This is a genomic window from Enterococcus sp. DIV1682a (assembly GCF_051711005.1).
GTDB lineage: Bacteria > Bacillota > Bacilli > Lactobacillales > Enterococcaceae > Enterococcus_B > Enterococcus_B hirae.
In genome coordinates this window covers 2,653,529-2,702,500 of the sequence record NZ_JBIOLT010000001.1, presented here as the reverse complement: position 1 = coordinate 2,702,500, position 48,972 = coordinate 2,653,529, and the positions used below count along the sequence as shown (strand labels likewise).

The window sequence follows — 48,972 nt, the reverse complement described above, 5'->3', positions numbered from 1 at the left end:
ACACGCGGAAATAGCTCAGTGGTAGAGCACCACCTTGCCAAGGTGGGGGTCGCGGGTTCGAACCCCGTTTTCCGCTTTGCCAAAGTAACAACGCCGGGGTGGCGGAACTGGCAGACGCACAGGACTTAAAATCCTGCGGTGAGTGATCACCGTACCGGTTCGATTCCGGTCCTCGGCATTACAAATATGCGCCCATAGCTCAACTGGATAGAGTGTTTGACTACGGATCAAAAGGTTAGGGGTTCGACTCCTCTTGGGCGCGTTTATATCAACGGGAAGTAGCTCAGCTTGGTAGAGCACTTGGTTTGGGACCAAGGGGTCGCAGGTTCGAATCCTGTCTTCCCGATAGATAATAATTTTCACACGGGGCCTTAGCTCAGCTGGGAGAGCGCCTGCTTTGCACGCAGGAGGTCAGCGGTTCGATCCCGCTAGGCTCCATTTCATTTGAATAATGAATATCTTTTTTCGCGGTGTAGCTCAGCTGGCTAGAGCGTCCGGTTCATACCCGGGAGGTCGGGGGTTCGATCCCCTCCGCCGCGATTTTTAAAGAGCCTGGACCTTTAGCTCAGTTGGTTAGAGCAGACGGCTCATAACCGTCCGGTCGTAGGTTCGAGTCCTACAAGGTCCATAGTGACGTTGTAAGTTCCATATTGGAGGATTACCCAAGTCCGGCTGAAGGGAACGGTCTTGAAAACCGTCAGGCGGGTAAAACCGTGCAAGGGTTCGAATCCCTTATCCTCCTTTCTTTGTGAGTTACTATAAAGTAGTTGATTTGCAATTATATTATCGCGGGATGGAGCAGTCTGGTAGCTCGTCGGGCTCATAACCCGAAGGTCGTAGGTTCAAATCCTGCTCCCGCAATTGACTTTGATTTTTCAAAGTCACCAAATAAGAAACTAAATATGGTCTGGTAGTTCAGCTGGTTAGAATGCCTGCCTGTCACGCAGGAGGTCGCGGGTTCGAGTCCCGTCCAGACCGCCATGCGGGTGTAGTTTAGTGGTAAAACCACAGCCTTCCAAGCTGTTGTCGCGAGTTCGATTCTCGTCACCCGCTTTTAGTTTTTTTATGGGCCTATAGCTCAGCTGGTTAGAGCGCACGCCTGATAAGCGTGAGGTCGATGGTTCGAGTCCATTTAGGCCCATTAGTACAAAACTTTATTGGTTTTGGGGAAGTACTCAAGTGGCTGAAGAGGCGCCCCTGCTAAGGGTGTAGGTCGGGAAACCGGCGCGAGGGTTCAAATCCCTCCTTCTCCGTTTCAATATTTTACCTGGCCCGTTGGTCAAGCGGTTAAGACACCGCCCTTTCACGGCGGTAACACGGGTTCGAATCCCGTACGGGTCATGATTATAGTTTTATATTGGAGGATTACCCAAGTCCGGCTGAAGGGAACGGTCTTGAAAACCGTCAGGCGGGTAAAACCGTGCAAGGGTTCGAATCCCTTATCCTCCTTTCTTTGAGAGTTACTACAAAGTAGTTGATTCGCAAATTATATTATCGCGGGATGGAGCAGTCTGGTAGCTCGTCGGGCTCATAACCCGAAGGTCGTAGGTTCAAATCCTGCTCCCGCAATTGACTTTGATTTTTCAAAGTCACCAAATAAGAAACTAAATATGGTCTGGTAGTTCAGCTGGTTAGAATGCCTGCCTGTCACGCAGGAGGTCGCGGGTTCGAGTCCCGTCCAGACCGTTTGGCTCGGTAGCTCAGTTGGTAGAGCAATGGATTGAAGCTCCATGTGTCGGCAGTTCGATTCTGTCCCGCGCCATAATGCGGGTGTAGTTTAGTGGTAAAACCACAGCCTTCCAAGCTGTTGTCGCGAGTTCGATTCTCGTCACCCGCTTTTAGTTTTTTTTATGGGCCTATAGCTCAGCTGGTTAGAGCGCACGCCTGATAAGCGTGAGGTCGATGGTTCGAGTCCATTTAGGCCCATTAGTTTCACCTGGCCCGTTGGTCAAGCGGTTAAGACACCGCCCTTTCACGGCGGTAACACGGGTTCGAATCCCGTACGGGTCATTAAAGATACTTTCTAAAGTATCTTTTTTTATTTGTAAGAATGGTTTCAAAAGACTTAAGATAGTTATCGTAGGCGATGATTGTTTTAGGTCTTTTTATTTGATTCTATAGGTGATCAGAAATAGAATGAAAAAAATTTGATTCTGCTGCAAAGGATTTGTTGTATACTTATGCTCCTAAACTTTGAACCTTTTTTATTTGCTATTCTTTAAACATGTAGCATAGTGAAGCGAAATGATTACCTGGGATAAAGGAAATAAACAGCATTATCAGTGAACTATTCAAATTTTTAAGTAATTACGTTAAAAAAACAAGCGTAAATTTCAAATATCTGCTATACTTGGTTCGTTGCAAGTTCCCGAGAGGATCCGTCATCGACGGAGATGCCTTGTAACCGAATTTAACTAGGGGGAATCACTATGGGAGAAAGACATTTATTTACCTCAGAATCTGTTTCTGAAGGACATCCAGATAAAGTTGCTGATCAAATCAGTGATGCGATCTTGGATGCAATTTTAGCAAAGGATCCAAATGCACGCGTGGCTTGTGAAACATCTGTTACCACTGGTCTTGTATTGGTATTTGGAGAAATCTCAACCACTGCCTACGTGGATATTCAAAAAGTGGTACGTCAAACGATCAAAGAGATTGGCTACACACGAGCAAAATTTGGCTTTGATGGAGATACAGTAGCTGTATTAGCTGCAATTGATGAACAATCACCAGATATCGCTCAAGGTGTTGATGAAGCACTTGAGATTCGTGACGAAGCGAAGAGAGATGTATTGGATGAGATCGGTGCTGGAGACCAAGGATTGATGTTTGGTTTTGCAGTCGATGAAACACCGGAATTAATGCCTTTACCAATTGCATTAAGCCATCGTCTAGTTCGTCGTTTAGCTGATTTACGTAAATCCAATGAATTAACTTATCTACGTCCAGATGCAAAATCACAAGTAACAGTTGAATATGATGACAATGGTCAGCCAGAACGAGTGGATACCATCGTTATTTCAACACAACATGATGATGCAGTGGACAATGAAACAATTCGTCATGACGTCATTGAAAAAGTAATAAAAGAAGTTATTCCAGCTGAATTACTTGATGACAACACAAAATACTACATCAATCCTACTGGTCGCTTTGTTATTGGGGGACCTCAAGGAGATGCTGGGTTGACGGGAAGAAAAATCATCGTTGACACATATGGCGGCTATGCTCGTCATGGTGGTGGAGCATTTTCTGGGAAAGATGCTACTAAGGTTGACCGTTCAGCAAGTTATGCCGCTCGTTACATTGCGAAAAACATTGTAGCAGCTGGTTTGGCAAGAAAAGCTGAAGTTCAGTTAGCCTATGCGATCGGTGTTGCACAACCTGTATCTATTTCAATCAATACTTTTGGTACGTCAACTGTTCCAGAAGAAGACTTGATTGCCGCTGTGAGAGAAAACTTTGATCTACGACCTGCAGGTATTATTGAAATGCTTGATTTACGTCGTCCAATTTATCGTCAAACAGCAGCTTATGGTCATTTCGGTCGTACGGATATCGAATTGCCATGGGAAAAAACAGATAAAGTTGATGCAATTAAAGCAAGCTTAGCAAAATAGCTTTTTGATGGCTGGAATGGTTCTCTTTATGGGATCATTCCAGTTTTTTTATCCAAACGACTGAAGAGAAATCCATGGTCGTTTTTGATTCGTGTTTTTGATAAATGATAAAGCCTATTTTTTTTGGCTAAAATTTATTTGGCAACAATAAAAAAAGGAGGAATAAGATGAAAAGAGAAACAAACGTCAAATTAGTAACGATCAGTGTGTTTATTGCAACTTTCATGACAGCAATTGAAGGAACGATCGTGACCACTGCGATGCCTACGATCGTCGGCTCTCTTCACGGTATGGAGATCATGAATTGGGTATTTTCGATTTATTTACTAACGAATGCGATGCTGACACCGATCTATGGCAAACTTGCAGATAAAGTGGGGAGAAAACCTATTTTTATCTTTGGAACGCTATTATTTATTATTGGTTCTTTATTTTGTGGACTTTCTCAAACCATGATGGGGTTGATTGCTGCTCGTGCTGTTCAAGGAATGGGCGCTGGAGCAATGATGCCAGTGGCGTTAACGATCATTGGCGATTTATATACGATTGAAAAAAGAGCAAAAGTTTTAGGTTTGAACAGTTCGGCTTGGGGAATTGCTAGTGTTTTTGGACCATTAGCTGGAGGTTTTATTGTAGAAACGATCAGTTGGCATTGGATCTTTTTTATTAATGTACCGATCGGGCTTTTATTGATGGTTTTGATCTGGCTTTATTTGAACGAACCACAGAGAGAACATGAGTCGAAACCGATGGATCTATTCGGTAGTTTTAGTTTGATGGCGATGTTGGTTGCTTTACTTCTTGGATTTCAATTGTTAGGGGATCAAGGATTTACTCCAGTAGTGATCGGGCTTTTGATCGGAAGTCTTCTTCTATTATTTTTATTTATTGCAGCCGAAAGAAGAGCAAAAGACCCTGTGATCATGTTGCATCTTTTTGCTAATCCACTATTTGTGGTCGTGAATCTAGCAGCAGCTTTAGCCAGTGGGTTCTTAATGGGCATCGATGTGTATATCCCGATGTGGATGCAAGGGGTATTGGGGCTAAATGCTGCAGTAGGGGGATTAGTCTTAGCACCGCTTTCTCTCGTTTGGATGGTCGGTTCTTTCTTAGCAAGTAAGTGGATGACTCAAATGGCAACGAATTGGGTATTGCGAATTGGTCTATTGATTGCCTCTCTAGGCGGTGCCTGGCTCTGGTTAATGCCATTTGAAAGTAATTTTTTATGGTTCTTTGCTATTTCAACGGTCATTGGTGTAGGACTAGGAATCACCATGACTACCTCAACTGTTAGTGCCCAAAATAGTGTGTCTCGAGATCAACTAGGGGTAGCTACCTCGTTCAATACATTGGTGCGGACGATTGGACAAACTGTGATGGTGGCAGTCTTTGGCTTATTGATCAATGGAGTAACACAACGGGAGCTGAATGCGACTAATTTGACGAATGATGCAGATATCATGAATAAGCTAGTCAACCCACAAACAGCTAAAAACATTGCTTCAGAGTTGATCACGCCTTTACGGAAGATTTTATATGAAGGATTGCATCAAGTCTATTTTGTGGGGCTATTACTAGTAGTGGTCGCTTTTGCATTGACATTTGTCGTTCGTGAAAAAAGTGATAGAATAAGAGAGTATTAGTACAAGAAAGTAGTACTAAATGTTACTTTGTGAGGTCGTTTGACCAATTATTTCACAACGATAACCGGTGTTAGAATAGTTGTTTTATCAAAATTTGTCATTATTGGTCAGGTCAAAAACACTATTTTTCACACCTTAGAGAGGATGTTTCAACGTGGCATTTATTCAAGCAAATATTTATTCAAATGTTTTAGAGATGGAAGTAAACCTGAATGTAATCCTTCCACAAACAACAAATAAAGTGATCGGTACGAGTTCACAACAAGCGACAACAGATGTTCCTGTGTTATACCTTCTGCACGGAATGGGAGGAAATCATAGTGTCTGGGAGCGTCGGACGTCGATTGAAAGATATGTCGCAGACCATGGATTAGCGGTCATTATGCCTTCTACTGACCTAGGTTGGTATACCGACACGGCCTATGATATGAAATACTGGACGTTTATTTCAGAAGAGCTTCCCGAAATCTGTCATGAACTGTTTCCACAATTAACGACAAAAAGAGAAAAGACTTATGCTGCTGGATTATCAATGGGTGGCTATGGTGCTTTGAAACTTGGACTAGCAAAACCAGAAAATTTTGCTGCAATCATTTCTTTATCAGGAGCCATTTCAGTAGGCAATCGGATGGATGATTTATTGATGATTCGAAAGGCAAAATTCTGGGAGGGCGTATTTGGACCGTTAGATCAGATCAAAGGTTCAGTTAATGATCCTCAGTATTTATTAGAAGAATTAGTAAAGAGTGACAAAACAGCGCCTCGTATCTATTTGGCATGTGGAGAATCAGATTTTCTTTATCAAGCAAATCAAGAAATGACCGATTCATTGAAAGCAAATGGGATTGGCGTAACCTTCGAACATGGTCCTGGCGAACATAACTGGGTATTTTGGGATCAGTGGATTCAACGTGCTTTGGAATGGTTATTTGAAGAGAACTAGATAAAGAATCCTTGGTTACTCTTAGCTTTTGAGGCTATTTTTAGGAGGATCGCTAGGGCTAGGACATTGTCTTGGCCTTAGCTTTTTTATAGGACGAATCATCAGGAAATAATTTGAAAGAGGTGTTTTTTTGGAAGAGATAAAGCATTGTAAAGAATCGATAGTCATTCAAACACATCGGATTTTTCCATTCGATCTTAATCCTTTTGGGTTTTTATTTGGTGGAAAATTGATGACGATGATTGATGATGCTGCGTCGATCTCTGTGACAAGACATTGTCGTAGAGGTGCAGTTACCGCTTCTTTAGACAGCTTGAATTTTTTGAAACCATTGCATGAAAACCATTCTGTGTGTGTAGAATCTTATGTAAGTGGTACTCATCATAAATCGATGGAAGTATTCGTTAAAATTATTGGGGAAAATCTGACGACTGGGGAGCGTTACTTAGCCGCAACTTGTTTTACAACATTTGTCGCTGTTCCGTCTCATATGAATGAAGAAACGGAATTTACAGTACCTAAAGTCATACCTGACACGGCAGAAGAAAAACTAGTGTGCGCAGGATACGAAAAACGTCGCAAACAGCGTTTACAAGAACGAGAAGAATACCGAGCTTTTGCTGCTCAATTAACAACAGACCTTCCTTGGTTAAAAAATGAAGGAATAGATGATTAGACCGCTTCATCTAGGATACGTGAGATGGCTAAACTAGTAGCTAAACTGACTATTACTTGTGGAATAGGAAGGTCTATTCATGTAGTCAACTCAAACAGTAAACAAAAAATCATGAAGGCAAGTTCGCGAACTTGCCTTCATGTCTTTTTTTGTTTACGATTCTTTTTGTACAGCCAACCCTTGAAGATAGATCGTCACGCTATCAAGAAAGAGTTGTTTTTCATTTTCTTGGTTATGGTGAGCGGTGATACTAGCCTTTAGTCCAACTAGTGCATTTTCTTCGACATAACTTCTCATAGAAAGAATAGCATCTTTGAGTAAGTGATTACCGGTCATGATTTTGTGCCGAAGATTCTGTTCATGCTGTTGATCCATCAGTTGACCAATCAACAAGTGATGAAGAGCAAACACTGCTTGACGACTACGGTCAATCGAAAAGCCCGCTTGGATAAGAATCTGGATCATCATTTCTAAGTGTTCCAAACGACTCGCATAAGAAGGAACGGTATTGATTTCTAGCTCTGCACCACAAGGAAAGTGGGTGTAAAGGTCGTAGTAGTTTTCCATGAATTGAACAAGGCGTTCTTGCCAAGGTAAACGAGGCTCGGGAATGATTAGTTCATTTTCCATGAATTCAGCCATTTTTTGGAGCAAGTCTTGCTTATTTTTGAAATACCAGTAAAGCGCAGGAGCTTTTACTTGAACTTTTTGAGCAAGGTTTCGCATAGATAGTTTTGATAGTTCTTGCGTTTCTGCCAGAATCGCAAAAGCAGATTTGATAATCATTTCTTGGGAAAGCTTTGGTTCCAAATTTAATCAACCTCTTGTATTGCAATATTTTTTTAAACATGGTAAATTGTTAGTCGGCCTTATTTTACAGTGTTAAATAAGGCCTGTCAATTTTAATAAAAAGGGGTGTAACAACCAATGGGCTTAATTTTAAGACATGCAAAAAAATACAAAGTTGCTGTATTTATTTCATTGTTTTCTGTAGCGATTATGGTAAGTGCCGCATTATGGCAACCGAAGCTTTTACAACAAGTATTAGAAGCTATTATTACAGAAGATAACGACAAGATGAAAACGATCGGTGTATACTTGATCAGTTTAGCTTTATTAGGACTGGCAGCTGGAGTTTCAAATACGATTTTTTCAGCGAAAGTGGCACAAGGGATTAGTGCTGATATTCGGGAAGAAGCATTTCGTAAAATCCAGACTTTTTCATTTGGAAATATCGAAAAATTCTCTGCTGGAAATCTGGTAGTTCGACTAACAAATGATATTACACAAATTCAAAACCTAGTCATGATTTCTTTACAATCGCTCTTTAGAATTCCATTTCTGTTTATCGGGGCTTTTGTTTTGGCAATGATGACGATGCCGCAATTATGGTGGATCATTGTCGCATTGATCGTAGCAGTTTTCTTGATTACAGCTTTATCATTTACCAGAATGGGTAAACATTTTATGATCATCCAAAAACTGATTGATAAAGTCAATAGTATTGCCAAAGAAAATCTTATGGGGATCCGTGTAGTCAAATCTTTTGTCCAAGAAGACAATCAATTGAAAGAGTTTAGTAAAGTCAGCGAAGATCTAACGAAACACAACATCATTGTGGGAACCTTGTTTTCCGTGATGATTCCATCCTTTATGTTGGCTGCTAATTTAGCAGTAGTTGGCGCAATCTTTTTTGTTAGTGATTTAGCAAAAGATGATCCAACCTTAATCGGTGGTTTGGCTTCTTTCATGAACTATTTGATGCAGATCATGATGGCAATCATTATTGGTGGAATGATGATGATGATGACATCAAGAGCTGCAGTTTCATTGAAACGGATCAAAGAAATCTTAGACACAGAACCAGATTTAACATACCAAGATGTACCAGAACAGAATTTAACTGGATCAGTCACTTTTGATCATGTTTCTTTCCGTTATCCTGGCGATGATGCAGACACATTGAAAGACATCAGTTTTTCGATCCAACCAGGTGAAATGGTGGGGATTGTTGGTGCAACAGGAGCTGGTAAATCGACACTCGCTCAGTTGATTCCACGATTGTTTGACCCAACAGAAGGAAAAGTGGAAGTAGGCGGCGTAGATTTAAGACAAGTCAATGAAAAAAGCCTACGTCACACTGTATCCTTTGTTTTACAAAAAGCGATCCTTTTCTCTGGAACGATTGCGCAAAACTTGCGTCAAGGGAAAAAAGATGCTTCTGAAAAAGATATGGAACATGCTTCTGCGATTGCTCAAGCACAAGAATTTATCGAAAAATTAGCCGATCGCTATGAGGCTCCTGTGGAAGAACGTAGTAGTAACTTTTCAGGTGGACAGAAACAGCGGTTATCCATTACCCGAGGTGTCATTGGTGATCCTAAGATTTTGATCTTAGATGATAGTACCAGTGCATTAGATGCGCGTTCTGAAAAGTTGGTTCGTGAAGCATTAGCAAAAGAATTAAAAGGCACTACTACAATTGTGATCGCTCAAAAAATCGCTTCTGTTGTCAAAGCAGACCGGATTCTTGTATTAGATGAAGGCAGATTAGTGGGTGAAGGAACACACGAAGAACTAGTAGCAACCAATCGGGTGTACCAAGAAATTTTCGAAACACAAAAAGGAACGGAGGAGTAGCCATGACTGATTTAATAAAAGCCAGTAAGTTTTTCTATCACTATTTAAAACGGTATAAGGTCTCCTTTTTCTTTATTTTTGTTACAGTTATCATTGCCACTTATCTTCAAGTGAAGGCACCACAATATATCGGAGAAGCCTTTCAAGAACTAGCCAACTATGTTGGGGCTTTGATGCAAGGAGTCGATGATAAGAGTCGCTTCGTTTCCATTATTTGGAAACTATTAATGTTTTATGTTTTAGCGAGTGCCGCAAACTTCATTTACAGTATCTTATTTACGCAAGTGGTGGGTAAATCGACGAATCGGATGCGTATTGGTTTATTCAATAAACTAGAAAAATTGACGATCCGCTTCTTTGATTCTCATCAAGATGGGGAAATTCTTAGTCGATTTACGAGTGATTTAGATAATATCCAAAATAGTTTGAACCAAGCTTTGCTCCAAGTAATCACCAATATCGTTTTACTTTTTGGGATATTGATTATGATGTTCCGCCAAAATGTTGAGTTAGCTTGGGCAACAATTGCTTCTACACCAGTGGCAGTTTTGATTGCTGTTTTGATTATCCAAAAGGCAAGAAAATACGTTGATTTACAACAAGACGAAGTTGGGAAATTGAACGGCTATATGGATGAAAAAATCAGTGGTCAACGTGTCATCATCACCAATGGATTACAGGAAGAGACAATTGATGGTTTCTTAGAACACAATGAGACTGTTCGTAAAGCAACGTTTAAAGGACAAGCTTATTCAGGATTGCTTTTCCCAATGATGCAAGGGATGTCTTTAGTGAATACCGCAATCGTCATTTTCTTTGGTGGATGGTTAGCACTGAACGGGGATCTGGAACGCTCGGTTGCTTTAGGATTGGTAGTCACGTTCGTTCAGTATTCCCAACAATATTATCAACCATTGATGCAAATTTCATCTGGTTATAGCATGATCCAATTAGCGATCACAGGAGCACGTAGACTGAATGAGATGTTTGCTGAAAAAGATGAAGTGAAACCAGCGAATGGTCAATCCTTTGATGGGATCGATAAAGGCTTATCTTTGGAACACGTTGATTTTGGTTATAACCCTGATAAATTAGTGTTAAATGATGTATCTATTGATGTAAATAAAGGCGAAATGGTCGCGTTAGTTGGACCGACTGGCTCAGGTAAAACAACGATCATGAATCTATTGAATCGTTTTTATGATGTGAATAGTGGTGCAGTAACGATTGATGGGACAGACATCCGTGAGTATGATTTAGATGCTTTACGAAAACATGTAGGAATCGTTTTACAAGAATCCGTCCTATTCTCGGGTACTATTCGCGACAATATTGTCTTTGGGAAACCTGATGCGACAGATGAAGAAGTGATCAATGCCGCTAAGCAGGCGAATATTCATGACTTTATCATGAATCTAGAAAAAGGGTATGAAACAGAAGTATCTGAAGAAAACAACTTGTTCAGTACCGGTCAGAAACAATTGATCAGTATTGCCAGAACGATCATTACGAATCCTTCATTGTTGATTTTAGATGAAGCAACAAGTAACGTGGACACAGTAACAGAAGCTAAAATCCAAAAAGCCATGGACGAAGCAATCAAAGGACGTACTAGCTTTGTGATTGCCCACCGGTTAAAAACGATTTTAAATGCGGATCGTATTGTTGTTTTACGTGATGGAAAAGTAATCGAAGAAGGAAATCATCATCAGTTGTTGGCAGAAGATGGCTTCTATGCTGAACTTTATCATAATCAGTTTGTCTTTGAATAATCTGTTTTTAATGAACAAATAAGCTAACTAATAGACTACTTAGAAGAGGGAATGGCTCTTTTCTAAGTAGTCTTTTTTTGCATATAGAGATCTCTTTGACTTTAGCTATTGTGAGATAAGAAACGTTATTTTTCAGACTTGTCTGAAAAAGTTGAAGTAAGCTGTTTCAAGAAACCTGTTATATTTCATGTTAAATAAGGCGCTCCTTAAAAACTATAAAAAGGCAGGTAATGGGTATGAAGGTAAAAATAAGGCAGGTGTGCTTACAATTGATGATGCTCTTGACGATTTTGGTTCCTTTGTCCAACCCGCTCTTTTTGATGGGGCCGCTAGTCCATGCTTCCTCAAATGGTCATTTCCATGTAACTGGACAACCAACAGGCTTTCAATTAGGTGAGGCTTATGGGAACAATGATAACGGCGTCCAATTGATGATCGATCCTGAAAAAGACGGCACGTATACGAGTGATTTGCCCGAAACAGGCGTTCCAAGCGATACGAATGTCCGCCTTCAAATCAATTGGTGGTTGGTCGATGACGATATTTATCCTAGTGGCGATCTAATGGCTAATGAACGCTATACGATCATTGAAAATATTCCTGACACATTATTGATTCCAGCAGGTGGTCTATCGGGCGAATTGATGGATGAAACTGGACGATTTTCTTTTGGCACGTTTTATGTAAATGAGGATCGTAGTATAGCAATCCAATTTAATACCCGTATTTATAATTTTAGTGAGATTCAGGGTTCGTTTTCTATTGATACGAGTTTTGATAATATTACCGAAGAATTGATCGTAGATTTGGGAGAATATGGTGTAGTTGAAGTGCCAATCATTGTTAAAGGGGAAGAGATCGTTGAAAAACAGGGGATTAGTTTTAATCGGGATACTGGAATTGTTGAATGGGAAGCGTTGATCAACGAAGAACATCGGGCGTTGACAAATGTGAAAATCACAGATTTCTTTGGTGATAACCAGGAATTTGTGTCAGTTAGTATCCAAAAGAAAGAAGTTGAAGATGAACAGTTCCATCCTTTATTAGCAAGTGATTATAGTCAAGCGCAACAAGACAACCAAATAACTTGGACGATCAGAAATAATGAAGCACCTAAACGAACCGCTTATCGATTAATCATCCGTACCAGAGTCAAAGATCTAAGCCAACCAACTGTTCATAATCAACTCATTGTCGAAAGTGATGAATTAGGTCGGACAGAAACGAATGATGTCGAATTTGATATCGTAAAACAAGACTTTTCAAAACGAATAGCTAAAAATCCAAATGGATCAGACAAAATTGATTTTTATCAGGCGACAGATGAGCCTGGTCAACCAACGGGGAATCGCGAAGCGTATGACTATGTACTCGTGACTTGGCAAATCGACACGTATTATTACGTCGATGGTGAAAAAGACCCTATCGTCGATCGATTATCCGTCATTCCAGCAAATGCTGCGAGCCATACCTTTGAACAAGACTCACTGCAGATCACTGGAACGAATGCGGAGGGCTTTACAGTCGGTTTCAATGCAGAAAACACAGAGATGACGCTCACACCACCAGGGGATGCGAATGGCACCTACCGAATCACCTACCAAACGAGGATACAAACGACGGATGGACAGGTTTCAGCGGATACGATCCAGTTTTCCAACCATGCGATCCAAGGAAGTTTTGGTGAAGGTAGCGCTGGCGGAATCATTCCTAACCCAAGCATGCCAGGGATCGTAAAACGTGGAGTTGGGGGTGACCAGACTCAGCAGATCCAACATTGGGAGATTTTGTTCAATCAGGAAAACAAATTAGTTGAACAAGTAGAAATCCGTGATTCTTCCATCATCTTTGAAGAGGATCTCGTGCGATTGTTCGATCCTAATAACTATCACGGCTACTATGAGAACAATGTTCGTCCTTTTAAATGGATCTATTATGCTCGCTCATTACTAGAATCGACATTAATCATCACAGATGACGTAGGCAACACATTAGAAAAGGGTGTTGATTTTGAGTTGGTTTTGCATAATCTTTCTGAACCAGGCGAACGATTGATGTTGCCGGATGGGAGTTATTTACATCAAGCGAATAGTGCTTATCAAACAGGGTTTACGATCCGCTTGATTGGAGATTACGAAACAACGGATCAAACCATTAAGATTCATTTTTCAACGAAAGAGCATCAGTTATCTAGTAGAGGTTATTTAAAAATCTGGGATGAAGACCCTTCTCAGTTCAATAGAAGTAATTACTATTCCAGCGATCCAGTAGTCCAAGGGATCTATCCTTGGCTAGGTGGAACGTATATCCATCCAGATATTACGTTCTTCAACTACGCCAAAGCAACTTGGCGACAAGGAGACGTTCAGTATTCTCAAGATTCAGTTGGTTATGGAACATTTGGCAATTGGCACTATAGCCTCATAAACGATGGACATAAAAAAGGGTTATTCCTACAGCCAGGGCAAAAGTATGAAGAAGCAATCGCTGAAGATGCAGAACAAGCTGATGCTGGAAATATCGGAACGTTTGAATATTGGACAGATGAAAGTTTTTCAAATGAGAGCCGACAACCGGTCTACACTGGAATCGTTGATCGCTACCAAACACTGTTTCGTCTAGAATTCAATCCTTCCAGTGGTCCATTACCAGCAGGAACCGTCATTGAAGATGATTTTTCGACCCTTGCTGGTTGGGAGTTTAAGCCAGACTCTGTTCACGTCTTTCAGGGGACCGCCAACCTAGCTGGTCCGATTGATCCTGATACGAATCAACACCGCTGGAAAATAGCGGCAGGAGATTATGCAGGGAATGAACGACTAGTGGAAGGTACGGATTATCGCCTAGAATATGATCCGCAAACACAATTGATGCGGATCATTCTCTTAAAAGAGAGTCATCGACCAATCGTTATCTTCTTCATTGCCGATTATGTTGCCACTCAAGAACTAGCTGATAATCCATTACTAGCAGGTTCTTATAAAAATATAGCGACACTGACAAGTCCTGGTGGGCGCAAGACAGAAGTAGAAACGCAAGTCACGATACCGACAAAAAGTTTAGTGATCAAGACGGGTGAAGTAGCAGACGACGGCGAACATATCACCTACCGCGTGATCGTGAATCCAGGTGGCGCCAAATACCAGAATTTGTATCTCTTTGATCTCATGGATCATGAAGAAGAAACGACGCTTCTGCTAGATCCCGATACTGGAAAATATCGAATCAACGTTTTTGAAGGAAAATACAATCCCCAGACTCAGCAATTTGAAAAAATACGCCGTTTAATCGATGAACAAGATTTTCTACTGTTGGCACCACAACAACTCTTAGTCCCATATTTGCCAGAGTATATTGGCGTAGATGGGCGAGGTGCTTATCAAATCTTTGAATGGCAAGCAAATCCAGAAAATGACACAAGTGAAGCTCATTGGATCAGTCAGCAAACAGGAAGAGCTTTAAGTGAGCCAGGTGTGAAGGCAGAAACCGCCTTTGACCAGTTAGCTGCGGACGGTTTGATCAATTTATCGCAAAAAACTGCTCATTTCCAATTAGTTGTAGGTGATAATACCGGTCAGTCAGAAGTGACAGATAAAACATTGATCGTAGAATATACTGCCCAAACAACCGCTGATTCTGTCAATAATCGTGCAGGTGTTTTCTTGAATGGAAAACAAAAAGTGACGGAAGAATCCATTACGGACATCACGACGGGAGAAGGTTATGCTTCAGGAATCCACCGAATCGTGGAATTCTATAAAGCCGATCACGAAGGAAATGACCTTACAGGTTCAGAATTCCGTTTAGAGAAAAAATCTAAAGATTTTTTCCAAGAACAATTTCCTGAAAGAGTATTAGGGACATTTACGGTAGATAATCCTACTCAGATCGGTGGTGTTCATGAAGAAGAGGCTTATGGATTGACGAACGGAATCTATCGTCTGACAGAGATTACTCCACCAGCAGGTCCGTTTGCTGTACTACCAGAGCCCATTTATTTCAAGGTACAGGCATCAGGAACGACTAGTAGAGAAGAGGAAATTTTTTTCACCGATGAACAAGGGATTCCAGTGACACAAGAACGAGCAACGATCCAATTAGACAATGGACAGTTCAAGTTGACTGTTGAAAACCGACCAAAGCCTTTCATGATCGAAAAAAATTGGGATTTTACCACGCCTAATGCGGCAGTACCAGAGGAGATCAAAGAAGATTATGAAATTACGGTCAATTTATTAAGGGAACAACGGCATGAACAAAGCGATGAGTGGCGCTTGGATGCTTCATTCACACCCATGACTTTCACTTTGAATCAGGAGAATGAGTTTAAAGTGCTGGTCGAAGAGTTAGCCGATCTAGGTGAGGATTATCGATATATCGTAAAAGAAACCAGCATCATCAATACCAAAACAGGAAAAAACCTGCAACCATATTTTGATTTAAGTAGTGGGGAAGAGGGCGATCAAGTTGATAATCTCAATAAGATCGTGAAAGATGCTAATCATAATTGGCAAATCATCCTGAAAAATAGCACGACACCTGAAAGTACCCCTGAACGTGTCTATGTGGGATTTGAGAAACAATTTGAATTCAGCGATTTAGATTACTCGAGCATTAACTACATTACCTTTGAGTTATTTAGAAGTGTCGAAGAAGGGGAAAAGCAGAAAATCCAAACGATTCTCTTAACGCCAGGAGATACAGGTGAAGGGTTGAAATGGATCAGTAACCGCTTGGAGAAATTTACTCCAGATGGTCAAGCTTATCATTATTACATTAGAGAAATAAGTATTACTGATCACGAAGGTAGTGACCTTTCTGAACGATTTAGGCTAGCTGATACAGATTACATTTTGCTACAACCACATGAAGCTGTCCAAAACTTGGACGAAATGGAAGTCGTACCAATCATGAATACGGAAACGTCTGGCTTATTGCCAATGACGGGTGGACCTGGACTTCGCTTCTTTCTAATTGCAGCCCTCACTACCATTGTTTTATTACTAGGTTGGTTGTTCTATCGCTTGAGAAGTAAGCGAAATAGCAAATAGTAATTAGGACGGTCTGATGGCATTTCAGCAAATGAGAAAGGAGTAGAGGATATGCACAAAAAAAGAATGTTTCAATGGCTGCTGCTAGGTCTGCTGTTAGTAACCGGATTCTTCCCATATAGAGGCTATGCTACTGATCCTGAGACTGTGACGTTCATCTTACACAAGAGAGTCCTTGTAGATGAGTCGATCACAGATCCACAGACCTCTCCATCAAATGGCAGACAATTAACAGAAAATGAATTGGCTAACTTAAATGGCCTTGGTCTGAGTGTTCCTTATAATGGCGCCACGTTTCATGTCTATCATTTGACGGATTACTATCTTCAAGCACAAGAAGATGCGCAAGCTTTAGCTAAACGCTTGGGACAGATGAACCCGATCCAGATCGAACAATTTATTGCAGAGCAGCAATTAGAAGAAGTGACAGGTAGTCCTGTCCTAACGCAGACTCATGCTGAATTTGGCGAAGGAGTGGGTGTGGTCGATGTTCCCAGAAAGCACAACGGTCACTATGGAATTTATCTGATCGTTGAGGATCATTCCCAGCAAACTAGTTATTTCAATGTGACAAATGCTGTACCGATAATGATTGGCTTGCCTCTAATGGACCCATTAAATGAAGTAGAGCTGACTCAGATTCATCTTTATCCTAAAAATGCTGGGTATTTTCGACAACCGTATTTTTACAAATATGGCAAAGAAGAAGACACTGAGCAGACCGAACCTCTCGAAGGTGTGATTTTTTCCCTGTTTCGTTATAACGAAGCTGGGGAAAAAATCTATTTAGCACAAAATCAGGAGGCGTTAGGGGATGTGTGGAAACAAAGTGATGATCCCTTAAATGATGAAGCAATCGCAACCTTCATCTCTGATGCTGCAGGGCGTGTCAAGATAGCAGACCATTTTTTGATCGGTGGTGAATACTATTTTGAAGAATTGCAAACTCTTCCGGGGTATGAGATCAGTGAAGAAAATCGGCAGATTCCATTATTTATCCCAAATACTTGGAAAAATGAATCAGGTGAGTTTTTATTCATGACACTTAATGAACAAAAAATGTCGGAACCTTTTTCTGATGAACAGGACGAATCGGTAGAGAAAGGACCTAGAATCTATAACATTTCACGAGCAGGAGAGTCTCAAAAGGATGATGATCTGCCAACGGATGCTGGGGGAGAACAAGGAGGAACAGCGACAGGGACAGAACAGCTATTCAATCGTCTGTTACCACGTACCGCAGAAATGAGACAAGCGCTAGCTATTTTAGGCATTGCGTTGTTATTACTGGCTTACTTGTTAAGGAAGTACATGAACAAAACTAGGAGGGAAGAAGATGACTGAAAGTAAAAAGAATAAATTCAGGATATTCGTGATGCTTGCTACGTTGTTGTTTTCGACATTCAGTATTTTAGGAATGAGTCTTCCAGTAGCAGCAGCCCCAGAGCATGTGAATGTCACGCTTCATAAACGTGTTTGGCAGGATGAAATCCCGAAAGAAGCGTATCAACAAAATACTGGTGAACTAATGGAAAACTTTGGCGGCGATCCGTTAGACGGCGTGACATTTTCTGTCTATGATGTCACAGAACAATATTTTCGTTATATCCGAGAGGATGGGAAAACAGCACGAGAAGCCTTGGAAAGAATCCAGTCTGATGCGGCTTTATATAAAAGAGCCCCTGATTATGCCAGTGGCCCTTTGCAGACTCAAGTGACAGCAACCGCAAGTGGCGAGACCGATCCAAACAGACAGGGGATTGCGGTCTTTGACCAATTACCTCGAAAAGATGCCCAAGGTAGAGATGCTGTTTATCTCTTTGTCGAAGAAGAATCACCAGCGAATATATATGAAATGGCATACCCACTACTTTTGGCTTTGCCAGTCTATGCTGGTGATGGAGAACTAACAGAGATCCACCTCTATCCTAAAAATATTTTGAAAGAACATTCGAAAACTTTAGTAGATAGCGGTCGGTTTAATGAAGTAACAATCACTCAAGATGGGAATCAAGTAACCTACTATGATGTTGGAACAGATGACATCTTAAATTATCTGTTGACGGTTGCTGTTCCCCGTGACTTAGGTAACAAAGCATTTTTCGAAATCACGGATACACCAACTAATGGGTTGCGACTAACGACCCCTGATTCAATCGAAGTATTGATTGATGGTGTAGCGGTACCTAGTAGTTATTTTACGATTGATACAGCTACTCCGAATGGTGGGTTTACGATTACTTTCCACATTGACAATGAGGAAGTGGTTGAATTATTACAAGGAAAAACGCTCACGATTTCTTATGACATGTCGCTCACGGGTGATGCAATCACTCAACTATCTGATAATACCGCCACAATCGATTTTGGCTCGGATCCTACGATCTTAGATGGACCAAAAGTCAAGACGAATGAGCATCAATTTAGAAAGATCAATAGTCATGATGGTAATCCATTAAGTGGGGCGGTCTTTCGGATTTTTAAAGATTCTGATGGTCAAGTATTGTACGCACGTCTGAATGAAGAGAATGTCTTGATTGGTTGGGATGATGTCGGGACAGAAATAACCTCAGGACCAGATGGCTATTTTGATATTCGGGGCTTTAAAGCGGGAACCTACACGTTGGAAGAGGTGACGGCTCCAAGTGGTTACGTCATTTTAGATCCTTATACCACTTTTGAAATTGATTCAACTGCTTCAGAGACACCTTTAGTTACGATCGAAAACCAACCTCAAGGGCTTTTACCGGAAACCGGTGGTATGGGCATCTATATTTTCCTGCTGATCGGGGGACTGATTCTCTTAGCAGCCTACGTCGTTTATCGACAAACGAAAAAAAAGCCAATGTAAACAGGTTTTGAAGGAGGGAATATCCAATGTCCCAAAAACAGCGACCAAAAAAGTGGCTTCGGATCGTGATGTATCTCCTTTTTTTAACAGGTGGGTTAATTGCTAGTTATCCTTTTTATGTCAATGCCTTCAACCAACTCGTTGATCATTATCGTATCAATGAGTCTCAAAAAACGAAAGCAGAACAGCAACAGGAACGAGAAAGAGCCAAAAAGTATAATCAAGAACTAGCAGAAAGAGGCATGGGAGCGATCACGCTCCCAACCTATACTGGTCGGAAAGAAGCGGATCTCGCTAATTATTTAGCGAATCACTTGATTGGTTCGATCCAAATCCCTAAGATTAGGGTCAGTGTTCCGTTGTTTGACCATGCAAGTCCGACGATCCTCCAATATGGTGCTGGTGTTTTGGAAGGAACATCCTATCCTACTGGTGGCAAAAGTAATCATAGTGTGATCTCTGCCCATAGTGGGATTCCCGAAAGAAAACTTTTTACGGATCTTGATCAACTGGAGTTGGAGGATATTTTCATTATCACCTATGCAGAAGAAAAGTTGGCCTATGAAGTGAATGACATCACTATTGTGACCCCTGATGACGTTAGCTCTCTAAAAATTTATCCAGAGGAAGATCTCGTTACTTTAGTCACCTGTACACCGTATATGATCAATTCCCATCGATTATTAGTCAGGGGACATCGAGTGCCTTATACAGAAGAACTAGCCCAAAAAGAAGCGAATGCAGAACAAAGACAATGGTGGCTCAATCTCATGATCTTACTCATTTTATTGCTCTTTGTAGGAAGTCTATCCCTGTTCATTCTGCGAGTCATACGTGAAAAGCCAATAGAATAGAAAAAGACATGTTGGATTACTTGAGAGAACCAACAATGAGAAAAAGCCCATAACCATAGAAAGCTTAGTGAAAACTTTCTAGTTATGGGCTTTTTTATATTCGTCAATTAACAAAACTGTCCAAAAAACATTGATAAGCCATAAAGAAGCGAACGGAGTAATTGAACAAAGCCAATTATTTCAACATTTTTTCTTCTCCACACAATACAAAATCGGTGGATTGTTTTTTTGATTAATAAATTGATAGTTTAAAACATTATACTGATCTTGAGGGAGCATTTGACAAAACTGTTGTACCATATCCAGTTCTGATTTCCCACCTTCATGACCATAGTAGACGACGATAATCATGCGTCCTCGAGGGGCTAAACGTTTCAGTATCTCTTCCATTGCGATTTTCGTTGTTTCAGGTAAAGTAATGATTGCTTTGTCACTCTTAGGAAGATAACCTAGATTGAAAATCCCTGCTTTGATTGATTGCTCTGGAGCCACGACATTCCCCAGTGTCTCATGACCTTGTAAATAAAGAGAGACTCGATCGGTCAATGCTTGTTCAGCGATTTTTTCTTTCGTGGATTGCAAGGCAGCAGGTTGGATATCAAAACTGTAAACATGTCCGGTCTTCCCGACCAATTCAGCCATAAAAAGTGTATCATAACCATTACCCATGGTGGCATCAATAGCATGGTCACCTGGTTGCAGGGTTTCTTTTAATAACGTATGGCTAAAGTGTAAAGCAGTTTGTAGCATTAGCAACGCACTCCTTTACGAACATCAAATTTTCCTTGATAACTATTGCGACGAACCAATTCTTCATCTATCGCATTCAAGACTTCCCACTTTTTCAAACTCCACATTGGTCCGATCAACGAATCCCAAGGGGCATCACCGGTAAGCCGATGGATAATGATTTCTTGAGGGATCATTTCCAATTGATCACAAATCACATTGACATAATCAGGACGGGTCATCAGTTGTAAACGACCTTCATGATAATCACGAAGCATCCTTGTTTTGCGCATCAAGTGCATTAAGTGAAGCTTGATTCCTTGGATATCTGAATCAAGGATCGTACGTCGGACATTTTCACGCATCATTTCTAATGTTTCACCAGGTAAGCCGTTGATTAAGTGAGTGCAGACACGAATGCCATGTTTTCGTAATTTATTCACACCATCAAGGTAAGTTTGGTAGTCATGTGCGCGATTGATCAGTGTAGAGGTTTCTTCAAAAGTCGTTTGTAATCCTAATTCGACCCACAGATAAAGCCGTTCATTTAGTTCTGCGAGATAATCCACGACCGCATCTGGTAAGCAGTCTGGGCGAGTACCAATCGACAACCCGACAACACCAGGAAGGTTGATCACTTGTTCAAAACGCTCACGAATGATTTCTACAGGTGCATGAGTATTCGTGAAATTTTGGAAATAAACGATATATTGGGTTACCCCTGGCCATTTTTGATGCATCATATCGATTTCTTTATGGAACTGAATAGGTAATGGGTCTTCGGGAGCGACGATCATATCACCTGATCCAGAAACACTACAAAAAGTACAGCCCCCGTGAGCCACTGTACCATCACGATTGGGGCAGTCAAATCCTCCATCGATTGGCACTTTGAAAATTTTCCCGCCAAATTCATTTCTTAACGCATAATTCCATGAGTGGTAGCGTTTATTTCCATCTGAATATGTAAATTCCATTGTTATCCTTCTTTCTTAATGGTGCTAAATTCATCACTTTCTTCTACTCGTATTGAACGATTCAGATCATTATACCTGATGAATGACGTAAAATCTAAGCACTTTATAACGAGAATCGTTCTTAGAATCAAGTAAAGAGACAGATTAACTAATCATCAAAGAAAAAAGTTAACTGTCTCTCCACAATTTTTTATTGATTTGGATGATTTGTAACAAAAGTTCTCACTAAAAAATACTTGTGTGAGATCAAGACGTTTTCTGCGTGTTTAGCCATTTTTCTTTTTGGGTTCGATAAATTGGATACGTGAAGCATAACCACGAGAGGCTAAGTAAAAAGCCACCTAGAATATCACTTGGAAAATGAACGCCTAAATAAATACGGCTAATCCCAACACTTACTATAATAAACGCTAGAAGTATTTGAATCAATGGACGAAAGACCTTTTTTTGAATAATGACAGGAATTAGAAAAATCAGTGTACCATATAAAATCATACTACCAGCTGCATGACCACTAGGAAAACTGTAACTGTGCTCTACCACAAGGTGTTCAAGGGTTGGGCGAACGCGCATCACGAATAGTTTGATCACAGGATTGATGATCCCAGCAATGGCAATAAAATTAACCGCTAACCAAATCATTTCAGGTCTTTTTTTCTTCCACCATAACAAAAATGAAACCAGCAAAAAGACTAAGATGACCGTGAGTGGATTGCCAAATTTTGTCATAAACAGCTGATAAGCATTCCAATGGGGGTAGGGAGCGCGGATCATTTCTGTTATTGATTGATCAAATCCCGCCAGTAAAGAAATACGGTATTTGACAATGTAGCCTAAGACTAAAAAGAGCAGTAAAAAACAAGCTCCAGCTACATGAAAAGTTGTACGTTGCTTCATAAATATCCTCCTTTTCAACAATGACTCATTATAGCATTATTCGCTCTATAAATAATATCCATAATTATTTATAGAATCGAGCACTTAATCAAAAAATAAAAAAGGTATTTTATTTGTAAATCACTTTGTAATCTCCTAGACATTTTCAAGTAATATAACTGACATACTTTGACTGGGAAAGGTTAAATCGATTATTTGTTAAAAGTCGTTAAAATCAAGCGGGGAAAGGTGCTATTTTTTTCTCAGTGTTGAACATTACGAAAGGTTACAGTCTGATTACAATAAGCAGTCACACACTTAAATAACTTTTAATAAAGATTAAGAGAAGTTATAATTATTATAATAGTATAGAAATTGTAGATAGAAGTTGGAGGATAGAAGATGGAAAACATTGCAAGAAAAGAACGTAGACGTTTAAATGAAACCAAACGTTTTCGTAAAGTAAAACGTAGTGCTGCACTTGTCGGTACGGCGATGGTCGGCTGTTCTGTGGCAGCGCCATTGATTCAGCCTGTACAAGTAGATGCTGATCAAACCCCCACACAATTCGGTGCCAGAATCAATACAGCAGCGTTTATTGCTGAGATTGCTACGTATGCACAACCAATTGCTCAAGCCAACGATTTATATGCCTCAGTCATGATTGCTCAAGCAGTCGTCGAAAGTGGTTGGGGAAGTAGTGCCTTGTCACAAGCACCTTACTATAATCTATTTGGGATTAAAGGAAGTTATCAAGGTCAAACTGTTTATATGGATACACTCGAATATCTTAACAATAAATGGGTATCTAAAAAAGAACCTTTCCGTCAGTACCCTTCTTTTGCAGAGTCATTTAATGACAATGCCTATGTTTTAAGAAATACCTCTTTTGGTAATGGCTATTATTATGCAGGTACTTGGAAAAGCAATACTAAATCTTATACTGATGCTACTGCTTGTTTGACAGGTCGTTATGCAACTGATCCAGGGTACGCTGGAAAACTAAACAATATTATTACAACCTATGGATTGACCAAATACGATACACCAGCTAGCGGCAACGCTGGAGGTGGTGCAACGATTGGAAATGGCGGGAATACGGGAAATACATCCAATTCTGGAAGTACTAGTGGGAACTCAGGCGGTTCTGCAACTACGACTGGTACGACTTATACCGTCAAATCAGGAGACTCCGTTTGGGGAATCTCTCATTCATTTGGAATCACGATGGCGCAGTTAATCGAATGGAATAATATCAAAAATAATTTTATCTATCCAGGACAAAAATTAACGATCAAAGGTGGCCAATCTGCAGGTTCTTCAACCACTAACACTGGTAATAATGCTTCTTCTGGAAATACTTCTGGCAACACGAATACGTCTGGCAGTACGGGGCAAGCAACTGGTGCAAAATATACGGTTAAATCAGGCGATTCTGTTTGGAAAATTGCGAATGATCATGGGATTTCGATGAATCAACTGATCGAATGGAATAACATCAAGAATAACTTTGTTTATCCAGGTCAACAGTTGGTTGTTTCAAAAGGTAGTTCTTCAGCAAGCGGTTCTACTTCTAATACATCGACAGGTAATACATCTAGTAATACGGCAAATACAGGAAGTACTACTTCTGGAAGTACTTATACTGTCAAAGCAGGTGAATCGGTTTGGAGTGTTTCGAATAAATTTGGAATTTCCATGAACCAACTGATTCAATGGAACAATATTAAAAATAATTTTATTTACCCAGGGCAAAAATTGATTGTCAAAGGTGGCTCATCTTCAAGTAATGCGTCCGCTTCGACAGCTAATAACAAGAACACCGCATCAAGCAATACCAGCTCAACTGCGACAGGGCAAGCGACTTATACTGTCAAGGCAGGCGAATCAGTATGGGGTGTTGCAAATAAAAATGGGATTTCCATGAACCAGTTGATTGAATGGAACAATATTAAGAATAACTTCATTTATCCAGGACAGAAATTGATCGTCAAAGGTGGAAGCAGTAAAGCAAGCGCAACAGCAACAACCAAACCAACAGCTTCAACGCCAGCTTCTACAACTCCAACGGCTTCTTCAACGGGTGATACGAAGTATACTGTCAAAGCAGGCGAATCGGTGTGGAGCGTTGCCAATAAACACCATATTACGATGGATCAGTTGATTGAATGGAACAACATCAAAAACAATTTTATTTATCCAGGACAAGAAGTCATCGTTAAAAAAGGCACTGCACAATCAACACCAGCGAAATCAGATGAAAAAACCTATACCGTCAAAGCAGGCGAATCAGTATGGGGCGTTGCCGATAGTCATGGAATCACCATGAATCAATTGATCGAATGGAATAATATCAAGAATAACTTTATTTATCCGGGACAACAGTTGATCGTCAAAAAATAAGTAATGACACATGGCAGGAAATCAGTAAATGTGTGAAATAATATTTGAACTTGTAGCATTTATTTGTTACTATGAATCTACACTTTTGAGTAAATAAAAATCAACGCCTGAAAAGGAAGTAGTAAAAAGTCGAAAGTTTTAGAGAGCACATGGTTGGTGGAAATGTGTACGGACGCTTTTGAACTCGCCTTTGAGTTGCGCCTACTGAAATCACAAACAGAGTAAGTAGGAGCGGTGACGACCGTTACAACGTTTGAGGCCTTTGTGAAAAGGCAAAATTAGGTGGTACCACGTAGATTACGTCCTATAAAAAGAGCAATCTTTTTATAGGACTTTTTTGTTTTCTTCAGATGAAAAAAACAAAAAGGTGAGGCTAGACTTCACTAAACTTCGACAGATTAATGTGGAAGTACAAATAGATCAGGGGGATAGAAAATGAGTTATAACCATAAAGAAATCGAAAAGAAATGGCAAAAATACTGGGCAAAAAACAATACCTTCAATACCCATGATGATCCTGAAAAACCAAAGTTCTATGCGTTGGATATGTTTCCATACCCATCAGGTCAAGGATTGCATGTTGGACATCCGGAAGGCTATACAGCAACAGATATCTTATCTCGTTTTAAACGCAGTCAAGGATTCAATGTCTTGCATCCGATGGGATGGGATGCGTTCGGACTACCAGCCGAACAGTACGCATTAGATACAGGAAATGATCCAGCTGAATTTACACAAAAAAACATTGAAACATTTCGTCGTCAAATCAATTCTTTAGGGTTTAGTTATGACTGGAATCGTGAAGTCAACACAACTGATCCAGAATATTACAAATGGACACAATGGATCTTTACAAAATTATACGAAAAAGGTTTGGCATATGAAGCAGAAGTAGCAGTTAACTGGGTACCTGAGCTTGGTACGGTGATCTCTAATGAAGAAGTGATCGATGGAAAAAGTGAACGTGGCGGCTACGATGTCGTCCGCAAACCAATGCGTCAGTGGATGCTGAAGATCACTGCATACGCAGATCGTTTACTTGATGATCTTGATTTAGTAGATTGGCCAGATAGCATCAAAGAAATGCAACGCAACTGGATCGGTCGTTCAGTAGGAGCAAATGTTGAATTTAAAGTTGCTGGAACAGACAAAACGTACACGATTTTTACCACACGACCAGATACACTATTTGGCGCAACGTACTCTGTTTTAGCTCCTGAATTAGACTTGGTGCAAGAAATCACGACGCCAGAACAAAAAGCAGCAGTTGAAGCATACATCGAAGAGACAGCTAAAAAATCAGATTTGAAACGTACAGATCTAGCGAAAGAAAAAACGGGTGTCTTTACTGGAGCTTATGCAATCAATCCAGTTAATGGAAAAGAGATCCCGATCTGGATCGCTGACTATGTGTTAGCTTCTTATGGTACTGGAGCAATCATGGCTGTTCCTGCTCACGATGAACGTGATTATGAATTTGCAAAAACCTTTGATTTAGAAATTCTTCCCGTGATCGAAGGAGGAAATATTGAAGAGGCTGCTTATACAGAAGATGGTCCTCATATCAATTCTGAATTTTTGAATGGCATGAATAAAGCAGAAGCCATTGCTAAAATGAATGAATGGTTAGAAGAAAATAGTTGTGGGAAAAAAGAAGTCAGCTATCGTTTACGTGACTGGTTATTCTCACGTCAACGTTACTGGGGGGAACCAATTCCGATCATTCATTGGGAAGATGGTACGGTCACAGCTTTACCAGAAGAAGAGCTGCCATTACGTTTGCCTAAAACGACTAATATCAAACCAAGTGGAACAGGAGAATCGCCACTTGCCAACATCGAAGAATGGGTGAATGTTGTCGATCCTGTGACTGGCAAAAAAGGTCGCCGTGAAACCAATACAATGCCACAATGGGCAGGAAGTTCTTGGTATTATTTACGTTATATCGATCCACATAATAAAGCAGAATTAGCGAACTATGAGAAATTAGAACGCTGGTTGCCAGTAGATATCTACATTGGTGGAGCAGAACATGCCGTTCTTCACTTGCTGTACGCTCGTTTCTGGCACAAATTCTTATATGATATCGGTGTTGTACCTACAAAGGAACCATTCCAAAAATTATACAACCAAGGAATGATCTTGGGAGAAAACAACGAAAAAATGTCTAAATCACGTGGCAATGTCGTTAATCCAGATGATGTCGTGGCCAAATATGGCGCAGATACATTACGATTATATGAAATGTTTATGGGACCATTAGACGCATCGATTGCTTGGAGTGAAAATGGACTAGAAGGAAGCCGCAAATTCTTAGATCGTGTTTGGCGTTTGATCGTGGATGAAAACAATAAGATGCGTGATCGAATCACCACTTTAAATGATGGAAAATTAGATAAAGTGTATCATCAAACCGTCAAAAAAGTTACGGAAGATTACGAAAATCTTCACTTCAATACAGCCATCTCTCAATTAATGGTGTTTGTCAATGAAGCGTATAAAGTGGATGCACTACCTTATGAATATATCGAAGGATTTGTTCAATTGTTGGCACCGATCGCACCACACATGGGTGAAGAACTATGGGCAATCTTAGGGAATGAGGAAGGGATTTCTTACGCACCTTGGCCAACTTATGATGAGTCAGCTTTAGTCGAAGATGAAATCGAAGTTGTCTTCCAAATCAATGGTAAGGTCCGAGGAAAAGCTAATGTTTCACGTGACTTACCAAAAGATGAACTTGAAAAAATAGCGATGAACAATGAAACGATCAAAGAAAACATTGCTGGCAAAACTGTTCGTAAAGTGATCGTTGTACCAAATAAATTAGTAAATATCGTGGCTAATTAAAAAGCAGGAACAAGTGAATTATAAGAGATTGTTGAAGGAGCTTTCGATGAAACCCAGAGCCACTTTCAGAATGAAGAACAGATCATTAAAAACAATTTTGGCTGTTTCAGTATTTTAAGATGTTTTATAAGTCGCAATCAGTTCAGCAAGTTTATAACTGAATAAACAAAAAAGAGATTATGACAAAAGTGTCTAGCTCTGAGAAATAAGCCGGAAAAGAGGTTGAGCCATGTGTTGGCTCAACCTCTTTCTTCGGCTTATTTTCCGTTAGAGCTTGGAACACCGTGGATAAGATCGTGAAAGAGGCGGATAGCTCCGAGCAGATGCTGAAATACTATTTATTTGTCTTGAAGGTCGCTTCCTCTCAAACTCTTTTATAGAAAAATAAAGTGAAGAGAGACTAAAACAAAGAAAATATCAATTGAAGAGTTAGAACCATTCACCGAGTGGAAGTTTGCTGACGTTTTTTTTTTGTGAATGACTATCCAAGATGAACAGTTATTTTTTGTTAGTTACAAAAGTGAAAAAAACAAAAAGTGTTTTATTAAAATTGCTTATGTCTCACAATATTTGCATTGTGATACCTTTTGAACGTAAACAAATGACACATTTTTTTAAAACATTGTTATTTTTATTTAGTTGGCATGTTTTCTTTTTTTTTAATACCAAGCTATAGTATTACGCTATTTTGTTTTTTTTATTTTAGAAAAATGACAGGCCGATGAAACAACCACAAATCTGTTAAAAATTACCATTCTATCGGTAAAAAAAGGTTTTGTTCTAAGCGGATAATCGTAGATAATTTTAGTGTAGGTGTTTCATATGTTTTTGGAGGTGAGTATACGTAAGATTAAAATGAAAAATTTTTCTTTACATAGTGATTTTTGTTATGTTAATAGTCAAATAAACTATCATCTCATGAGCAAAAAAGCAACCTTTTACAAATATTAGGAACGTTCACACTAGGAATGTTCATAAGAAATAATAAAAATTTTGTTTATTTAATCTTTCCTTTTAGAGAATTTGAGCAAGGAAAAAGAGTGAGTGTATTAGTAAGAGAGGAGGACAGAAAATTTGAAAAGCAAGCATTTGCGAACGATAACAACCTCTTTGTTGTTGTTCCAAAATTGTCTTTATCCATTAACCGTTTTTGCTGAGGAAGCACCACCAGAACTAGATACGGAGTTTGTACAGGATTTACAAAATCAAGGGGAACAACCAGTGATGCAAGAACCTGTTTCACCTGAAACAGCTGCAAACGACTCAACAGAAGAGTCAATCGAGGTAGAAGAGCCAGTAGAAGAAAATACAGAGGAAATCGTAGAAGAAGCATCTGTAGTTGAGGAAGTACCGATCGTTGAAGAACAAGAAGTGGAAGAAGTACCAACTGAACAGCCAACTGAAGTAACGGAACCTGTGACTCCATGGGAAGATCCTGTACCACCAGTCCTTCGACAAAGTGCTGAGTTAAGGAAGAATAATTTACCAAACCTAGATAAATATCGACCTGATCTGATAGCAAATGGGAAAAAAAGTTATATTGAGAAAACGTTAGCGACACAGATTAATCGCACTATTATGTTGGGAGCTGCCGTTGGTTCGAAGACTTCCTTTACTGTGAATGTGCCTACCTATGAGAAGGTCACTCAAGATAAAGATCATGGTTGGATTTCTTGGATAGCAAGTAATCTAACCACAACGGATGATTATCCATACGATACGATGTATTATGGGAATCATTCATCTTACCGCGGAACGTATACGTTAACGATTCCATCTGATCAAAGTGTCAATGGGTACCAAGTGACGGTTACGAAGCCTAGTATTTCTTCTTATGCCGCATCTTTTACCGTCACGATCACTAGGCTGGCATCGACCAGTGCAAAAGAAGATCGATTAGTACTTAACGGAGACGTGAAACTAGGGACGACGGCTGTAGCCTCCCAATACTCTGTTTTAGACTCGATCCCGATCGAAGATGTTTCGTATGTCAATGCTTTGCTGGGAACGATTACAGTGAAGAAAGAGCAACCTGAATTTGAGATCAAAAATGAAGTGACCGTTGAAGCACAAAGAGGAAAAGAACTGTCTACAAGCATCCTAAAATCGTGGTTTTCTACGATATCGGAGAATTCAGGGAATTATGACTATAGTCTGTCTTCCGGACCGGCAGAATGGGCACCTGGAGCAACTGGAAAAGCAACAGTTGTTGTCAAAAATAAAACAACGAATAACACGCAAGAATTTACGACTAACTATACTGTTGTAGATACTACTGCACCAAAATACACAATAATCAGGGATGCACCATTGGAGGCTAGACGAAAAGGGAGTCTCACTGATGAAGAACTAAGGAGTATATTTGAAAAACTAGAAGATAACTGGAGTAAACCGGAGGATCTCCAGATTGAGTTATTTGATTATAACGGTTCCAACGTTCCTTGGGAGATTGCAGGAGTTCAACCAGGTGTTGAAATTGTCAAGGTACGTGTGACCGACCAAGCAGGGAATGCTGCTACGGGAAGTGGTTATCGTATCCAAGTGGTTGATACTACGCCTCCTGATGGGAAACTAAAAGACAAAATCGTGATTGAACAAGGAATGGAACTGAAAGATTTAAGAGATTTACTAGAGGGTGATCCAACCGACAATTGGTCCTTGCCAGAAAAAATCAGTCTTTCGTTGGCTGTTGATGGTGGAAAGCAAGTCTCGGAATTACCTAGGGGAGAGCATAAATTTACGCTAACCTTGACGGATGAGGCTGGAAATCCTAAAGAGCTCAAAGGTACGTTACACGTCGGTGATGCGTTTAAAATCAAATCGGAAGTGGTTGTCCAAGCACAAAGAGCCAAAGCGCTATCAACTGAAATTCTCAAAAGCTGGTTTGAACAATTACCAAACAATCCTGACAGTTATGACTATAGTCTGTCTTCCGGACCGGCAGAATGGGCACCAGAGACTAATGGACAAGCAACAGTCGCTGTCACAAATAAAGCAACGAATGAAACAAAAGAATATGAAACGAAATACTCCGTCGTAGACACTAAAGCACCCACCGCAACACTTAAAAAAGAGATCGTGTTTGAAGCAAGGCGTACAGGTGCGCTCACGCAAGCAGAACTACGAGAACTGTTGATTGAGAGTGATCTGCAAGATAATTGGAGTTTACCAGAAAAGATTACGATCGGATTGACTAACATCGGATCCGCAAATGAACCGTTTGAACTTGTTGGAAAGGCACCAAGTATGTACAGTAATATTTTTATTACCTTAACAGATGAAGCAGGAAATACGAGTCGATATCTGAAAAATATTTCAGTCGTTGACACGCAAGCACCAGAGGGCAAGCTTAAGGAGTCACTGTTTTTTGAAAAAGGCAGTAAAGAGCCAGATTTACGAGAGTTATTAGATGGCGAACCCACCGACAACTGGTCGCTACCAGAAAATATCAAACTTGCGTTAAGCTTCAAGGACGGCAAGCAGTTTTCAGAATTACCTGAAGGGGCGCACGAGTTTACGTTAACCTTGACGGATGAAAGAGGAAATGCTAGAGAACTTAAGGGTAAGTTGTACATCGGTGAACGGTTTGAAATAAAGTCTGAAGTGGTTGTTTAAGCACAACGAAGCCAAGAATTATCTCGGGCAATTCTAGAATCATGGTTTAATAAACGACCAAAAGATACCGATGATTATGAGTATCGTCTGACTAATGGACCGAAAGAATGGGCACCTGGAGCAACTGGAGAAGTAACAGTTGCTGTCAAAAACAAAACAACGAATCACACGCAAGAACTTACTACTAAATATACAGTAGTAGATACGAAGGCACCGACAGCAGAGTTTGAACGGAGTGTTTCATTTGAAGCAAGACGTACAGGCAGTCTTAGCCGAGAAGAGTTAATGAGTGTGATTAAAGAAGGGACTTTACAAGATAATTGGAGTTTACCAGAAAAGATTACGATTGGGCTGGAGGATCTTCAAGGAGGAAAGTTTGAAATTGCTGGGAAAGTGCCTTCATCTACTGCGTATGTTGTAGCCTCTGTTCTAACAGACGAAGCAGGAAACCAACAACACTTTTCACCTATAAATCTATTGATCGAGGATACAACACCTCCAGAAGGAAAGCTAAGAGATTCACTTGTCTATGAGCAAGGAAGTGAAATGCCGGATTTACGAGAGTTGTTAGATGGCGATCCAACTGACAATTGGTCCTTACCAGAAAATATCCGACTTGAGTTAACTTTCGAGAATGGCTTAGAATTTTCTGAGTTGCCTGCAGACGATCATCGATTTACGCTGAAATTGATTGATGAATTTGGCAATAAAACAGAACTAGACGGAATATTGACGATTACATCTAACGCACAATACATCGATGTCACCATTCCTGCACGTATGAGTTTTGTACAGGAGGATATTCTAGCTGGTATCGCTTCACCAAATTATGAGATCAAAAATAATTCCAACCGTCCGGTATCCGTTTATGTGGATGCCATGACTAGTCTTGAAGAAACCGAACGATTAACTGAACTGACATTAGGTTTGCAAAATACGGATCATGAACAAGAGGTAGTTTTAGTAGCAAATGGTCAAAATCTATCAGAAACCGTTGAACTTGTCACTTTAACAAGTGAACAGAATGCTTATGAGTTCTCTTTCTTTGGAACAGCAGGTGACAACATCTTGTCGGAAACCTTAGATGCGCCAATCAGACCTAGTTACTTGATGCAGTTGCATTTTAAAACACCATGAGATATAGACCTATTCAAAAGAGATCGTGAAAGCATCGGATAGTTCCGAAAACAAACAGAAAGAATTTTTTAACCAACTAAAAAAGAAACTGAGGCAAGTTTTAGCTCAGTTTCTTTTTTTGTATGTTTTTTTCTTCCTAATCGATACGGAAGTATTTCTTTTGTAAAGAAAACGTTTACAATCTATACTTTAAATAGAACGAAAAGGAAGGAGCAAATAAAATGAAAAAAGCATTGATTATTTGTGCAGCAGGGATGTCATCTTCTATGATGGCTTCTAAGACCACGGATCTATTCAAACAAAAGGGGGAAGAAATCGAAGTCGATGCGGTATCTGCGACAGAAGGCGATAAAATGATCAAGTCAAGCGACTTTGATTTATTTCTCATTAGTCCTCAAACCACGATGTTTTTAGATAAGTTTGTTAAACTAGGAAAAACGGTTGATAAACCTGTGGTTAGTATTCCCTTTCAAGCGTATGTTCCGATTCCCACAGGTATTCAGAAATTAGCGGAATTGATTGAAGAAAATATCTAACTAGGAGTGGATAAAGATGAAACAGATCGAAAAAGCATTGTTAGGGCTATTGATCAACTACCAAAAAAAATATATCACTAGTCATGAGCTTGCTTCTGAATTGTCTTTATCTGATCGAACAATCCGTAAATACATGGTTGATGTCAAAGAGAAAATTGAAAAAAACGGAGCAAAAATCATTGCCAAACAAGGACAAGGATATCAGTTGGCGATCTTAAAGCCTTTGGCATTTGCATTTTTTTTAAAACATCAAAATATCGCAGCTGATCAAGGCATGTCTGAAATGGAATTTTTTGAAACTGAAGATCGGCAAAAATATCTGTTGAATAAGTTATTGCTAGAAGATGAAGCCATTTTTATGGATGAATTAGAGTCGGAACTCTTTATCAGCCGTTCTAGTTTATCCAATGATCTAAATGAGATAAAGGCAAAAATTGAGCCCTATGCGTTAAAAATTTGTTCTAAACCACGACAAGGAATGTGGATCGAAGGATCAGAGCAAAACAAGCGCCATTTTATTATGGACACGTTTTTTGGTGATCAAGCAGCTAATTCTTTAAAAGATTATTTAGTGAACAGTCACTTTTTCAATGAATTCAATTTTGAAGAGGTTTTAATCATTATTTTAGATGAGATCCGAGAAGCAAATTTAAAAGTTTCTGATTTTATCATGCAAAATCTAGCATTACACCTAGCCTTAACGATCAAGCGAATCAACGAAGGATTCCCCATTGAAGCTTTAGATTTTAGTGAAGAGTTAGTGGATCGCCGTGAATATCAAGTAGCAAAAAAGATCGTTCAACGAATGAATCGTGTGACAAAAGTACCTTTTCCAGAAGCGGAAATTCATTATCTGACATTGCATTTGGTTGCTAAGTCTAATCCCATCGAAAAAATAAATGATGAGCTGCTTTACGAGGAATTAGCAAGAGTGATTGAGCAGCTTGCCGACTTTTTTGGCGATTCACTGATTGAGGATCAACAATTAAAAAATGGTCTACTTAATCATTTGACGCCAATGGTGGTTCGTCTACGGCAAGGGATTACTTTAGAGAATCCGTTGACTGAGGATATAAAAAAAGAAAATATGGTCGCCTTTGAACAGACGAAAAGAATATTTAGTCAAATGCCTATGTTACGACAATTCACGATCAATGAAGATGAATGGGCGTATCTTACCTTACACATCATGGCAGCTTTAGAAAAAGTCAGAACAGCGAAAAAAATACGTGTATTGATCATTTGTGCAACTGGTTATGGAAGTGCGCAATTGTTGAAGAATCGTGTGCTTGCTGAGTTTGGCGAAATGCTCTTAGTGACCAATGTCAAAGGTTATTACGAGATCAATGAAATGACTTTGATGGGCGTAGATATGATTATTTCATCAATCGATTTATCAACGATGATTTTTAAGATCCCCGTATTACATGTGAGTGTCTTTTTGAATCCACTAGATAGCCAAAAAATTCGACAGACGATTGCGGACTTACAACCTTGTCCGTCAAAAAGAATAAAAACTATTTGCACAGATTCTCCGAAAAAAAGACAGGATTATCATGGCCAGCTTTCTGAAAGATGGTACAAAGTCTATTCTGAAAGACCAACTAAAGAGACGGTGATTTTAGACCTACTCTCGCTTTTAGAAAAAGACGAAGTAAAAGATTATACCCTTGAAATGATGGCACAAATCAGCAAGCGAGAGAAAATGGGACAGATTGTCTTCAGTGAAACCGTTGCAGTCCCACATCCAGCTATTCCAGTAGGGGTCACGACAAAAATTGCAGTCGCAGTGATTCCGGAGGGGATGTTTTGGGATGATTACCAACAGATCAAATTTGTTTTTCTCGTGTCACCATCTTTTATTGAAAACGAAGAAATTACTATAGTGACAAAAGCAATTGTGCAATTAATTGATCGCACAGATTTGCAACAACAAATTTTAATTGAACCAACGTTTGAAAATTTTAGCAATCATTTTGACGAGGTGATTGAATAAGGAGGAATACGTGTGACTGGAAATATGACGAGTGAAGAATTACAAGTCATCGCTTTTGATATTATTTTGCATAGTGGAAATGCCCGAACATTGATTCATGAAGCCTTCAAACTTCTACGGCAAGGAGAAAAAGCGGAAGCGAGTCAACAATTAGATAAAGCAAATGAAGCTATTTTAGAAGCGCATAAAGCCCAGACAAACTTGCTAAAAGAATATGCAAGTGGGCAAAAAATCGAGATGGAGATCATCATGGTCCATGCCCAAGATCATTTAATGACAACAATGACCCTTTTAGAAGTTGCAAATGAAATGAGTTATTTGTATCAACAAAAAGCTTGAAAGAGGAGATTAAGGTGGATGAAACTAAGAAGCAACAATTAGCTTTAGAAAAGAAACAATTTAGTTTGAAAATCATGTACTTCAATCGTTATCTTGTGATTCGTTATTTGACAGCCTTTTTCTTTTTCATCAATCTTAATTGGCTAGTACTACTATTAATCGCAAGAAGCAGTGCCTGGCTACTGCCGCTTAGCTTGCTGGGTTTGATCGTTCCTGCTATCGGTGAACAAGTCATACTTTATCGTACGCACACGAACCGAGCACCTTGGACGAGCAATTATTTTAAGATTCAAGGAATGATGAACGTAGGAATCAGTGGCTTACTACTTACCCCATGGTATCGCTCATTTTTTCCATTTATGGCTAATGATCATAGCACCAAGCTATTTTTACTCGCATTATTTGTAAGCGGTATCTTTATTTGTAGCTTTTGCTGGTTCCGCTTAGAAAAAATTGAACGTAATCAAGACCGTCAATATCAACGTGTTAAACAATATGAAAAGAGTTCACAATTAGGGAAGGGGAGTAACTAATGTTTAAATTTTTGGAAAAGTATTTGATGGGACCGATGGGAAAAATTGCACAAATGAAAATCGTTCGGGCGGTAATGGCAGCAGGGATGGCTTCGATTCCATTTACGATTGTCGGGTCGATGTTTTTGGTTTTGAATATCTTACCTTTACCATTTCCATTTCTTGAAGGGTTTTTCAACGCTACATTTTTTAAAGTCAGTGATTTGTACATGATCATCAACACGATGACCATGGGGATTTTATCCATTTATTTTGCTATTGTTTTTGCTTATGAACTGACTTCAATCGAACGAGATGAACAAGGGTTGAATGTCAATCCTTTAACTGGTTCGCTGCTTGCGGTATTTGCTTTCTTCATGTGTATTCCGGAATTAGTGTTATCCGATGGGAAAGTAAGTTTGATCGCTAGTATCTCAGATACGGAAACTGTCGTGAACGGGATTCGGATGGGCTCATTTGTCGAGCGGCTAGGCACTTCCGGTATCTTTACAGCAATCATCATGTCATATATAGCTGTTGAATTATATTGCATCTGTGTCAAACGGAATTGGGTCATCAAGATGCCTGATGTAGTACCCCCAGGTGTTTCTCGTTCCTTTACAGCTTTGATCCCTACATTTGTGATTGGCTTCGTCGTGATGCTTGTTAATGGTCTGTTGGTTGTATTAGGAACAGATATCTTCAAAATGATTGCGATCCCATTCGGGTTTGTTACTCAATTAACGAACACATGGTTAGGGATCATGGTGATCTATTTCTTGATCCATGCACTATGGATCGTGGGTATCCACGGCGCCAATATCATTACTTCTTTCTTGACACCAATCGTATTAGCGAACATGGCAGCAAATGCACAGGGAGCGAATTTCCCGCTTGCTGGCGAATTTAATAATTCCTATGTGACAGTAGGAGGATCAGGGGCCACATTAGGATTGATCTTCTTCATTGCCTTTTTGGCTAAATCCGATCAATTAAAAGTACTAGGGAAAGCTTCACTAGTTCCAGGTATCTTTAATATCAATGAGCCAATTATTTTTGGGATGCCAATTGTTTATAATCCGTATCTGGCTGTTCCATTTTTCCTAGCACCGATGGCATCGGCTTCACTAGCTTATTTTGCCATTCGCTTCGAGATCGTTAAGCCAATGCTGGCGCAAATGCCTTGGCCTTCGCCAGTTGGTGTGGGCGCATTTGTCGGTAGTGGTGGAGACTGGAAGGCGGCTGTTTTAGCAGTATTATGTGCAATTTTAGCGTTCTTCATTTGGTTACCATTCATCAAATACTATGACAATAAACTATTGACTGAAGAAAGAGAAAAAGCAGCCGAATTAGCTGCGGAATAAAGCCATGTGATTTGCTTCAATTAACTCAATAAAAACAAAGATAGAAAACTACGATAAATATGAAGCGACCTCCAAAAAATCTAATTTTTGGAGGTCGCTTTAATACGTTTCGCATCTCGTATTTTTTATTGTAAACAAGTGGTATTCATTGAGATACTCAGTCTTCAATCAGTTCTTTGACGACTTCATAATCGCCTTTATAAGGAACATCTATCCCATTGATTTTTTGATAAGGATCGACTCCTTTTCCAGCGACTACAACCGAATCTTCAGGATTGCTGATCGCTAATGCTTGTCTGATCGCTTCTGGACGATCCATTTCATAGTGAACCTCAAGCTCAGCATTAGTGATGGCTGCATTGATTTCTTCAGCGATTTTTTGCGGATCTTCAAATGCTGGATCATCCGCTGTTAAAAAGACGACGTCAGCCGTTTCTGATAATACTTTTCCGAAATCCTGACGGCGAGAAACTGCTTTGTTTCCGGGACTACCTAGAACAACGATGACCCGACCCTTCGGATGTTCTTTTTTGGCAAATTCTAATAATGTTTTTAAACTGAGATAATTATGGGCATAATCGACATAAACATGACTGCCATTTTTTTGGATCAACTGATCCATCCGTCCAGGCACACGTGCTGCTTTGAGTCCTTTTTGGGCATCCTCGATGGAAGCGCCAGTCAACGCAGCCGCAATGATAGCACTTGCTGCATTTTCTTGGTTGAAATCACCGGCTAATTGGATATCATAGTCTGCTTCGATATCAAGTTTTCCGTTGTGTTTGATCAAGTGAAAGGCATGGTTCCCTGAAGTTAAACTTTTTACTTCATAATCAGATTCGGCAGAACGTCCATAAGTGATGTAAGGGACGTTTGCTAACTCAGCCGTTTCCTGTAAAAGATCGAAATGATCACTTTCATGATCTAAAATCACAGTTTTAGAATTTAAAATCAATTGACGTTTGCAATAGAAATAATCATCAAAAGTTGGATGTTCAATGGGGCTGATATGATCAGGAGAGATGTTCAGGAAGATTCCTACATCTAGCGTTAAACCATATACCCGTTGTGTTTTGTAAGCCTGTGAAGAAACTTCCATCACTAAATGTGTCATGCCATTTTTTACCGCTTCCGCCATCATGCGATACAAGTCTAATGATTCAGGTGTTGTTAGATGGGATTTAAAAAAAGTTTGTCCATCTAAAGTCGTGTTCATCGTTGAAAGCAACGCTGTTTTATTGTTTGTCGCATGATCTAAAATGGCTTTGGTAAAATAAGCTGCTGTCGTTTTTCCCTTAGTTCCAGTGTAGCCGATCACTTGCAATTGATTTTGGGGATACTGATAAAAAGCCATGGAAAGGATCGCCATCGCTTTGCGAATATCAGTCACGATGATACCAGTTGCTGTATTTTCGTAAGGCTGTTCAGCAACGTAGTAGCTCAAACCATTCGAGATCGCACTTGTTAAATATTCTTCTTTGAAATTCAGACCTTTACAAAAAAACAGCGTCTCATGATCTACTTGGCGTGAGTCATAACTTAACTTTTTGAATACAAATTGCTCAGGAGCATCTAAATGCCAACCTTGAACAGAAACAAATTCTTTTAATAAATTTTCTTTGATCAATAATTTACGGATATCTTCTAAAGAGAAGCTCATTGAATCATCCCTCACTTTATTATTCATTGGGTTCTGATTTATTATAGCATACTTCAAAAGAGTTGCTAAAAAGGGGATCAGCTATCTAAAAAGAGAATAGGAAAGAGAAAAAAACTCAAAACGACCGAACGTGTTGAGCTTTTTCTCTTTTTTCTATAAAAATTGCTTGTTACTTGCCTAGCATTACTGACCTATCCGAAACGAACTCACAACCCATTGTTCCAACAGAACAGTTCTTGATTTTTTTGCACGTAATTCTTGAATCAACAGTGAGAGCATCACGCCTCTAGATCATTTGTGATCGGATAGATCCGTCCTAATAGCTTTAAGAATAGTGAACTTAAAACGATAGAAAATAAGACATAGAGGGTTTCCCGTAATCCAAACACAAGATAATTCAACCAAACAATGACCAGATTCGTTAAGAGTAATCCTTTAGAAACCGGGATACGGAAGAACTTTTGGAGGATGATTGGTGGGATTGTCACGCCACCGTTTGATGCACCAACTGTATAAAGTGTATAGACACCCGTACTAAAAAGTAGACTTCCCATGATCAACGAAAGAAGATGAGAATAAAAAATCGGTGTTTTAGGAATCACATCTAACACAAGTGGAAAGAGCAAACTACCAAATACTGCTTTAATGAAGATCATTTTTCCTAATAAGAGTATAGCTAATAGCAGCATGATGATATTCACTGACCAAACCGTGATGGATCGTGGAATCAAAAAGGCGGTCTCAACTAAATGTCCGATCGCTCCGACTCCTGCTGAAGCAATGTCATGTGGCAGTAAAAACCAATTCAAACCAATGGCAATAAAAACGACACCTAGTAAAATGATCGGTGTTTTTTTCAATTCTTTCAGCATAAGCGCATCCTCCGTTCGCTAATTATAGAACTAGTATAGCATAAGAAAAAAACAACTCGTTAGTAATTATAAATGTTAAATAATAACGAACATTATTGAGGAGAAACTTTATGATAGCTAGAAAGAAAACGTTATCTTAAAATGTTGGATTTACAGAAAAATCACACAAAAAAGATTGCCAGTTTTCCTTTTTACTATTAAACTGTTAGTAATGTTTTGAAGAAAGTTGGAATCTGATCGATGACTAATCAACGAAAACCAGCAATGGAAAATTTAACACCTCAAGAAAAAATGGCTCGTGGCTCTGCTTGGATGACAGCTAGTAATATCATATCCCGGTTACTCGGGGCTATCTACATTATCCCTTGGTACGCTTGGATGGGGGAGAATGCGAAAGCTGCTAATGGATTATTCAATATGGGCTACAATATTTATGCTTTGTTCCTATTGATTTCGACAGCTGGGATTCCGGCGGCGATCGCCAAGCAAACCGCTCGCTACAATTCATTAAATGAATATGGGACTTCTCGGCGTTTATTTATTCGAGCATTACAGATGATGGGTGTACTAGGACTCTTATTTTCATTATTTATGTATGTGGCTTCGCCTTGGCTCGCACATGCTTCTGGTGGCGGAGCAGAATTGATTCCAACGATGCGATCACTCAGTATCGCGGTACTTGTTTTTCCTTGTATGAGTGTTATACGAGGGTATTTCCAAGGAAACCAAGAAATGATGCCGTATGCACTTTCCCAAATCGTGGAACAAGTCGCACGGATCTTTTACATGTTGCTTGCGACCTTTATTATTATGAAAGTCATGAAAGGCGATTATGTCACAGCAGTTACTCAGTCGACTTTTGCTGCATTTATCGGAATGTTAGCAAGTATTTTGGTTTTGTTGTATTTTTTGAAAAAACAACAGGCGTATTCAGCGGCACGTGTCCAGTATAGCCATAACCAAGTCAATGTAGCGACAAAAGAATTGTTACTAGATACGATCAAAGAAGCGATTCCGTTTATTATTGTTGGGTCAGGAGTGACGATCTTTAAATTGGTGGATCAGTTCACCTTTATTAAAATCATGTCAGCAACGACTGAATATTCCAAAGATCAGTTATTGGATCTCTTTTCAATTTTCAGTGCAAACCCAGATAAATTGACGATGGTCGTGATTGCGCTTGCTACTTCCATCGCTTCTACTGGGTTGCCGATAATCACCGAAGCGGTGACGATCAAAGATCATCGTGGTTTAGCGAAACTGACGAGTGGTAATTTACAATTGTTTTCGTTCTTTATGTTTCCTGCTACCTTTGGCGTGATCCTGCTAGCCTATCCTTTAAATACGTTGTTTTATGCACCTGATAAACTAGGAAGTCACGTGTTGATCCAAGCCAGTTTTGTGGGGCTGTTCCTTGGTCTATATATGTTAGTTTCCAATATGCTTCAAGGGATGTTTGAAAATGCCGCAGCGATCCGTTATCTTGCAATCGGTTTTGTCGTGAAGGTGATCTTGCAATATCCAGCGATCCGTCTGTTTGAAGTCTATGGTCCACTATTTGCGACGATGATCGGTTTTGCTGTTTCTTGCACGTTGATTTTAAAAAAGATGCGTCAAGTTGCACGTTTCAAACCAAGTTTTGTTTGGCGTAGAACGTTATTAATTTTTATTTTAACACTGATCATGCTGGCAGCAGCTGGGATCACGAAGTCTGTTTTCGGTTTATTCCTCAATCAAGATAGTAAAATTCAGTCATTGTTCTTGATTTTATTTGTAGCTGGTGTTGGCGGTACGGTGTACGCATACTTAGCATTAAAAATTCGATTAGCAGAACGTCTTTTAGGACCAAGTATGGTTCATTTACGCCATCGATTAAGGATCAAGTAGTAAATAAAATTTGAAAAAAGAAGTTAGGAATAATGTTCCCTATTATCCCTTAACTTCTTTTTTCAATCAAATGGAGGAAAAGCATGCGATTAGACAAATTTTTAGCGGATGTCGGATTAGGCAGTCGCAAAGAAGTCAAGGCACTGATCAAAAAAGGGCACATCAAAGTGAACGATCAAACCATTAAAAGTGACAAATTCCAAGTAGATGAATGGGCGGATCAAGTGACTTATGAAGGCGAACAGTTCATTTACCAAAAAGATTTTTATTATATCCTCAATAAACCAGCTGGGGTGATTTCAGCCACTCAAGACAACTACGATCAAACAGTGCTTGATCTATTCGACGATACTTCTTATCGGGAAGACCTTTTTCCAGTCGGGCGTTTAGATAAAGATACAGAAGGGTTATTGGTTGTGACAAATGATGGCGGTTTGGCGCACCGTTTACTTTCCCCAAAGAAACATGTCGAAAAAGAGTACTTTGCTGAAGTTAACGGTATCATGACCGAAGACGATGTACAGGCATTTAGTCAAGGATTGACGATTGATGGTGGCGAAGAAACCAGACCTGCTCAGTTATCGATTGTTTCAGTCAATTCGGAAGATGGAACATCGGTGATTCGCTTGATCCTGCATGAAGGAAAATTCCATCAAGTCAAACGGATGGTCAAAGCTGTAGGAAAAGAAGTCACTTATCTTAAAAGAATCCGAATGGGGAACTTCCTGCTCCCAGAAGACTTAGCACTCGGCGAATACCGACCAATGACAGCTGAAGAAGTCAATCAGTTAGAGGGAAAGGAAATGTAATCAAACGAAATACAATGAAGAAACAAAAGCCAGCTAGCCTGTTTTTAGGCTCATTGTCAAATGATAAAATGATAGTTAGGGTATCTTTGATAAGCTAAGTAAAAGACATCTTGAATCCTTCGATGAATTGGTTCGCCCAATTCATTCTAAAGGAGTTCAGGGTGTCTTTTCTATTTTTTGAATCCTAAAAAAGATGTTGGCGAATTTCACCAACATCAAAAAGTATAGAATCGTTATTTATAGAGAGATCAGGTTAATACTAGCTTTGAAGTCAAGAAATAGCGCTTGTTTTTACTTTAATTATTTGATTAGTGTACAATATAACGTACAATATTTTTGTAGAAATAAAAAAGAAGTGAAGGGAATGGAAGCAGTAGCTTATTCAAATTTCCGTCGAAACTTACGTAGTTATATGAAACAAGTGAATGAAGATGCCGAAACGCTTATTGTAACAAGTAAAGATGTAGAAGATACTATTGTTGTATTATCGAAAAGAGATTATGATTCTATGCAAGAAACGTTGAGAACACTTTCTAATAATTACGTTATGGAAAAAATTCGTCGAGGTGATGAGCAATTTTCTAAAGGTGCATTTAAGACACATGACTTAATCGAGGTTGGATCTAATGATTAAGGCTTGGTCTGGTGATGCTTGGGATGATTATCTTTATTGGCATGAACAAGGAAATAAAAGCAACATAAAAAAAATTAACAAGTTAATAAAAGATCTCGATCGTTTTCCCTTTGCTGGATTAGGAAAGCCCGAACCATTAAAGCATGATCTATCTGGAAAATGGTCAAGAAGAATTACCGATGAACATAGATTGATATATAGAGTTGAAAATGAGACAATATTTATTTATTCTGCAAAAGATTACTATTAGTAAATTGAAAGTATGTAAAGAGGTCATGAAAGAAGCGATCAGCTCTGAGTGAATAAGCGATGATTTTCTAAAATAGCTTCTCCTATTTTAGAAAATCATCGCTTATTGTTGAGGAGTTGCTTCTTGAGCGCTGTGGATAACGTCATGAAAACATCAATGTTAGGATCAGTGATTATGATCAACTAGCATTTGTTGTATGATAGTAGCATTTTTTAAGTATGCTAAGATTGTTTGCTGGTTCTCTCTCTGCATTTCTTCAATGATTTTTGGATCAGTATCAAATAGATAAGCGACAACTATTGCATGAGTGGTTTGCTCGCTAATCATAGCACGAGTCGAGTCTGAGGTCGGACTACCAAAAGCGCCTTTTGTATCACTTAATAGCAAAAGGTTTTCTAGATTGATCATTTTTTTTCCAATACCAGCGTATTCTTCATTCTCTACACCTTTAGATAAAATGATTGGCTCTTGGATATGTTTTAAATCATAACTACCAAAAGGCAAATGATACTTCAAGGATAAGTAGTTATTTAAATCTACTAAAGTATTGACTTGATAAAGATCATTTCCTTTTACAGCTCGACGCCATAAACTATCAGATGAAGGACGGAAACGAGCAGGATCTTTTCCTAACGTTTTATATAATTTTTTTGTAGCAATTATATTGGAATCCTCACGAATGGTTTCTAAAGTATCTTGATCTCTGATTTGTTTAATTAATGGATTGATTTTTTCTGTCCATAGCTTTTGATTTAAAGTAGTATTTGTAAATTCAATTTCTGTAACATATAGTTTAATTTCTTTAGGTATATTGTCGGTGATTTTAAACATCATTTTATTTAACCTCTTTCCTGTCTAGTACAACTAACTATCATAGCGAAGCGTTAACCAGCTATTTCCAAAAATAAGTAGTGTACCAAGCAAAAATTCCCCTAATAAATTTAAAAAGATTTCTATAATTGGTTGTGATAAGAAAAATAAACCAGAATTACTAGCACTAACTAAAGTGTACAACATGCTTACCACCTCAAATACTTGCTGCTAAACTAAGCATAATTAGTTCAATCATTTTTTGATATTTAGTTGTAAATTCGCCAACTAACGAATTACTGGAGCATCACATTTATTAATGGTAGATAGATTATATTAGGCAGAGTTCCTTTCTATAAAGCATTCTTTACGAGCATAGCTGATCATAAATATAAAAAATTAAGTTTGAAAAAATAGAGGAGGATATAAATAATTTGTAACGAATGGAGGATACTAAACGACATACTAGTTTTTTATGTTTATATTTGTATCTGTCATATATAAATTATACGCTCGCTTTTATTATTTGTCTCTTACGGGAGATTCTAACTGATAAAAATATGTTGTGGAAGAAGAAAATCGATGTTCACTCTCAGAGAGAAGTTATACCAATTGAAAAAGGAAAGAATGATTGATGTAGTCATATAGTTGTACAAACTATCCTTTTAATGAGAGGCTGATTTTTCTACATGTTCCACTTATTTATCGACTTAATCTATACCTAACACCCTTTTTTATGCTCATTTCATCCGTGTTTATTTAGAAATTACTGCCATTAGCCAACGATTTTTTGAAAAAATTGATCGCTAAAATTGAACCTCTGCCTAATTTTGTTATCTATATTTTGTATCATTTTATCTATAATTTGTTTATTTATTCCTTTTGTTGTAAGCGCTATAATTGGCTTGTGAATGACACGAAAGGAGTTTTACGATGAAAAAAAGAAAGGGGTTAAATCATTTTTTTGCTAATCTATGGCGCTACAAAGCTTTAGTACTGATGGCTGTGCCGGGGATGCTATGGATGATTTTTTTCTTTTATATCCCAGTATTAGCAAACGTAGTAGCATTTAAAAACTTCCATATTTCTGCTGACGGGTTTTTAGCTAGTTTAAGAGAAAGCCCTTGGGTTGGTTGGGAAAATTTCCGCTTCTTATTTACTTCTGATCAAGCTTTCTTGATCACTAAAAACACCATTTTATATAATGTTACTTTTATTCTTTTGAATTTATTGATTTCCGTTGTTTTTGCCATCATTATGAGTGAATTACGGAATAAACGACTGGTAAAAGTTTACCAAACAATGTCGTTACTTCCTTACTTTCTATCATGGGTCATCATTGGGTATTTTGTTTATGCCTTCTTGAGTCCTGACAAAGGAATCTTTAATCAGTGGATCACTGGGCATGGTGGAGAAGCGATCAACTGGTATAACGAACCGAAGTATTGGCCGTTTATTCTTGTCTTTATCGGTACGTGGAAAGGGATTGGCTATAACAGTATCATTTATTTTGCTTCTGTTATGGGGATCGATCCTACTTATTATGAAGCAGCGATGGTGGATGGTGCCAGCAAATGGCAACAAATCAAACATGTGACGATTCCACAATTGATTCCGTTGATGACGATCTTAACGATTCTAGCTGTCGGGAATATTTTCCGAGCAGACTTTGGTTTATTCTACAATATCCCGAGAAATTCCGGGGCACTTTATGATGTCACACAAGTATTGGATACTTACATTTATAATGGCTTGACCTCTACTGGTGACTTTGGAATGACAGCTGCAGCGGGATTGTATCAATCCGTTGTCGGGTTTGTTCTATTGATGATCACAAATACGATTGCTCGTCGTTTCGACAGCGAATCAGCATTGTTCTAGGGAGGAGAAAGAAATGAAAAAAAAGAAAGTCGAACGAGTACAGATTCGTTCATTTAACAAAACAACCAATTTTTTCTCTAACTTGTTGATCGCATTGTTTGCTCTTTCTTGCATCTTACCGTTTCTATTCGTGATTGCGATTTCTTTTACGAAAGAATCCGCTTTGACACAATATGGCTACAGTTTTTGGCCAAAAGAATTTAGTACATTTGGGTATACTTACTTATTCGGTCAAATGCAAGACAAGATTTTCCAAGCTTTATTTGTGACGATCCTTGTTACTGTTCTAGGGACTTTGATCAATAGTACGGCGACTTCTTTATATGCTTATGCGATTTCACGATCAAACTTCCCATTTCGGCGCTTCTTTACCGTATTTTGTTTGATCACGATGTTGTTCTCACCAGGGATGGTTGCGAACTATTTAGTAATGACAAATCTCTTGCAGTTAAAAGATACGATCTGGGCATTGATTTTGCCAATGGCGGTTAGTCCGTTCAATATCATCGTGATGCGAACGTTCTTCAAACGCTCGGTTTCAGATTCGATCATTGAATCTGCAAGAATTGATGGGGCTAGTGAGCTGCGAATCTTTGTGCAAATCGTTTTACCACTAGCAATTCCAGGGATTGCAACGATCAGTTTGTTTGCCGCCTTAGGGTATTGGAATGATTGGTTTAATGCGTTGCTTTATATTCAAGATGATAAACTGGTTCCTTTGCAATATTTATTGATGAAGATCCAAAGCAATATTCAATATTTGACACAAAATTCAGGAGCGGGCAGTCAATTGACAGGCGGACTTGCTTCTGTTCCGGGAGAATCAGCTCGAATGGCGATCGTCGTGATTTCTACTTTGCCGATTGCGATCAGCTACCCATTCTTCCAGAAACATTTTGTTAAAGGATTAACGATTGGTGGAGTAAAAGAGTAATGCAATAAAAATATAAAACAATTTAGGAGGAAGAAAAATGAAGTTATGGAAGAAATTAGCCTTTACTGGCGTTTCTGCAATGATGGTTGGAACATTGGCAGCCTGCGGATCGGGGACAAAAGAAAAAGCTGAAGCAAGTGATTCAACAACCCTTCAAATGTATCAAATCGGTGATAAACCAGAGAATTTCGATCAGTTAATGGATATTGCAAATAAACGGATCGAAGATAAAATCGGAGTTAAAGTCAACATCAACTATATCGGTTGGGGCGATTACGAGAAGAAAATGAATGTCATTATCTCTTCTGGTGAAAACTACGATATTGCCTTTGCCAACAACTATGTATCAAATGCGCAAAAGGGTGCATTTACTGATTTGACAGAATTAGCACCAAAATATGCGAAAGAAGCGTATGATTCTTTAGATGAAGCGTATATCAAAGGAAATTTAGTTAACGGAAAATTGTATGCCTTTCCAGTAAATGGCAATGTGTTTGCCCAACAAGTGTTGACTTTCAACAAGCCGTTATTAGATAAATACAATTTATCGATTGATGGGATCGAATCTTATCAGGATGCGGAAAAAGTGTTACAAGAATTCCATAAAAAAGATCCAAATACAGCTGCTTTTGCGATTGGACAAGGATTTAAGGTCCAAGGAGATTTCGATTATCCATTAGGGAATACATTACCATTTGCGGTTGATTTGAACGGCGATGACACTAAGATCATCAATCAATACGACAACAAAACGTTTATCGAATTATTACGTACGATGCACAGCTGGTATAAACAAGGATTGATTCCTAGCGATGCTGCTACTAGTAATAAAGATTACCCACTTGAAGGGAATACTTGGTTAATGCGTGGCGAAACGCAAGGACCATACGATTATGGCGATACGATCTTGACTAATGCAGCGAAACAAGAATTGGTTTCAAAAGCAATCACTGTTCCATTGAAGTCAACTGGACAAGCACAAATGGCCAACTTTGTCGTATCAAATACCTCTAAAAACAAAGAAAAATCAGTTGAATTTTTAGGTTTATTAAATAGCGATCCAGAATTATTGAATGGTTTAGTTTGGGGTATCGAAGGCGAAGCATGGAAAAAAGATGGCGATGACAAGATCAAATTATTAGATGGGTACCAACCAAACATGCACATGTCTGCTTGGAATACCGGTAACAATGAAATCTTATACACACAAGATACGATCACAGATGAAATGATAGCTGAAAGAGATAAATCAATCGAAGAAGCAAAAACTTCTCCGATCTTAGGCTTTAGTTTCAATACAGATAGCGTAAAAACAGAACTAAGTAATATCTCAAATGTCATGAATCAATACCTAGATGGATTAAATACTGGGACAGTTGATCCTGATGAAACATTACCAAAACTAAAAGATGCTTTGAACAGAGCAGGTTATGACAAAGTATTAACAGAAATGCAAAAACAATATGATGCATTTCGTAAGGAAAGTAAATAATTCAAGAAACTGAATCAGTTTCTAGAAAGAAGCAGAACTTTTTCCGAAATTTGCATGTCGAATTTTTGGAGAGTTCTGCTTTTTGATTAGTGTCCGAAGAAATGAAAGAAAAGCAACCAAGTAGCTAAAAGTTCATTAGGCTTTTTATCAAACTGGTTCTTTTACTTTTTTACTACTCTTGTATAATGAAAGGGAATACAATGTTTTTTATGGAGGGAATCGCATGTTAGGTAAAGCACTAGAAACATTATTTATCAGAGTGTGGGTGGTCATGAAATTAACTTTTTATTTTTGGATCTATACACTGATGGGAGCCATCGTATTAGGGATTGGACCTGCTTATAAAACAGTCAACG

The 48,972-nt window shown here is 39.1% G+C and carries 34 protein-coding genes, 21 tRNA genes, 1 riboswitch and 1 other annotated feature (1 of these 57 running past the window's edge); of the genes, 48 read left to right on the top strand and 7 right to left on the bottom strand.

All coding sequences use genetic code 11. The annotated features are described in order from the left end of the window. The first annotated feature begins 4 nt into the window (after positions 1-4). From IGJ23_RS12360 to IGJ23_RS12240, 25 genes are all read left to right on the top strand, one after another. Positions 5-76, top strand: a tRNA-Gly gene (locus IGJ23_RS12360). Between the two features lie 16 nt (positions 77-92). Next, positions 93-178: transfer RNA gene (locus IGJ23_RS12355), tRNA-Leu, on the top strand. Positions 179-188: 10 nt separating this feature from the next. Then, positions 189-262 (top strand) — tRNA-Arg (locus IGJ23_RS12350). A gap of 10 nt (positions 263-272) precedes the next feature. Then, positions 273-346 (top strand) — tRNA-Pro (locus IGJ23_RS12345). Positions 347-365: 19 nt separating this feature from the next. After that, positions 366-438: transfer RNA gene (locus IGJ23_RS12340), tRNA-Ala, on the top strand. Between the two features lie 28 nt (positions 439-466). Next, positions 467-540: transfer RNA gene (locus tag IGJ23_RS12335), tRNA-Met, on the top strand. A gap of 14 nt (positions 541-554) precedes the next feature. Then, positions 555-628, top strand: a tRNA-Ile gene (locus tag IGJ23_RS12330). 24 nt (positions 629-652) lie between these two features. Beyond that, positions 653-742: transfer RNA gene (locus IGJ23_RS12325), tRNA-Ser, on the top strand. Between the two features lie 45 nt (positions 743-787). Further along, positions 788-861, top strand: a tRNA-Met gene (locus IGJ23_RS12320). Positions 862-904: 43 nt separating this feature from the next. Next, positions 905-981: transfer RNA gene (locus IGJ23_RS12315), tRNA-Asp, on the top strand. A 1-nt stretch (position 982) separates the two neighbouring features. Further along, positions 983-1,053 (top strand) — tRNA-Gly (locus IGJ23_RS12310). 14 nt (positions 1,054-1,067) lie between these two features. Then, positions 1,068-1,141: transfer RNA gene (locus tag IGJ23_RS12305), tRNA-Ile, on the top strand. Between the two features lie 24 nt (positions 1,142-1,165). After that, positions 1,166-1,253 (top strand) — tRNA-Ser (locus tag IGJ23_RS12300). A 16-nt stretch (positions 1,254-1,269) separates the two neighbouring features. Further along, positions 1,270-1,341: transfer RNA gene (locus tag IGJ23_RS12295), tRNA-Glu, on the top strand. An 18-nt stretch (positions 1,342-1,359) separates the two neighbouring features. Beyond that, positions 1,360-1,449 (top strand) — tRNA-Ser (locus IGJ23_RS12290). Between the two features lie 46 nt (positions 1,450-1,495). Beyond that, positions 1,496-1,569, top strand: a tRNA-Met gene (locus tag IGJ23_RS12285). A 43-nt stretch (positions 1,570-1,612) separates the two neighbouring features. Next, positions 1,613-1,686: transfer RNA gene (locus tag IGJ23_RS12280), tRNA-Asp, on the top strand. A 3-nt stretch (positions 1,687-1,689) separates the two neighbouring features. Then, a tRNA-Phe gene (locus IGJ23_RS12275) sits at positions 1,690-1,762 on the top strand. Positions 1,763-1,766: 4 nt separating this feature from the next. Continuing rightward, positions 1,767-1,837, top strand: a tRNA-Gly gene (locus IGJ23_RS12270). A gap of 15 nt (positions 1,838-1,852) precedes the next feature. Next, a tRNA-Ile gene (locus IGJ23_RS12265) sits at positions 1,853-1,926 on the top strand. Between the two features lie 12 nt (positions 1,927-1,938). Further along, positions 1,939-2,010, top strand: a tRNA-Glu gene (locus IGJ23_RS12260). A 343-nt stretch (positions 2,011-2,353) separates the two neighbouring features. Beyond that, a riboswitch (SMK box riboswitch) is annotated at positions 2,354-2,432 on the top strand. Next, positions 2,430-3,623 carry a methionine adenosyltransferase gene (gene metK / locus IGJ23_RS12255; protein ID WP_034868017.1) on the top strand — a complete coding sequence of 398 codons (1,194 nt, stop codon included), beginning with the start codon at positions 2,430-2,432 and terminating at the stop codon, positions 3,621-3,623. It overlaps the preceding riboswitch by 3 nt. A 167-nt stretch (positions 3,624-3,790) precedes the next feature. Continuing rightward, on the top strand, positions 3,791-5,266 hold the full coding sequence (locus IGJ23_RS12250) for an MDR family MFS transporter (RefSeq protein ID WP_438775041.1): 1,476 nt from the start codon (positions 3,791-3,793) through the stop codon (positions 5,264-5,266). A 154-nt stretch (positions 5,267-5,420) separates the two neighbouring features. After that, positions 5,421-6,209 carry an alpha/beta hydrolase gene (locus tag IGJ23_RS12245; RefSeq protein ID WP_010721041.1) on the top strand — a complete coding sequence of 263 codons (789 nt, stop codon included), beginning with the start codon at positions 5,421-5,423 and terminating at the stop codon, positions 6,207-6,209. Between the two features lie 130 nt (positions 6,210-6,339). Then, positions 6,340-6,885, top strand: coding sequence for an acyl-CoA thioesterase (locus IGJ23_RS12240; protein WP_438775040.1), 546 nt, complete (start codon positions 6,340-6,342; stop codon positions 6,883-6,885). A gap of 153 nt (positions 6,886-7,038) precedes the next feature. Here the strand turns inward: IGJ23_RS12240 and IGJ23_RS12235 are convergent, their stop codons facing one another. Beyond that, positions 7,039-7,695 carry a TetR family transcriptional regulator gene (locus tag IGJ23_RS12235; protein ID WP_438775039.1) on the bottom strand — a complete coding sequence of 219 codons (657 nt, stop codon included), beginning with the start codon at positions 7,693-7,695 and terminating at the stop codon, positions 7,039-7,041. Positions 7,696-7,812: 117 nt separating this feature from the next. On the opposite strand from IGJ23_RS12235, the gene IGJ23_RS12230 reads away from it, so the two are divergent. The 6 genes from IGJ23_RS12230 to IGJ23_RS12205 all read left to right on the top strand — a co-directional run bounded on the left by IGJ23_RS12230 (position 7,813) and on the right by IGJ23_RS12205 (position 20,053). Beyond that, on the top strand, positions 7,813-9,525 hold the full coding sequence (locus IGJ23_RS12230) for an ABC transporter ATP-binding protein (RefSeq protein ID WP_034700517.1): 1,713 nt from the start codon (positions 7,813-7,815) through the stop codon (positions 9,523-9,525). Positions 9,526-9,527: 2 nt separating this feature from the next. Further along, on the top strand, positions 9,528-11,297 hold the full coding sequence (locus tag IGJ23_RS12225; RefSeq protein ID WP_081128884.1) for an ABC transporter ATP-binding protein: 1,770 nt from the start codon (positions 9,528-9,530) through the stop codon (positions 11,295-11,297). Between the two features lie 230 nt (positions 11,298-11,527). Further along, positions 11,528-16,348 carry a prealbumin-like fold domain-containing protein gene (locus IGJ23_RS12220; RefSeq protein WP_438775038.1) on the top strand — a complete coding sequence of 1,607 codons (4,821 nt, stop codon included), beginning with the start codon at positions 11,528-11,530 and terminating at the stop codon, positions 16,346-16,348. Positions 16,349-16,399: 51 nt separating this feature from the next. Continuing rightward, positions 16,400-17,692, top strand: coding sequence for a pilin N-terminal domain-containing protein (locus tag IGJ23_RS12215; protein WP_438775037.1), 1,293 nt, complete (start codon positions 16,400-16,402; stop codon positions 17,690-17,692). Continuing rightward, positions 17,685-19,199, top strand: a complete 1,515-nt coding sequence (locus tag IGJ23_RS12210; protein ID WP_438775036.1) for a SpaH/EbpB family LPXTG-anchored major pilin — start codon at positions 17,685-17,687, stop codon at positions 19,197-19,199. The genes IGJ23_RS12215 and IGJ23_RS12210 overlap by 8 nt, the downstream gene beginning before the upstream one ends. Before the next feature lie 26 nt (positions 19,200-19,225). After that, positions 19,226-20,053, top strand: a complete 828-nt coding sequence (locus IGJ23_RS12205) for a class C sortase (protein WP_368024468.1) — start codon at positions 19,226-19,228, stop codon at positions 20,051-20,053. Positions 20,054-20,233: 180 nt separating this feature from the next. Here the strand turns inward: IGJ23_RS12205 and IGJ23_RS12200 are convergent, their stop codons facing one another. The 3 genes from IGJ23_RS12200 to IGJ23_RS12190 all read right to left on the bottom strand — a co-directional run bounded on the left by IGJ23_RS12200 (position 20,234) and on the right by IGJ23_RS12190 (position 22,656). Beyond that, a complete protein-coding gene (locus IGJ23_RS12200; protein ID WP_178287079.1) occupies positions 20,234-20,803 on the bottom strand; it encodes a class I SAM-dependent methyltransferase in 570 nt (189 codons plus the stop codon). Continuing rightward, entirely contained in the window at positions 20,803-21,759 is a 957-nt protein-coding gene (locus IGJ23_RS12195; protein ID WP_010736968.1) for a TIGR01212 family radical SAM protein, read from the bottom strand. The genes IGJ23_RS12200 and IGJ23_RS12195 overlap by 1 nt, the downstream gene beginning before the upstream one ends. A 246-nt stretch (positions 21,760-22,005) precedes the next feature. Next, complete coding sequence (locus IGJ23_RS12190) at positions 22,006-22,656, bottom strand: phosphatase PAP2 family protein (protein ID WP_010721028.1); 651 nt, start codon at positions 22,654-22,656, stop codon at positions 22,006-22,008. 381 nt (positions 22,657-23,037) lie between these two features. Here IGJ23_RS12190 and IGJ23_RS12185 point away from each other — a divergent pair, with 381 nt between their 5' ends. The 9 genes from IGJ23_RS12185 to celB all read left to right on the top strand — a co-directional run bounded on the left by IGJ23_RS12185 (position 23,038) and on the right by celB (position 37,387). Continuing rightward, positions 23,038-25,038: a muramidase-2 gene (locus IGJ23_RS12185; RefSeq protein WP_178287081.1), complete on the top strand. Its 2,001-nt coding sequence runs from the start codon at positions 23,038-23,040 to the stop codon at positions 25,036-25,038. 99 nt (positions 25,039-25,137) lie between these two features. Further along, positions 25,138-25,348: a binding site (T-box leader), on the top strand. Positions 25,349-25,473: 125 nt separating this feature from the next. Then, a complete protein-coding gene (gene leuS / locus IGJ23_RS12180) occupies positions 25,474-27,888 on the top strand; it encodes a leucine--tRNA ligase (RefSeq protein ID WP_096709855.1) in 2,415 nt (804 codons plus the stop codon). Between the two features lie 1,074 nt (positions 27,889-28,962). Beyond that, complete coding sequence (locus IGJ23_RS12175) at positions 28,963-31,503, top strand: hypothetical protein (protein ID WP_438775035.1); 2,541 nt, start codon at positions 28,963-28,965, stop codon at positions 31,501-31,503. Between the two features lie 291 nt (positions 31,504-31,794). Continuing rightward, the gene (locus IGJ23_RS12170) at positions 31,795-32,640 is read left to right on the top strand and encodes a hypothetical protein (protein WP_438777661.1); all 846 of its coding nucleotides are present in this window, start codon (positions 31,795-31,797) and stop codon (positions 32,638-32,640) included. 221 nt (positions 32,641-32,861) lie between these two features. Further along, entirely contained in the window at positions 32,862-33,176 is a 315-nt protein-coding gene (locus IGJ23_RS12165) for a PTS cellobiose transporter subunit IIB (RefSeq protein WP_010736972.1), read from the top strand. Between the two features lie 16 nt (positions 33,177-33,192). Next, on the top strand, positions 33,193-35,172 hold the full coding sequence (locus IGJ23_RS12160) for a BglG family transcription antiterminator (protein WP_010736973.1): 1,980 nt from the start codon (positions 33,193-33,195) through the stop codon (positions 35,170-35,172). A 24-nt stretch (positions 35,173-35,196) separates the two neighbouring features. Then, positions 35,197-35,511, top strand: coding sequence for a PTS cellobiose transporter subunit IIA (locus IGJ23_RS12155; protein ID WP_014834421.1), 315 nt, complete (start codon positions 35,197-35,199; stop codon positions 35,509-35,511). Positions 35,512-35,525: 14 nt separating this feature from the next. Further along, a complete protein-coding gene (locus IGJ23_RS12150) occupies positions 35,526-36,044 on the top strand; it encodes a hypothetical protein (protein ID WP_207432583.1) in 519 nt (172 codons plus the stop codon). Then, positions 36,044-37,387: a PTS cellobiose transporter subunit IIC gene (gene celB / locus IGJ23_RS12145; RefSeq protein ID WP_010721020.1), complete on the top strand. Its 1,344-nt coding sequence runs from the start codon at positions 36,044-36,046 to the stop codon at positions 37,385-37,387. Before IGJ23_RS12150 ends, celB begins: the two co-directional genes overlap by 1 nt. Positions 37,388-37,544: 157 nt before the next feature. On the opposite strand, the gene IGJ23_RS12140 is transcribed toward celB, so the two are convergent. Together IGJ23_RS12140 and IGJ23_RS12135 are read right to left on the bottom strand one after the other, a co-directional pair. Beyond that, the gene (locus IGJ23_RS12140) at positions 37,545-39,047 is read right to left on the bottom strand and encodes a UDP-N-acetylmuramoyl-L-alanyl-D-glutamate--L-lysine ligase (protein ID WP_207494680.1); all 1,503 of its coding nucleotides are present in this window, start codon (positions 39,045-39,047) and stop codon (positions 37,545-37,547) included. Positions 39,048-39,325: 278 nt separating this feature from the next. Beyond that, positions 39,326-39,919 (bottom strand): YitT family protein, encoded by a 594-nt coding sequence (locus tag IGJ23_RS12135; protein WP_240273626.1) that lies wholly within the window; start codon positions 39,917-39,919, stop codon positions 39,326-39,328. 240 nt (positions 39,920-40,159) lie between these two features. Between IGJ23_RS12135 and IGJ23_RS12130 the strand changes: the two genes are divergently transcribed. The 4 genes from IGJ23_RS12130 (at position 40,160) to IGJ23_RS12115 (ending at position 43,499) form a co-directional block, all read left to right on the top strand. Then, the gene (locus IGJ23_RS12130; protein WP_438775032.1) at positions 40,160-41,806 is read left to right on the top strand and encodes a putative polysaccharide biosynthesis protein; all 1,647 of its coding nucleotides are present in this window, start codon (positions 40,160-40,162) and stop codon (positions 41,804-41,806) included. Positions 41,807-41,889: 83 nt separating this feature from the next. Next, positions 41,890-42,615: a pseudouridine synthase gene (locus IGJ23_RS12125; protein ID WP_438775031.1), complete on the top strand. Its 726-nt coding sequence runs from the start codon at positions 41,890-41,892 to the stop codon at positions 42,613-42,615. A gap of 364 nt (positions 42,616-42,979) precedes the next feature. Continuing rightward, on the top strand, positions 42,980-43,249 hold the full coding sequence (locus IGJ23_RS12120; protein ID WP_178287093.1) for a type II toxin-antitoxin system Phd/YefM family antitoxin: 270 nt from the start codon (positions 42,980-42,982) through the stop codon (positions 43,247-43,249). Next, positions 43,242-43,499 carry a Txe/YoeB family addiction module toxin gene (locus IGJ23_RS12115; protein WP_438775030.1) on the top strand — a complete coding sequence of 86 codons (258 nt, stop codon included), beginning with the start codon at positions 43,242-43,244 and terminating at the stop codon, positions 43,497-43,499. Before IGJ23_RS12120 ends, IGJ23_RS12115 begins: the two co-directional genes overlap by 8 nt. 165 nt (positions 43,500-43,664) lie before the next feature. Here the strand turns inward: IGJ23_RS12115 and IGJ23_RS12110 are convergent, their stop codons facing one another. Beyond that, positions 43,665-44,333, bottom strand: coding sequence for a B3/B4 domain-containing protein (locus IGJ23_RS12110; RefSeq protein ID WP_178287095.1), 669 nt, complete (start codon positions 44,331-44,333; stop codon positions 43,665-43,667). Positions 44,334-45,242: 909 nt separating this feature from the next. Between IGJ23_RS12110 and IGJ23_RS12105 the strand changes: the two genes are divergently transcribed. The 4 genes from IGJ23_RS12105 to IGJ23_RS12090 form a co-directional block, all read left to right on the top strand. Further along, positions 45,243-46,190: an ABC transporter permease gene (locus IGJ23_RS12105; protein ID WP_010721015.1), complete on the top strand. Its 948-nt coding sequence runs from the start codon at positions 45,243-45,245 to the stop codon at positions 46,188-46,190. A 13-nt stretch (positions 46,191-46,203) separates the two neighbouring features. After that, positions 46,204-47,124, top strand: a complete 921-nt coding sequence (locus IGJ23_RS12100) for a carbohydrate ABC transporter permease (protein WP_010721014.1) — start codon at positions 46,204-46,206, stop codon at positions 47,122-47,124. Between the two features lie 37 nt (positions 47,125-47,161). After that, a complete protein-coding gene (locus tag IGJ23_RS12095; RefSeq protein ID WP_010721013.1) occupies positions 47,162-48,616 on the top strand; it encodes an ABC transporter substrate-binding protein in 1,455 nt (484 codons plus the stop codon). Between the two features lie 223 nt (positions 48,617-48,839). Further along, positions 48,840-48,972, top strand: the 5' end (the start) of a protein-coding gene (locus IGJ23_RS12090) for a YesL family protein (RefSeq protein WP_010721012.1). 482 nt of this gene lie beyond the right edge of the window; only the first 133 of its 615 coding nucleotides appear in the window; the start codon lies at positions 48,840-48,842; its stop codon lies beyond the right edge, outside the window.

Coding starts and splice junctions, on each gene's coding strand:
- metK (WP_034868017.1), top strand. CDS start 2,430: ATGGGAGAAAGACATTTATTTACCTCAGAATCTGTTTCTGAAGGACAT.
- IGJ23_RS12250 (WP_438775041.1), top strand. CDS start 3,791: ATGAAAAGAGAAACAAACGTCAAATTAGTAACGATCAGTGTGTTTATT.
- IGJ23_RS12230 (WP_034700517.1), top strand. CDS start 7,813: ATGGGCTTAATTTTAAGACATGCAAAAAAATACAAAGTTGCTGTATTT.
- IGJ23_RS12225 (WP_081128884.1), top strand. CDS start 9,528: ATGACTGATTTAATAAAAGCCAGTAAGTTTTTCTATCACTATTTAAAA.
- IGJ23_RS12220 (WP_438775038.1), top strand. CDS start 11,528: ATGGGTATGAAGGTAAAAATAAGGCAGGTGTGCTTACAATTGATGATG.
- IGJ23_RS12215 (WP_438775037.1), top strand. CDS start 16,400: ATGCACAAAAAAAGAATGTTTCAATGGCTGCTGCTAGGTCTGCTGTTA.
- IGJ23_RS12210 (WP_438775036.1), top strand. CDS start 17,685: ATGACTGAAAGTAAAAAGAATAAATTCAGGATATTCGTGATGCTTGCT.
- IGJ23_RS12205 (WP_368024468.1), top strand. CDS start 19,226: ATGTCCCAAAAACAGCGACCAAAAAAGTGGCTTCGGATCGTGATGTAT.
- IGJ23_RS12200 (WP_178287079.1), bottom strand. CDS start 20,803: ATGCTACAAACTGCTTTACACTTTAGCCATACGTTATTAAAAGAAACC.
- IGJ23_RS12195 (WP_010736968.1), bottom strand. CDS start 21,759: ATGGAATTTACATATTCAGATGGAAATAAACGCTACCACTCATGGAAT.
- IGJ23_RS12190 (WP_010721028.1), bottom strand. CDS start 22,656: ATGAAGCAACGTACAACTTTTCATGTAGCTGGAGCTTGTTTTTTACTG.
- IGJ23_RS12185 (WP_178287081.1), top strand. CDS start 23,038: ATGGAAAACATTGCAAGAAAAGAACGTAGACGTTTAAATGAAACCAAA.
- leuS (WP_096709855.1), top strand. CDS start 25,474: ATGAGTTATAACCATAAAGAAATCGAAAAGAAATGGCAAAAATACTGG.
- IGJ23_RS12165 (WP_010736972.1), top strand. CDS start 32,862: ATGAAAAAAGCATTGATTATTTGTGCAGCAGGGATGTCATCTTCTATG.
- IGJ23_RS12160 (WP_010736973.1), top strand. CDS start 33,193: ATGAAACAGATCGAAAAAGCATTGTTAGGGCTATTGATCAACTACCAA.
- IGJ23_RS12155 (WP_014834421.1), top strand. CDS start 35,197: ATGACGAGTGAAGAATTACAAGTCATCGCTTTTGATATTATTTTGCAT.
- celB (WP_010721020.1), top strand. CDS start 36,044: ATGTTTAAATTTTTGGAAAAGTATTTGATGGGACCGATGGGAAAAATT.
- IGJ23_RS12140 (WP_207494680.1), bottom strand. CDS start 39,047: ATGAGCTTCTCTTTAGAAGATATCCGTAAATTATTGATCAAAGAAAAT.
- IGJ23_RS12135 (WP_240273626.1), bottom strand. CDS start 39,919: ATGCTGAAAGAATTGAAAAAAACACCGATCATTTTACTAGGTGTCGTT.
- IGJ23_RS12130 (WP_438775032.1), top strand. CDS start 40,160: ATGACTAATCAACGAAAACCAGCAATGGAAAATTTAACACCTCAAGAA.
- IGJ23_RS12125 (WP_438775031.1), top strand. CDS start 41,890: ATGCGATTAGACAAATTTTTAGCGGATGTCGGATTAGGCAGTCGCAAA.
- IGJ23_RS12120 (WP_178287093.1), top strand. CDS start 42,980: ATGGAAGCAGTAGCTTATTCAAATTTCCGTCGAAACTTACGTAGTTAT.
- IGJ23_RS12115 (WP_438775030.1), top strand. CDS start 43,242: ATGATTAAGGCTTGGTCTGGTGATGCTTGGGATGATTATCTTTATTGG.
- IGJ23_RS12110 (WP_178287095.1), bottom strand. CDS start 44,333: ATGATGTTTAAAATCACCGACAATATACCTAAAGAAATTAAACTATAT.
- IGJ23_RS12105 (WP_010721015.1), top strand. CDS start 45,243: ATGAAAAAAAGAAAGGGGTTAAATCATTTTTTTGCTAATCTATGGCGC.
- IGJ23_RS12100 (WP_010721014.1), top strand. CDS start 46,204: ATGAAAAAAAAGAAAGTCGAACGAGTACAGATTCGTTCATTTAACAAA.
- IGJ23_RS12095 (WP_010721013.1), top strand. CDS start 47,162: ATGAAGTTATGGAAGAAATTAGCCTTTACTGGCGTTTCTGCAATGATG.